The following is a 56,448-nucleotide window of genomic DNA, read 5'->3' on the forward strand; positions in this document are numbered from 1 at the left end:
GACCTCGAGCGAGGTGAGGTAGGTCGGCGGCATCATCGCGAGCTCACCGGCGTCGGCCTGGTCGGCCGCGGCACCGGCCGGCAGCCAGACCACCGACGACGACTCCGACGAGACGTCGCGGGTCAGCTGGCCCTCGGGGAGCGCCGCGACGAAGAACCACGTGCGGTAGCGCTTGGGCTCGAAGACCGGCGTCAGCCAGGCGTCCCACACACCGAGCAGGTCTGTGCGCAGCACCAGCCCGCGGCGCAGCAGGAAGTCGGTCATCGACAGCTCGCGCGTCTCGAGCGCGACCCGGTCGGCCTCCCAGTCGTTGCCGGTGGTGTCGGCGACGACCTCGTCGGGCGACGGGCCGGCCAGCAGCACGCCGGACTCCTCGAACGTCTCGCGCACCGCGGTGCAGACCAGCGCACGCGCCGTCTCGGCGTCGCAGCCGAGCCGGTCGGCCCACTCGTCGGCGGTCGGGCCGGTCCAGGCGACCTCGGTGTCGAAGTCGCGGGGGTCGACGCCACCGCCGGGGAAGACCGCCATGCCGGCGGCGAAGTCCATCGAGACGTGGCGGCGCATGTAGTAGACGTCGGGCCCGGCGGCGTGGCCGTCGGGGTGGTGGCGCATCAGGACGACGGTGGCCGCGTTGCGCGGCTCGACGGGCGTCCTGGTGCCGTCGGCGTACTCGCGGGCGAGCGCGACCAGGTGCTCGGGCAGCGGCACCGGCGGCAGCGGGATCTTCACACCGCGACCATGATCTCGACCTCGACGGGGGCGTCGAGCGGCAGGGCGGACACCCCGACCGCCGAGCGCGCGTGCACGCCGGTGTCGCCGAAGACCTCGCCGAGCAGCTCGGAGGCGCCGTTGGCGACGCCGGGCTGGCCGGTGAAGTCGGGCGTCGAGGCCACGAACACGACCACCTTGACCACGCGCTTGACCAGGGCCAGGTCGCCGACCTCCGCGCGTACGGCGGCAATCGCGTTGAGCGCGCACTGCTGCGCGCAGGCGTAGGCCTCCTCGGCGCTCACCTCGGCACCGACCTTGCCGGTGGCCATCAGCTCGCCCGACCGCATCGGCAGCTGGCCCGAGGTGAACACGTGGTCGCCCGAGCGCACCGCCGGCACGTAGGCCGCCACCGGCTTGGCCACCTCGGGCACCGCGAGGCCCAGCGAGGCCAGCCGCTCCTCAGGGGTGCTGCCCACCGCGGACCCTGCCATCACGAGGCCTGGGGCCGCTTGAGGAACGCCACCAGCCCACCCTGGGCGTTGGTGTGGATCGCCACCAGCTCCCACCCGTCCTGCCCGAAGTTGTTGAGCATCAGGGCCTCGTTGTGGAGCGGGATCGGTGCTACTTGGTACTCCCAGGTCGTCATGACTGCACCCTACCGATGACCCCGCCCCACGTCGGTCGAGCACCATCCCGCCCGCGGCCGTCACCAGACCCACCGACCGCGACGCCGCGCGCTTCAGTCTGGGCCGCCGGGCAGCTTGTCCGGGGCCATCACGATGTCGATGCGCCGGACCAGGGCGTCGTCGACGGTGAAGGAGAGCACGGCCCAGGTCCGTCCGGCCGTCACCGCCGCCAGTCCGAGCCGACCGTTGACCTGCACCGGGACGTACGCCGCCGCGTCGTGCCTGGTCGCGATGCCCGCCATGAAACGGGCGACGTGGTCGGGCCCGAGCACGGGCCGCCGGGCCGCGTTGACGACGCCTCCGCCGTCGCTGGTCAGCACCACCGCGGGGTCGAGCAGCGCCACGAGGCCGGCGAGGTCGCCTCCGGCGGCCGCCGTCACGAACGCCGTGACCACCCGCTCGTGGGTCGTCGCGTCGACGTCGACGCGCGGGACGCCGGCCGCCACGTGGGCCCGGGCCCGACGTGCCAGCTGGCGCACGGCCTCCGGGCTGCGCCCCACCGCCCGGGCCACGTCGTCGAAGGGCATCTCGAACAGGTCGTGCAGCACCCACGCCGTCCGCTCGGCCGGGGTGAGCTGCTCCAGCACGACCAGCAGCGCGTAGCGGACGGTGTCGTCGAGGGTCACCCGGTCGGCGGGGTCGGGCCCCGCGTGTCGTACGACGGGCTCGGGCAGCCACGGGCCGACGTAGGCCTCACGGCGCACCCGGGCCGACCGCAGCACGTCGATCGCGGCCCGCGACACCGCGACCGTCGCCCAGCCGAGCACGTCGCGCACCGGCTCGCGCTCGTGGGCCGCGACCAGGCGCAGCCAGCAGTCGGCCACGACGTCCTCGGCCTCGGCGTGGCTGCCGAGGAGGGCGTAGGCGACGCGGGTGAGACGCGCGCGGTGCTCGTCGTACGCCTGCGCGAGGGCCTCGGCGCTCACGCCCGCAGCCACTCGTCGAAGGTGGTGCGGCCCCGCGACCCCGCGCCGGACGGCGTCAGCGACCCGTCGCGCATGCCTCGCCCCGCGGCTCCCGGCACGGGCACGGCGACGACGAGCCGTCTGAGCCCCCGGGCCCTCGACACCCGACGCGCGAGCCGGTGCATCGCCAGCACCTCCGGCCCCGCGAGGTCGGGCACGCGGCCCGACGGGCCCACCTCGACGAGGTCGACCAGCGCCTCGGCGACCTCCCGCGCGGCGACCGGCTGGCTGGTCATCCGCGGGACGACCGACACCGGTCCGAGCCGCACGAAGTGCAGCACCTGCTCGGCGAACTCGTGGAACTGCGTGGCGCGCAGCACGCTCCAGGGCTGGTCGCCGTCGGCCAGCAGCCGCTCCTGGAGACGCTTGCCGGCGTAGTAGCCGCTGGGCACGTCGTCGATGCCGACGATCGACAGCGCCACGTGGTGGCCGACGCCGGCGGTCTGCTCGGCGGCCACCAGCGAGCGGGTCACGCCACCGAAGAACCGCTCCGCCTCGGCCCGGTCCTGCGTCGGCATGCTGGTCACGTCGACGACCGCGTCGACCCCGGCGAGGCGCCCCTCGAGCCCCTCACCGGTGGTCAGGTCGACCCCGACCGACCGGACCAGCGGCACCACCTCGTGCCCGCGCCCGGTCGCCACGTCGACGACGTGACGCCCGACGACCCCCGTGGCACCGGCCACCGCCACCTTCATGCTGCTCATGCTCGGCTGCTCTCGCTCATGACAGGTGGACGAGACAGGGGCCATCGGACGTGACATCGCCGCGTCCGTGGTCGACCGCAGGTCAGCCGACCAGCACCTCGGGGCCGGTCTTGGCGCGCACCTCGTCGACGGTCACGTCGGGGGCGAGCTCGACCAGCTGCAGCCCGGCGGGCGTGACGTCGAGGACGCACAGGTCGGTGATGATGCGCTGCACGACCCCGCGACCGGTGTAAGGCAGCGTGCACTCCTCGACGATCTTGTGACCGCCGTCGCGGGCGACGTGCTCCATGAGCACGATGACCCGCTTGGCGCCGTGGACCAGGTCCATCGCGCCGCCCATGCCCTTGACCATCTTGCCGGGGATCATCCAGTTGGCGATGTCGCCGGCGGCGCTGACCTGCATGGCGCCCAGGATCGCGGCGTCGATCTTGCCGCCGCGGATCATCCCGAACGACGTCGCGGAGTCGAAGTACGACGCCCCCGGCCGCAGCGTGACGGTCTCCTTGCCGGCGTTGATCACGTCGGCGTCCTCCTCGCCCTCGAACGGGTAGGCGCCCGTGCCGAGCACGCCGTTCTCGGACTGCAGCACCAGCTCGACGCCCTCGGGCACGTAGTTGGGCACCAGCGTCGGCAAGCCGATGCCGAGGTTGACGTAGGAGCCGTCGCTCAGCTCGGACGCTGCCCTGGCGGCCATCTCCTCACGCGTCCAGCTCACTTCGATCCCTCCCGCGTGCGCACGGTGCGCTTCTCGATCCGCTTGTCGGCGGCCTGCTCGGGCGTCAGCGCGACGACCCGCTGCACGAAGACCCCCGGGGTGTGCACCTGCTCGGGGTCGAGCTCGCCGGGCTCGACGAGGTGCTCGACCTCGGCGATCGTCACGCGACCGCACATCGCGGCGAGCGGGTTGAAGTTGCGCGCCGAGGCGCGGTAGACGAGGTTGCCGTGCCGGTCGCCCTTCCAGGCCCGCACCAGGCCGAAGTCGGCCACGATCGCCTCCTCGAGCACGTGCTCGACCCCGTCGAACTCCTGGGTCTGCTTGGGCGGCGACGCCTTCACGACGTTGCCGTCGGCGTCGTAGCGCCACGGCAACCCGCCCTCGGCGACCTGCGTGCCGACGCCGGTGCGGGTGAAGAACGCCGCGATGCCCGACCCACCGGCGCGCATCCGCTCGGCCAACGTGCCCTGCGGGGTCAGCTCGACCTCGAGCTCGCCGGAGAGGTACTGCCGGGCGAACTCCTTGTTCTCCCCGACGTACGACGCCACCATCCGTCGCAGCCGGCCGTCGGCGAGCAGGATGCCGAGGCCCCAGCCGTCGACGCCGGCGTTGTTGGAGACGGCCTCGAGGTCCGTGGCCCCCGCGGCGTGCAACGCCTGGAGGAGCACCGAGGGGATGCCGCACAACCCGAAACCGCCGACCGCGACAGTCGACCCTGACCCGATGTCGGCCACGGCCTGCGCCGCCGACGAGACCACTTTGTCCATGCCGGGCACAGTAGCCCGCCCGCGGCCCCGTCGTGAGGCGAGCGTCACGTCCCCGGCCGACCGGGAGGGCGATGCCAAGCCCGGCGCCGGTCACTAAGGTCCAGTCCTATGACCGACTGGCCCAAGGTGCGCCTGCACGTCGTGACCGGCAAGGGCGGCACCGGCAAGTCGACCGTCGCGGCGGCCCTGGCCCTGGCCCTGGCCACCCGCGGCAAGAACGTCCTGCTCTGCGAGGTCGAGGGCCGTCAGGGGATCGCCCGGATGTTCGACGTCGACCCGCTGCCCTTCGAGGAGCGCCGCCTCACCACGGGTCTGCCCGGCCCCGACGGGCGACCCGGCGTCGTCCACGCGCTGCACATCGACCCCGAGTCGGCGCTGCTCGAGTACCTCGCCCTCTACTACAAGCTCGGGCGCGCGGGCCGCGCCCTCGAGCGCTTCGGCGTCATCGAGTTCGCCACGACCATCGCGCCCGGCGTCCGCGACGTGCTGCTCACGGGCAAGGTCTTCGAGGCCGTCGAGCGCAACAGCCGCAACAAGGGCGCGATCCAGTACGACGCGGTCGTCCTCGACGCGCCGCCCACCGGCCGGATCGTGCAGTTCCTCAACGTCAGCAACGAGCTCGCCGGGCTCGCCAAGGTCGGGCCGGTCAAGTCGCAGGCCGACACGATGATGACGCTGTTCCGCTCGCCGCGCACCGCCGTCCACCTGGTCACCGTGCTCGAGGAGATGCCGGTCCAGGAGACCGTCGACGGCATCGCCGAGCTGCGCAGCGTCGACCTGCCCGTCGGCGGCGTGGTGGTCAACCTGGTCCGACCGCAGGACCTCACCGCCGAGCAGCTGGACGCCACCGATCCCGAGACCGTCTCCGCCGACCTGAAGGCCGCGGGGGTCGAGGCCGACGACGCGCTCGTCGAGAGCCTGATCAGCGAGGGTCACGAGCACGCCGAGCGGCGCGCCCTCGAGACCTCGCAGCGCGCGATCGTCGCCGGGCTCGACGTCCCCACCTACGAGCTGCCGCGGCTGCCCCAGGGCGTCGACCTCGGCGCCCTCTACGAGCTCGCCGCGACGCTGAGAGAGCAGGGCCTGGCATGAACCAACCCCCACGCGTGGGTCCCGCCGGCCCGACCGCACCCACCCTCGACGTCGACGCCCTGCTCGACGACCCCGGCATCGGCATCATCGTGTGCTGCGGCTCGGGCGGCGTCGGCAAGACCACCACGTCGGCCGCCCTGGCCCTGCGCGCCGCCGAGCGCGGCCGCAAGGTCGTGGTGCTGACCATCGACCCGGCCCGCCGGCTCGCGCAGGCGATGGGCATCGACGCGCTCGACAACACCCCCCGACCGGTCGTCGACGTCGACGCGGCCGCAGGCGGCCATCTCGACGCGATGATGCTCGACATGAAGCGCACCTTCGACGAGGTGGTCGAGAGCCAGGCCAGCCCCGAGAAGGCCAAGCAGATCCTCGAGAACCCCTTCTACATCGCCCTGTCGAGCTCGTTCGCCGGCACCCAGGAGTACATGGCGATGGAGAAGCTGGGCCAGATCCACGCCGACTCCGTGGCCGCCGGCGGCGACGGCCGCTACGACCTGATCGTCGTCGACACCCCGCCGTCGCGCTCGGCGCTCGACTTCCTCGACGCCCCCGAGCGGCTGTCCAGCTTTCTCGACGGGCGGTTCATCCGGCTGATGCTGGCCCCGACCCGGGGGCCGGCCCGGCTCATCGGCGCGGGCTTCGGCCTCATCACCAACGCCCTGACCAAGATCCTGGGCGCCCAGGTGCTGCGCGACCTGCAGACGTTCGTGGCCGCGATCGACACCGTGTTCGGCGGGTTCCGGCAGCGGGCCATGAAGACCTACGCGTTGCTCCAGGCCGACGGCACGGCGTTCGTCGTGGTCGCGGCGCCCGAGCCCGACGCGCTGCGCGAGGCGGCCTACTTCGTCGAGCGGCTCAGCGCCGACCAGATGCCGCTGGCCGGTCTCGTGGTCAACCGCGCCGGCGCCGCCCCGGCCGGGTCACTGAGCGCCGACGAGGCGATGACGGCCGCGGCCCGGCTGCGCCGCGACGAGCCGACCTCGACGACCGCCGGGCTGCTGCGGCTGCACGCCGACCAGGTGCGCCTGGTCGAGCGCGAGCAGCGGCTGCGCAGCCGGTTCGCCGCGGCCCACCCGCAGGTCGCCACCGCCGTCGTACCGGCGCTCGCCTCCGACGTCCACGACCTGACCGGTCTGCGGCGCGTGGGCGAGCTGCTCGCGGAGCAGTAGCCCCCGGACAGGCCCCGAGACGTACGACGGCCCGTCGCCAGGGGCGACGGGCCGGTCGTGGGGTGGTGCTCACACGGTGCTCAGACGGTGACGGACTCGCGGGTGGAGGCGTCGCGGCGGGCGGTCTCGAGGAGCTCGCGCCACGAGGCGGTGGGCCGGCGGCGCAGCAGCGCGCGGCGCTCACGCTCGGTCATGCCGCCCCAGACGCCCCACTCGATCTGGTTGTCCAGCGCCTCGGCGAGGCACTCGGTGCGCACGGGGCACCCCTGGCACAGCGTCTTGGCCTTGTTCTGCTCGGCGCCACGGACGAAGAGCTTGTCCGGCTGCTCGGCCTTGCAGGCGGCGCGAGGCGCCCAGTCTTCAACCCACATGATGATGTCCCCACATCTTTGATAGAGAGATCCGCATCCCCATGACGCCGACCCGTCCCCGTAACAGGTTCCAAGGTAAAGAACCAAAGTCCTTGAGGACAGACCTCTTTCGACCCAACTTCCCTAGTCCTAAATGACTAGTCCGCTCTGACCACCCCCCTGCTGGGGTGACGGACGCGCGAATCTGCCCGGCACGGCACCCTCACGTACATTGGGCTCCGTGTCCAGGCCCAGGTCAGAGCGTCCTCGAGCCACGACCGTCCTCTCGCACCTCGCAGTGATGGTCGTCGTCTCGGTCGTCCTCGGTGTCGTCGTGTCCGGTCTCGCCATCCCGTTCGCCGGGGTGCTCGGCTTCGCGACCCGCAGCACCGCCGAGGCCACCGACGACCTGCCCCTCGAGCTCGAGACCAGGCTGCTGCCGCAGAAGACCACGATCTTCGCCAGCGACGGCAGCGTGCTGGCCACCGTCTACGACCAGAACCGCATCGTCGTCTCGCTCGACCAGATCTCGCGCACCATGGTCGAGGCCCTGGTGTCGATCGAGGACTACCGCTTCTACGAGCACGGCGCGATCGACCTCAAGGGCACCGCCCGCGCCCTGGTCACCAACCTCGGCTCGGGCGGCGTCGTCCAGGGCGGGTCGTCGATCACCCAGCAGCTGGTCAAGCAGACCCTGCTCAACGCCGCCAAGACCAAGAAGCAGCGCGCGGCGGTCACCGACGACACCTACGCCCGCAAGATCAAGGAGCTGCGCTACGCGATCGCCCTGGAGAAGAAGCACTCCAAGGACTGGATCCTCGAGCGCTACCTCAACACCGTCTACTTCGGTGACGGCGCCTACGGCATCCAGGCGGCGGCCAAGCACTACTTCGACGTCAACGCCCGCAACCTCAACCTCAACCAGTCCGCCATCCTCGCGGGCCTGGTGCAGAACCCCACGGGCTTCGACCCCACCAACCACCCCGACCGGGCCCTCGACCGCCGCGACGTCGTGCTCGACCGGATGGCCCAGCTCAACGTCATCACCCAGGACAAGGCCGACGCCGTCAAGGCGCGGGGCCTCAAGCTCGACCCGCAACCCAGCGACAACGGGTGCATCAACAGCCGGGCACCGTTCTTCTGCAACTACGCCATCGAGTACCTGCTCAAGGACAAGGCCCTGGGTCGCAACGAGGAGGAGCGCGAGCGCCTCATCAAGTCCGGCGGGCTGAAGATCTACACGACCATCGACCTGGCCGACCAGAAGGCCGCCGACGACGCCGTGAAGGCCAACGTCCGCGCCACCGACCAGGCGATCGGCGCGCTCGCGATGGTCGAGCCCGGCACCGGCGAGGTCAAGGCGATCGCGCAGTCGCGGCCGATGGGCGAGAAGAAGAACCTCGGGCAGACCTACCTCAACTACGTCGTGCCCTCGCAGTACGGCGACTCCAACGGCTTCCAGGCCGGCTCGACGTTCAAGGCGTTCGTGTTGGCCGACGCGATCGAGAAGGGCACCCCGCTCAACGAGGTGCTGCCGTCCCCCAACGGCCCGATCACGCTGCAGGAGGAGGACTACCAGACCTGCGGCGACAAGCCCTACGGCTACGGCGAGTTCCCCATGGCCAACTCCGTGCAGTCCAGAGGCGTCGAGAACCTCTACACCGGCACCCGCAACTCGATCAACACGTTCTTCTTCAACCTCGAGAAGCAGACCGGCATCTGTGACCCCTACGAGCTGGCGCGGTCGATGGGCGTACGGCTGACCTGCCCTACGGCCGACTCCTGCCCCGGGGTCTCACCGGAGCGGGTCCCCACCTTCACCCTCGGCGTGGCCGACGTGAGCCCGCTCGAGATGGCCGAGGCCTACGCTACCTTCGCCGCCCGCGGCAACCACTGCGTCGCGCGGCCGGTCACCTCGATCGAGGACGCCAACGGCACCCTCCTCAAGGAGTACCCCGCCCGCTGCTCGCAGGTGATGTCGACCTCGACCGCCGACGCGGTCAACGACATCCTGACCGGCGTCATCGAGGGCGGCTTCGCCTCCGCGCAGTACCTCGGGATCCCGGCCGCCGGCAAGACCGGCACGACCGGCACCACCGAGTCCTCCCCCGCCGTGTGGTTCATGGGCTACACCCCGCAGCTCGCCACCGCCGCGATGATCGCCGGCGCCAACGACTTCGGCACCCCGATCGGCCTCGACGGCCAGGTCATCAACGGCGTGACCGTCAGCGCGTCCGGGTCCGGCCTGGCCGCGCCCATGTGGGGCGACGCGATGAAGGCGATCGTCGCTGCCGGCGGGATCGACTACGAGGACTTCGTGGCCCCCGTCGACGTGCCGGGCTACGGCGCGACCAGCGTCTACGTCGCCCCGCCGCCCAGCAGCGGCGGCGACGGTGGCGGTGGCAACGATGGCGGCAACGGCAACGGCAACGGCGGCGGGAACGGCAACGGCGGCCGCGGTCGCCGCTAAGGCCTGAGGCTCAGCCGAGCTGGCGGCGTACCTCGGCGGCGACGGCACCGCCGTCGGCGCGTCCCTTGACCTGGGGCTGGACGACGCCCATGACCTTGCCCATGGCGCGCATGCCCTCACCGGCCGCGCCAGTCTGCTCGACCGCGGCGGTGACGATCCGGGCGATCTCGTCGGCGGTGAGCTGCTCGGGCAGGTAGCGGGCGATCACCTCGGCCTCGGCGCGCTCCTTGTCTGCGCTCTCGGCCCGGCCGCCCTCCTCGAAGGCGGTGGCGGCCTCGCGGCGGCGCTTTGCCTCGCTGGTGAGCACGGTGAGGACCTCCTCGTCGCTGAGCTCGCGCGCCTGCGTGCCCGAGACCTCGGCGTTGGTGACCGACGTCAGCACCATCCGCAGGGTCGAGGAGGTCAGCGTGTCGCGAGCCTTCATCGCAGTCGTGAGGTCGGCGCGCAGCTGCTCCTTGAGGGTGGTCATGCCGGTCATTGTGGCAGCCTGGGGCCGTGTCTCCGACCGGGTTGCTCGTCCGCTCCGCCGCTGCGGCCACCCTGGCCGGGGCCGCCGTCACGGCGTACGCCGCCCGGGAGGCCCGCCAGTACACGTTGCGCCGCGTCGAGGTGCCCCTGCTGCCGCCGGGTGCCCGCTCTATGCGGGTGCTGCACGTCAGCGACCTGCACATGACGCCCGGCCAGCGCCGCAAGCAGGAGTGGGTGCGCGGCCTGGCCGCCCTCGAGCCCGACCTGGTCATCGACACCGGCGACAACCTCTCGCACCGCGACGCCGTGCCGGTCGTCTGCGACGCCCTCGGAGCGCTGCTCGATGTGCCGGGCGTGTTCGTGCACGGCTCCAACGACTACTTCGAGCCGACGCTGCGCAACCCGCTGCGCTACCTGCTGCCCGACGACGGCCGGCGCCACACCGAGTCGCCGCAGCTGCCGTGGCCCGAGCTGACCCGACGCTTCACCGACGCGGGATGGCGCGACCTGACCAACCGCCGCGCCACCGTCACCGTCGGCGACCTCACGATCGCCTTCGCCGGCGTCGACGACCCGCACCTGTCCTACGACCGGCTCGACGAGGTCGCAGGACCTGCCGACCCGGCGGCCGACGTGCGGCTGGGGGTCGCCCACGCGCCGTACCTGCGGGTCCTCGACCAGTACGCCGCCGACGGCTACGACGCGATCGTGGCCGGCCACACCCACGGCGGCCAGGTGTGCCTGCCGGGCGGTCGCGCGCTCACGACCAACTGCGACCTCGAGCCCGCCCGGGCCCGCGGCCTGCACCGCCACCCCGCCGACTCCCACGACGGCGACCCGGGCTCGGCGTGGCTGCACGTGTCGGCGGGCCTGGGCACCAACCCCTACGTCCGCCTGCGACTGGCGTGCCGTCCCGAGGCGACCCTGCTGACGCTCGTCGCGCGGGCACCGCAGGGGTGATACCGATTGCCGGCGCGGCGCCGCGCTCGGGTATGCTCCAGTGCTTGTGAGCCGACTCCGGTCGGTGCACGTTCGGGCTGTGGCGCAGCTTGGTAGCGCGCTTCGTTCGGGACGAAGAGGCCGCAGGTTCAAATCCTGTCAGCCCGACTCTTCACCACATGTCGACCCCGACCGGTTCACCGGTCGGGGTCGCTGGTTTCCGTGCCAGACTGGACGCCATGGCCGACGATGACGACGACCGCCCGAGCCTGCAGGCACCCCAGTTGTTCGGCCGCCGCCGCGCGGCCCGCACACCGGCCCCAGCGGCTTCGTCGGCCCCCGCGGACGCGGTGACCGAGCCGCAGCCGCAGTTCGAGGACGTCGGCGACCCGACGGCGGTCCTGCCCGCGGCGCCCGAGCCCGCCCGACGACCCCGCAAGGCCCGGCGTACCGGGGGCGTCGACGTCGCCGACGCCCCCCTCGACACCCCGACCGCCGCTCCCCGGACGCCCCGCGCTCCCCGCACTCCCCGCACCGAGCCGCTGCTCCCGGGCCGTCAGGCCGCGGCCGTGGTCGGCGTGCTGGCCGGCCTGTCCCTGGTCGGATTCACCTGGGTGGGCTTCCGGGGCTGCGAGGCACTGCGCGGCACCACCTCGTGCGGACCCGGCCCCGGCATGGCCGCCCTGGCGGTCGTCTTCGTCGCCGCCGTCGTCGTCGGCGGCCTCCTGCTGTCCTTCTTCCGCGTCCCCGACCCGGGCGCGACGAGCTTCCTCGCGATGGGCCTGACCGCGGTGTTCTGCCTGGTCTTCCTGGTCGACCACCTCGACCACTGGTCGATGGTGATCGTGATCCCTGCCCTCAGCGCCGCGACCTACCTGCTGTCGTGGTGGGTCACCACCACCTACGTCGACACCGACTGAGGGCCGGCGCCGTCCGGGCCGGGGCCGTTCAGAGCCCCGGTCGGCGGCGCCAGGGTGCCGGTCAGGCCCGCCGACGCAGGCCGGCGGCAGCGATCCCAGGTGGCGCGGGACGCGGCACGGGCGCCGTCCGGGCCGGGGCCCGTCAGAGCCCCGGTCGGCGGCGCCAGGGTGCCGGTCAGGCCCGCCGACGCAGGCCGGCGGCAGCGATCCCAGGTGGCGCGGGACGCGGCACGGGCGCCGTCCGGGCCGGGCCCGTCAGAGCCCCGGTCGGCGGCGCCAGGGTGCCGGTCAGGCCCGCCGACGCAGGCCGGCGGCAGCGATCCCAGGTGGCGCGGGACGCGGCACGGGCGCCGTCCGGGCCGGGGCCGTTCAGAGCCCCGGTCGGCGGCGCCAGGGTGCCGGTCAGGCCCGCCGACGCAGGCCGGCGGCAGCGATCCCAGGTGGTGCGGGACGCGGCACGGGCGCCGTCCGGGCCGGGGCCGTTCAGAGCCCCGGTCGGAGGCGCCAGGGTGCCGGTCAGGCCCGCCGACGCAGGCCGGCGGCAGCGATCCCAGGTGGCGCGGGACGCGGCACGGGCGCCGTCCGGGCCGGGGCCGTTCAAGACAGCAGCAGCTCAGCGATCTGGACGGTGTTGAGCGCGGCGCCCTTGCGCAGGTTGTCGCCGGAGACGAAGAGCGCGAGGCCGCGCTGGCCGTCGACGCCCTCGTCCTGGCGGATCCGGCCGACGTACGACGGGTCCTGCCCGGCGGCCTGCAGCGGGGTGGGGACGTCGCTGAGCTCGACGCCCGGGGCCGTCGCGAGGATCTCGCGGGCGCGGGCGGGGGTCAGCGGCCGGGAGAACTCGGCGTTGATGGCCAGGGAGTGGCCGGTGAAGACCGGTACGCGGACGCACAGCCCGGAGACGCGCAGGTCGGGCAGGCCGAGGATCTTGCGCGACTCGTGGCGCAGCTTCTGCTCCTCGTCGGTCTCCTCGAGGCCGTCGTCGACGAGGGTGCCGGCCATCGGCAGCACGTTGAAGGCGATGGGGCGCACGTACTTGACGGGGTCGGGGAAGGTGACGGCCGTGCCGTCGTAGGCCAGCTCACGGGCCTTGTGGCCGGCCGCCTCGACCTGGGTGGCGAGCTCCTCGACGCCGGCCACGCCGGAGCCGGAGACCGCCTGGTAGGTGGAGGCGATCAGGCGCACGAGGCCGGCCTCGTCGTGCAGCGGCTTGAGGACCGGCATCGCGGCCATCGTGGTGCAGTTGGGGTTGGCGATGATGCGGCGCCCGCCCTCGCGCACGGCGAGCCCGATGTCGCCGGGGTTGACCTCGGAGACGACCAGCGGGATCTCGGGGTCGCGACGGAACGCCGAGGAGTTGTCGACCACGACCACGCCGGCGGCGGCGAAGACCGGGGCCAGGGCGCGCGAGGTGGTCGCCCCGGCGGAGAAGAGCGCGATGTCGAGCCCGGAGGGGTCGGCGGTGGCGGCGTCCTCGACGACGACCTCGCGGCCGGCGAAGGGCAGCACGGTACCGGCCGAGCGGGCCGAGGCGAAGAACCGGACCTCGTCGGCGGGGAAGTCGCGCTGCTCGAGGATCTGGCGCATGGCGACCCCGACCTGCCCGGTGGCACCGACGATGCCGATGCTTGTCATGACTCCTCCAGTCGGGCACGGGGTCCCCGCGGCGTTGTTCCTGGAGGAGCGAAGCGGGGGAGGGAAGAACGTCGTGGGGTGTGCTGTCCGGTGGCACCGACGATGCCGATACGGGCGCCCACGTCAGCGACCGGTCCCGCCGTAGACGACGGCCTCGACCTCGGTGGCGTCGAGGTCGAACGCCGTGTGGGTGGCCTGCACGGCGGCAGCCACGTCAGCCTCGTCGACGATCACGGAGATGCGGATCTCGGAGGTGGAGATCATGCCGAGGTTGACGCCGGCCTCGGCGATGGAGGAGAAGAACTTCGCGGTGACGCCCGGGTGGGAGCGCATCCCGGCACCGATCAGCGAGACCTTGCCGATCTTGTCGTCGTAGAGCAGCGACTCGAAGCCGATGGTGGCCTGCAGCGCGGCGAGCGCGGTCATCGCGGTCTGGCCGTCGGTGCGGGGCAGGGTGAAGGAGATGTCGGTGAGGTTGGTCGCCGCCGCCGAGACGTTCTGGACAATCATGTCGAGGTTGATCTGGGCCTCGGCCAGCGCGGTGAAGATGCGTGCGGCCTCGCCGACCTTGTCGGGCACGCCGACGACGGTGATCTTGGCCTCGCTCACGTCGTGGGCGACGCCGGCGATGATCGCTTGTTCCATGCTGCTGCCCTCCTGGGCGGGGATGTCTTCGATGGAGCCGCGGACGATGGTGCCCTCGAGCTGGCTGAACGACGACCGCACGTGGATCGGGATGTCGTATCGGCGGGCGTACTCGACGCACCGCAGGTGCAGGATCTTGGACCCGCACGCGGCCAGCTCGAGCATCTCCTCGTAGGTGACGGTGTCGAGCTTGCGGGCGGCCGGGACGATGCGCGGGTCGGCGGTGAACACGCCGTCGACGTCGGTGTAGATCTCGCACACGTCGGCGTCGAGCGCCGCCGCGAGCGCGACGGCGGTGGTGTCGGTGCCGCCGCGGCCCAGCGTGGTGATCTCCTTGGTGTCCTGGGAGACGCCCTGGAAGCCGGCGACGATGACGATGTGGCCGTCGGCGATGGCCTCCTGGATGCGGCCGGGTGTGACGTCGATGATCTTGGCCTTGCCGTGCACCGAGTCGGTGATGACACCGGCCTGCGACCCGGTGAACGACCGTGCGCTGAACCCGAGGTCGGAGATCGCCATCGCGACCAGCGCCATCGAGATCCTCTCCCCGGCGGTCAGCAGCATGTCGAGCTCGCGCGCGGGGGGCAGCGGGCTCACGGCGCGCGCCTTGTCGAGCAGCTCGTCGGTCGTGTCCCCCATGGCCGAGACGGCGACCACGACGTCGTGGCCGTCCTTCTTGGCCTCCACGATCCGTCGGGCGACCCGCTTGATCGCGTCGGGATCGGCGACGGACGAACCGCCGTACTTCTGCACGACAATGCCCACCGGGCTCACTCCTGGATCGGGGAAGGGTTCCGGTGCTTGATCCTACGGGGGGTCGGGGCTCAGCCCCGGCCGCTGTCCAAGACGGCCTCGGCGGCCTCGATCTGGGCCAGCTCGTCGTCGTTGTCGACGTCGAGGCGGTCGTGGGCGACCACCGACAGCAGCGCGTTGAGGGTGGCGCCGGCCAGGTTGCCCCAGTTGTTGACGTAGGAGTACTGCCACCACCACAGCGCCTCGTCGACGTTGCCCGAGCGGTAGTGGCGCAGGCCGTTCTCGAGGTCGGTCGCGATCGCGGTGAGGTCGTCGGAGAGCTGGCTGGCGACGACCTCGGGCACGTAGGGGTCGAAGACGAAGCCGTAGGTGTCGACGTTGCCGAGCATGTCGGCCAGGCGCATCCGCAGGTCGTCGACGTCGGCCTCGGGGCCGACGTCGGGCTGGTACTCGGCGCGCGGGGTGAAGTCCTGCTGGACGCCGAGGCGCGCACCGGCCAGGAGCACCTGGCTGATCTCGAGCAGCAGCAGCGAGATCGCGCGACTGCCGTCGGCCTCGCGGGCGATCTCGCGCAGCGCCAGCAGGAACGACGACACGGAGTCGGCGATCTGCTGGGCGAAGTCCTCGGTCTCGCCGTCGAGGGACGGCGCGACCCCCGCGTGCGGATGGGTCCCGTCGGGGGTCAGGGGCGTGGTCACGGAGCTGCCTGCCTTCCTACGAATGCTCGTCCGAGGGTCACCTCGTCGGCGTACTCGAGGTCTCCACCTACGGGCAGTCCACTCGCCAGCCGGGTGACGCGCAACCCCAGGGGTCGCAGCTGGCGGGTGAGGTAGGTCGCGGTGGCCTCGCCCTCGAGGTTGGGGTCGGTGGCGAGGATGATCTCGCCGATCTGGTCGTCGGCGAGGCGCTGGAGCAGCTCGCGGATGCGCAGCTGGTCGGGGCCGATGCCGTCGATCGGCGAGATCGCGCCGCCCAGCACGTGGTAACGGCCCTTGAACTCGCGGGTGCGCTCGATCGCCACGACGTCCTTGTACTCCTCGACCACGCACAGCGTCGTCGGGTCACGGCGGGGGTCGGCGCAGATGCGGCACTGCTCGGCCTCGGAGACGTTGAAGCAGGTCGCGCAGAACCGCACCCGAGCCTTGACCTCGATCAGCACGTCGGCCAGGCGGCGTACGTCGGTGGGGTCGGCCTGGAGCAGGTGGAACGCGATGCGTTGGGCGCTCTTGGGACCCACGCCCGGCAACCGGCCGAGCTCGTCGATGAGGTCCTGCACCACGCCTTCGTACACGCCCTCACCCTAGGGCGTCTCGGTCGCGCCCGGTCACCCCGTCGGGGCGCGGCGGCTCAGAAGCCGAGCGGACCGGGCGCGCCCGGTGCACCGCCACCCAGACCCGGGAGCCCGCCGCCGGCCAGCGGGCCGAGCGCCTGGGCGGCCGCCTCGTCGGCGCGGCCCTTGGCGTCGCGGTAGGCCGCGACGATGACGTCGCCGAGGTCGGCCAGCGACTCGGCGTCGTTGCCATCGACCGAGCCGGGCGTGATGTCGATGCCGAGCAGGTCGCCGGTGCCGGACACCTTGACCGTCACCCCGGCCACGCTGCCCTCGACCACGGTCTCGGCGAGCTGCTCCTGGGCCGCCATGAGCTGGGCCTGCATGGCCTCGGCCTGCTGCAACAGGGCGTTCATGTCGAAGCCGCCGTCGGCGCCGAACGGGTTGGTGGTCATGGGGTGGGCCTTCCGGTCGGGGTCTGGGTGTGCGGGGCGTGCTGGTCGTGCTGGACGTGCAGGGGGTCGGCGGTCACTGGTGAGGGATCTCCTCGATCATCTGCGCACCGAGCTCGCGGGCGAGCAGGTCGTCGGTGCCGAGCTCGTCGGAGTCGGCGTCGAGGTCGTCGGGGTGCGCGTCGGCGTCGGCCTCGGCCATCGAGGGTCCGGCGGCACCGGGGGCCTCACCGGCCGGCCTGGTCTGACGGATGGCGCCGCGCGCCGCGGCCTGCGACGGCCCGAGGTCGGGCGGGGCGGCCCGGTCGGGCTCGGGCTCGGGCTCGGGCTCGTCGGTCGCCCACGGCGGGGGCTCGTCGGCGGGCGGCGGGCCGGTGGGCGCGGCGGACGAACCGGGCGGACCGGGCGCGACCACCGGGTCGGGCTCGCGCTGGGGCGGCGCGGGGGCCGGCGCGGGTGGGGTGACCGCCCCGGCGTCGGCACCGGGGTCGATGATCGTCTCGATCCGCCAGTCGGAACCGATGACGTCGATGACGGCCTGGCGCACGATCTCGGAGGACCCGCCGGAGTCGAAGGAGTCGCGGGCGCCGGCGTTGGCGAAGCCGAGGGTGAGCGTCTTGTCGTCGACGGCGACGACCTGCGCGTTCTGCGAGAGGTGGATCCAGGTGATCCGGCGGCGCTGCTTGGTCGCCTCGATGATGTCGGGCCACAGCCGGCGTACGTCGACCAGCGTGAGCCCTGCCCGCGCTGCGGGCGCTGCGGGCGCCGCCGGGGCGGGCACCGGCTCGGGCACCGGCTCGGGCACCGGCTCAGGCACCGGCTCAGGGGTCGGCTGGGGAGTGGGCTCGGGGGTCACCTCGGGGACGGGCTCGGGCGGAAGCGGCGACAGGCCCGGAGGGGTCGAGGAGATCCGCGGCTGCGGCGCGGCGACCGGTGCAGGCGCGGCCACGGGTGCGGGCGGTGCGGCTGGCGCGGCTGGTGCGGGAGGCGTCGCGGCGGCGGCCCTGTCGGAGGGCACCGTGATCGACGCGCGGCGCTCGAGCCGGTCGAGCCGGGCCTGGACGCCGTGGGTGGTGTGGTCGGCCCCGGGCAGCAGCACGCGGGCGCAGATGAGCTCGAGCAGCAGGCGCGGGGCGGTGGCGCCGCGCATCTCGGTGAGCCCGACGGCGACCAGGTCGGCGGCGCGGCTGAGGTCGGCGCGACCGAAGCGTGAGGCCTGGGCCACCAGTCGCTCGCCCTGGTCGACGGCGACGTCGATCAGGCCCGTCGCGGGCGCGTCGGGCACCGCGGCGATGATCACCAGGTCGCGCAGGCGGCGCAGGAGGTCCTCGGTGAAGCGCCGGGGGTCCTGGCCGGTCTCGATCACCTTGTCGACGACCCCAAAGACCGACGCACCGTCGCCCGCGGCGAACGCGTCGACCACCTCGTCGAGCAGGGTGTCGGGGGTGTAGCCGAGCAGGCCGCTGGCCAGCTCGTAGGTGACCCCGGCCGGGCCGGCCCCGCCGAGCAGCTGGTCGAGCACCGACAGGGTGTCGCGGGCCGAGCCGGCCCCGGCCCGGACCACCAGGGGCAGGGCGGCCGGCTCGATGGCCACGCCCTCGCGCTCGCAGAGCTCGGTGAGGTAGCTCGACAGCGAGCGCGGCGGGATCAGCCGGAACGGGTAGTGGTGGGTGCGCGAGCGGATCGTCGGGATGACCTTGTCGGGCTCGGTGGTGGCGAAGATGAAGCGCAGGTGGGGCGGCGGCTCCTCGACGAGCTTGAGCAGGGCGTTGAAGCCCTGCGTCGTCACCATGTGCGCCTCGTCGATTATGTAGACCTTGTAGCGGTCGCGCACGGGTGCGAAGAACGCCTTCTCGCGCAGGTCGCGGGCGTCGTCGACACCGCCGTGCGACGCCGCGTCGATCTCGATGACGTCGATCGAGCCCGACCCGCCGCGGGCCAGCTCACGACAGCTGTCGCACTCGCCGCAGGGGTCGGCCACCGGTGCGAGCGCGCAGTTGAGGGCGCGGGCCAGGATGCGCGCCGACGTGGTCTTGCCGCAGCCGCGGGGCCCGGAGAAGAGGTAGGCGTGGTTGACCCGGTTGTTGCTCAGCGCCGCGCGCAGGGGCTCGGTGACGTGCTCCTGACCGATGACCTCGGCGAAGGTCTCCGGCCGGTAGCGGCGGTAGAGCGCGAGCGGTGAGTCCACGGCCCCGACCCTAGCCACCGGCACCGACAGCCGCCTACGCCGGACGCCGTCGGACCCCGGGAAGCAAGAGGCCCCCCGCGCACCCGACAGAGCTCACTTACCCTTGCTGCCTTCCGGCCCTGGGGGAGTTGGGCGAGATGCCGCCACGCGGGGGGTTGGCATGGAGCATAGGCGATTGGTCGCCGCCGATCCTCGTTGGGTAAGGTCCGGCACGGAGGATTCGCCTAGTGGCCTATGGCGCTCGCTTGGAAAGCGAGTTGGGTTAACGCCCTCAGGGGTTCGAATCCCCTATCCTCCGCCACCAGGACAGCGCCGGCGCCCGCCGGCGCTGTTCTCATGTGGCGCCTCTCGCGTGGCGCCTCAGGGTCGTGGGCCGAGCCGGAAGCCGTGCCGGTTGCGCCGAGGACGGTAGGGCCTGCGCCGGTACGGTGCAGGTGCGTGGCTGGCGCGCATCAGTCGCTGCAGCCGCGAGGTGACGTCAGGGTGGAGCGCGGAGACGTCTCGAGTCTCCGCAGGGTCCGCCTCCAGGTCGTAGAGCTCGAAGCGGGCTCGGCGGTCGGCGATCGCGGGGTCGGCGCCGGGTGCGTGTCGCACCGCCTTCCAGCGCCCCTTACGCAGGGCCGTGGTGTAGACGAGCTGAGCCGGCGGACCACCGTCGAGGTTCTGGTCGCGGTTGGGAGGGCGTTCGAAGTACAGCGGCGGGTGCACGACCCGCCCACGCCTCTCGCCGGTGATCCAGTCGCGGACCGAGACACCGTCGACGTCGGACGGTGCATTGATTCCGGCGAAGTCCGCGAGGGTCGGCAGCAGGTCCACCGAGCCCCATGGCCGATCGGCGACCGACGCCTTCCCGGTGCGGCGCACCACCCCGGGGCCCCACACGACGAGAGGCACGCGGACACCGCCCTCGTAGAGGCTGTGCTTGCCGGCGCGCAGCCCGCCGTTGGTGTTCCAGAGGTAGTCGGCCAGCGCCGAGTCGGGCGACGGTGTCAGCACGTCGGCGCACGTGCTCGAACCACCCAGCAGGTGCTCGTTGGGAGTCGGACCGTTGTCACTGGTGAAGATGACCAGGGTGTTGTCGGCGATGCCGTGCTCCTCCAGCCGGGCGACGATCTCGCCCACGTAGGAGTCGAGCAGAGTGTGCTGCGCGGCGTAGGCCTTCATGTCGGGGGTCCAACCCTCCCGGTCGTCGTACGACGCCGTGTCGGGCACCTGGCTAGGCCCGTGCACGAGCTGTGGTGCGAAGTACATCGCGAACTCCTGATGCCGGTGGTCGTCGATGAACTGCAGTGCCGCGTCGCGGTAGACCTCGGGGGCGTAGGTGCCCTTGACCTCGCCCTCGTTGGCGCGCAGCCGCACACGTCGATTGCCGCGCCACAGGTAGTCGGGCCAGTAGTCCAGGGCGTGCGCCGTGGTCACCAGGCCGAGGAAGGCGTCGAACCCCTTCTGCAACGGGTGGCTGCTGTCGCCCCGATTGGCGACGCCGAAGGACCCGCTGCCCTGGGTGGGGGCTCCCAGTCCACCGGCAGGTGTCACCGGCAGCGGGGCCTCACAGGCGACGCCGAGCGGGTCGGGCGTGAAGTAGTCGTCACGACCGAAGCCCCACTTGCCGAAGATCCCGGTGCGGTAGCCCGCGGCGGCGAGCACCTCGGCCCACGTGGTGTCGTTGCGCTCCAGGGTCGGCTCCTCACCGGTGGCTCGGAAGTCGTTGGCCCGCACCCGGGCATGACCTCCGTGCATGCCGGTCAGCAGCGTGGTGCGCGACGGCGCGCAGACGCTCGCGCCGGAGTAGCCCTGGGTGAAACGGATCCCTTCGGCGGCGAGCCGGTCCAGGTGCGGGGTGCTCAGCACGTGTTGCCCGTAGGCGCCGAGCCCGCCGTACCCGAGGTCGTCGGCCAGGATCACGATCAGGTTGGGACGGCGTCCCCTACGGCGCGTGCGGTGCCCTGAGGCGGCCGCGGCCCGGGGTCGGGCCGCCTGGGCGGCCACCGCGGCTGCGGTCGCAAGGACGGCACGGCGGCCCGCACGCATGGACGACGAAGTGCTCATGACCAGGCAAACGAAGTTATTTGAATAAGGTTACTGGACTATTGGTCCGCAAGGGCGAGCCTCTTCGCAGGGGCCCGTGGCCACCGGCTTGTCCAGGTTGCTCCACTGCGACCACGACCCGACGTAGAGCGATGCGTCGGCGAACCCGGCGAGCGCGAGAGCGACGACCTCGTGCGCGGCGGTGACGCCGGAGCCGCAGTAGGCCGCCACCGCGACGCCGTCGCCCGCGCCGACCTGCTCGAAGCGGGCGCGCAGCCGCTCGGCGGGCAGGAAGGTGCCGTCGGCGGCGAGGTTGTCGGTGGTGGGGGCGCTGACGGCGCCGGGCACGTGTCCCGCCCTCGGGTCGATCGGCTCGACCTCGCCGCGGTAGCGCTCGCCGGCCCGCGCGTCGAGCAGCAGGCCGGTCGCGGCGAAGCGCTCGACGTCGTCGACCTCCAGCGTCGGCATCGCCCCGCCGGTCAGCTCGACGTCGCCCGGCGCGGGCACCACGTCGTCGGTCGCGAGCGGGAGACCGGCCGCCTGCCAGGCCGGCAGGGCACCGTCGAGCAGGCGTACGTCGGTCAGCCCGCCCCAGCGCAGCAGCCACCAGGCCCGGGCTGCGGCCAGGTTGCCGTCACCGTCGTGGACGACGACGGTGCTGGTGGTGCGCACGCCCCACCTGCGCGCCGCGGCCTGCAGGTCGGCGACGGCGGGCAACGGGTGACGGCCGTCGGTCGGCTCACCGTGGGAGGCCAGCTCGGTGGCGAGGTCGACGAAGACGGCGCCGGGCACGTGGCCGGTCAGGTAGGTCTCGTGACCCGGTGGGCCGCCGAGCTTCCACCGGACGTCGAGCACGACCACGTCACGCCCGGGGTCGGCGAGGAGCGCGGCGAGCTCCTCGGCGGTGACGAGCAGGGACGGGTCAGGCACGGGGTGCCCCTTCCTGCGACCGACGTCGCGACAGCACGGGCCGTAGCAGCATCGCCACGACGAGCACGCCGCCGCCGAAGAGCCCCCACCAGACCGCGTCGTGGCGGGTGCCGCGCAGCAGGTCGGGCTCGTCCTGCGGCAGCGGGGCGGGCTCGGCGCGCGGCGCCGGCGGTCGGCCGGGCCGGATGGTCCCGTCGCGGTCGGGCTGCACCGGCCTGGTGAGGGCCTCGACGGGCTGGACGACGCCGCGACCGCGGAACTTGTCGACCGCCCCGCTCGACGACGGGCCCGCGCCGGTGGCGGTGACCTCGAGGCGAGCGACGAGCTGCTGGGGGGTGTCGCCTGGGTAGGCGGCCGCCAGCAGGGCCATCACGCCCGAGACCTCGGCGGCGGCGACCGCGGTCGAGGACGTGTAGAACGAGCAGGTCGACGCGTTGATCGCGTAGGACACGGCGCCGTAGGTCGGCACGACGACGTCGACGGCCGAGGTCAGCAGGCCCGCGGGCAGCTCGGGCTTCTCCGCCACCGGGTCGGTGGTGGTGCCGACGGCGACCACCAGGGGGTTGGTGGTGGCGTAGCCGGCGGGGTAGCGGGTGACGTCCTCGCCGTAGTCGTACGTGACGTCGCCCCGGTCGCCGGTCGCGGCGACCACGATCGCGCCGGCGTCGGTGACCCGCCGGACGGCGGCCTCGAGGGCCTGGGAGTCGCGGTCGAGCGCGAGCGGGACGGTGACGATCCTGAGGTCGTCGCGCCCGCTGCCCACCAGCGGGAGGATCGAGTCGAGGCCCGCGGCGAGGCCGGCGGCCGTCGGCGTCGCACCGTCCTGCTCGTCGTCGGAGTCGTAGACGCGCACGTCGTAGATCTCGGCGCCGGGGGCGACGCCGACGGGGCCCACGCCGCCGTCCTGGGCCGGCCCGGCGATGACGCCGGCCACGGCGGTGCCCTGGTGGAACACCGGCGGGCCGGGCCGGGACCCGCCGACCACGGGGAGCAGCGGGTTGAGGACGCCGGAGTCGAGGACCGCGACCCGCACCCCGGCGCCCGGCGCGCGTCCCGTACGCCGCTGCACGACCTGCTGGGCCCGCTCGACCAGCAGCGCCTCGAGCGGGGCGCTGCTCGCGGTCGCGGGGACCCGCTCGATGTCGGTGTCGTCGATGCTCGTGCAGTCGGCGCCGGTGGGCGCGGCGTCGGCCGCGGCGGTAGGACCCGGCGCAGCGGCGACCGCCAGGCCCACCACCGAGAGCGCGACCGGCAGGGCCAGCCGCCGAGGTGCCGACCGGGTCACGAGCAGGGACCGCCGGGCTCGGACGTCGGGGGGCAGCGGGCCGCGTCGATGCTCAGGGTGACCCCGACCCGGAAGAGCCCGATCCAGTCCTGGGGCACGACGACCCGGGCGACGCCGCCGTAGCCGAGCCGGGTGGTCTCGTCGCCGGGGCCGACGGGGTAGGCGTAGCCGCGGGCGTCGACGAGCACGGGGGTCGCGTCGCCCTCGCCGGACCACCCGCCGGACTGCACGAAGGCACCGGCGCCGGAGTCGACCGACACCGAGACGTCGTCGACGCCGACCTTGTCGGGTGACGACTCGGCCCCGGTGCGGGTCGTCGCCAGGACCACGCCCGGCTGCCCGCCCGGCACGTCGAGCCGGGCGCAGACCTGGTCGGCGGCCTGCTGGCGGGGCCGCACCTGGATCGGCCAGCTGGCGTCGGGCAGGCTGCTGGCGTCGCGGATGGTGGTGCCGCCCGGCACCTGGGCGGCCTGGTAGGTGGTGGCGGTGACCTGGCCCGGCAGGTCGAGGGCCTGGTAGACGCCGGCCGAGAAGTCGTCGAGCTTGAGGCTGCCGTCGCCGGTCATGAGGTAGAGCGTGCCGCCGACCTCGAGCAGGTCGCCGATCCGGGCCTCCTGGGCGCCGTCGACGCCGGCGCGGTAGGGCCATGGCTCACCGAGGTCGGCGCCGAGCCCGAAGGTCTCGAACGCCAGCGCCCCGCCGTCGGGGAAGAGCGTCACCCACTGGTCGGGCACCGTGACCGCGTCGGCCGCGGACGCCGCGGCGACGGCCTGGAGGGTGCGGTCGGTGGCCTCGCCGTCGGGGACGGGGTAGGCGTAGGCGCGCTCGACGCCCCGGTCGGCGCCGACCAGCGACTGCGCCACCAGGAACAGCCGGCCCGAGGCGGTGCGGACCACGAAGGACTGCTCGGGGGCCGGTGTCGTGTCGGAGTCGGCCGACAGGTCGACCCGGATGCCGACGGGGTCGCCGTCGACGACGCCGGTGCAGGCGGTCCACCCGTCCTGCACCAGGTCGGCCTGCTGCGGCGGGGTGGCGGGTGCGTCGAGGATGCCGATCGGGGCGCCGATCGTCTTGTCGTCGAGCTCGTCGCGCGAGACCTTCTGGGACTCCGCGTCGGCACCGAAGAGGAGCATCGCGGAGGTGATGTTGGCCAACGGGCGCAGCTCGGTGCGGTCGCTGCCGGGGACCTTGAGCACGGCGTAGTCGGCCCCCGACTCCTTCTCGCTGACCAGGCCCTCCTGGTCGAGGTCGGCGAAGCCCGGCGACTTCAGGACGCCGAGCACCGCGCCGCCGGTGACCAGCAGCACCGCGAGGGCCAGGCCGCCGATCACGGCGCGCCCGGGCCGGGTGGGCTCGACCTCGCGGCCGCCCGGGGCGCCCGAGACGAACGCCGTCACCAGACGGCGGCGACTGAACGAGTAGGCCTCGACGAGGTCCTTCTTGGTGGCCATCGCGGGTCAGCCCGGCAGCACGTCGCTGACGCTGATCGCCAGCACCAGCAAGGGGACCAGGGCGACCAGCGACACGGTCTCGAGGACGTCGCCGAACCGGCCCCGACGCACCGAGGGACCCGAGGGCAGCAGGGTCAGCGCGAGCAGCGCGGCCCCGGCACCGGCCAGGACGACGGCCGCGGTCGGGCGCCAGTCGGGGTGGTAGTAGAGCATCGAGACCGCGACGGCGACCAGGCCCAGGATGCCGGAGCCGAGTCCGACCAGCACCTCGGAGCCCGTGCGGTACTGGCGGGTGCGCAGCATCACCACGGCGCAGGCCACCACGACCATCAGGGTGCCGTAGAGGCCGAGCCGGACCGCCAGCGGAGCGGTGGCGACCAGCAGGATGCCGACCGTGGCCGAGATCGCGATGAGGATCTCGTGGGCCACGCGCGCGTCGGCCGCGACCCGCGCCGGGTCGACGTCGTCGGGGTCGGCGGTGATGTCGGCGGTGGAGTAGAGCTGGTCGACGGTGGTGCTGGTGACCCCGAGCGCGAGCCAGGGGAAGACGCTGCCGACGAGCACCACGAAGGCCAGCACACAGCTGAGCAGCACCTCGGGGGTCGCCCCGGTCTGCTCCACGAGCACCCCGCACACGCTGAGCACGGCGCCCACGACCACGGCGGGGATGAGCAGCGTGCGGCCGGCTCCCAGACCGATCAGGCACACGACGCCCACCACGGCCAGGGCGGCGCCGGCGGCCGCGAGCCGATAGCCGTAGTCGCGCTCGTCCTCGGCGAGCATCACGGCCGCAGCGACGGCGTAGCCGGCGGCGATCCAGGCCACGGTGACGGCGGCCTCGGGCTCCTGCTGGGCACGCGACAGCACGATCGCGCCGGCGACCAGGGCGAACGACACGACCGCGGCGGCGTACGACGCCAGCGCAGAGCCCTGGGCGAGCAGCGCCGCGGCGCCGAGCGCCATCAGCAACGTCGCCGCCGTGAGGGCGGTACGGCGCCCGGACTCGGGGGCCCACGGCTTGAGCTCGTGCTCGACGACGTCGGTCATCGCCTCGACGACGTCGTCGTAGACGGGGGGCACCGGGGCGTCGACGCCGGCGCTCACGGTGATCAGCGACCCGTCCTCGACGCCCTGCAGGGTCAGGCCGGTGTCGCTGGCCAGCCGGCGCCCCTCGGAGGTCACCAGCGTGTAGCCGCCGTAGACCGTCGCGGAGTCGAGCAGGCCGACGCTGCGGGCCAGCTCGGGCACCAGCTCGGCGACCGGCACGGCTCCAGGCAGCACCAGGTCGACACGGCGGGTCCCGGAGGCGACGGTGACCCGCACCAGACCGGAGATGCCGACCGGCGCTTGGCTCATCGATGCTCCTTCGTCGTGCTCGTCGTGGTCGTCGTGCTCGTGGCCCGGGGGTCATCCTGACATCGGCGAAGGGGCCGACACCGGGTGGTGTCGACCCCTTCGGCCCCGGCCGCGTCGGCCGGGGGTGGAACCGTCAGCCGCCGAACTGCGCGGCGCCGCGCGCGTCGGCGTTGGAGTAGTCGATCTGCGACTGGCGCACCGAGTCGGAGGTCTCCTTGAGCAGCTGCTGCATCTCGGCGATGGCGGCGTCCCACTTGCCCTTGGCGACGACGTAGGTCTCCTGGGCCCGACCGCTCCAGTCGTTGCGCAGGGGGGCGAGCTCGTTCTCGAGGACGTCGAGGCGGTTGTTGATGCGCTCCATCGTGGACTTCATGTTGTCGGCCCCGGTGATGAGCGCCTCGTGGTTGACGCGGATTCCGTCGGTCATGTGCTTGCTCCTGGTCTCGTCGGTGCCGGTCAGCCGAGGCGGCCGTTGAGGCGGGCGAAGACGGCGTTCTGCTCGTCGTCGTTGGTCATGTTGACCTGCTCGGTCTTCTGCAGGGACTGGGCGAACTCGTCGAGCGCGTTGAGGATGGTGCGCTGCTTCTCGGTCCAGGTCTGGTGCAGGACGAAGAAGGCCGAGGCACCCTGGCCCACCCACTTGCCCTGCATGTCGGCGATCTGACCGCTGAGGGTGTCGCTCTCCTTGATGAAGTCAGCCTTGGCGTCGGTGACCAGACCGGCCGCCTTGCTGAGTGTCGCCTGACCTTGTCCGTAGTCCGGGGCGTTCGACATGTGCCTTCTCCTTCGATACGGCGGCATGTCGCCGCCCGAGTGACTGGGGTTGCCTGAGTGGGGTTGCCTGAGTGGGGTTGCCTGAGTGGGTTGCCTGACGGGTGTCATGGCCGGGTTGTTGCTGACGGGGAGTTACCCGACGCGAAAACCGGTAAACCTCACCCTGTCAATTCCCACAGGAGCCGGAAGAAGCCGGCGGCCACGACCACGATGCCCACCGCCAGGGCGCCGCACAGGCTCTCGGCGACCTCCGCCCGGCGCGACCACCAGGCCGAGCGCCACCCGCGCCCCAGGGCGACCGCGACCGGCACGAGGAGCACCCCGAGCCCGATAGCGGACCACGCGACCAGCGACACCCAGGCCGACCCGCTCGCGGCGAGGAGGACCACCGTGAGGACCAGCCAGCACCCCAGGCCCGCCACGCGCAGCAGCGCCCGGGCCGCGGCGTGCCGATAGCTGCGGGCGGCCAGCAGCAGGGCGGCTCCGGCGAGCCCGACCTCAAGGCGCGCACCGAGGACGTCGATCCACACCGAGGCCTCGCGCAGCAGCAGCGCCGCGGAGGTCACCGAGACCACCAGCACCGCCACGCAGGCTGCGGTGACGACGCGGCTGCCGCGCTCGGCGACCTCGGCGACGGCACCGCGGGGCACCAGGATCCGGCCCCGACGGCCGGTCGGGCGGTCGCGGGCCGACCAGGCCGTCACGGCGAGCCGCTCGAGGTCGAGGAGGTACTGGTCGGGCACGTCGACGGCCATGATCGGCACGAAGCGCGCGGCGAGCATGGCGACGACCAGCGCGACCGCGTAGACGACCTGCGCGCTGACGCCGGTGAGCGCGGCGGTGGTGGTGAGCACGAACACCGAGACCCCGCTGACCATCCAGACCCGCAGGCCCTCCTCGCCAGCCTGGCCGAGCGCCCGTGCGACGGCCGCGGTGACGGCCGCGGCGAGGCCGGCGACGCCGAGGATCGTGGGCAGCCGCTCGGGGGCGGGGTCCCAGGTGACGACGTACGCCGCCGCGGCGGCGTACGCAGGGACGGCCATGACCCGGTGCCGGGCCAGGGGGCCGAGCGGCAGGACCCCGACGGCGGCCACCGCCACGAGCACGGCGATGGTCGCCTCGCGCGGCCCGGACGACTCCGGGAGCGGGGCCGCGAGGAGCCCCGCGAGGACCGCGACGGCCACGGCACCCACGCACCACGACGCCGACAGCGCACCGGGGACCAGGCCGGGGCGGCGGCGCGCGGAGCCGCGACGCGCCTGTCGCGGGTCGGCGGCAGCCCCCGCGACGGAGGCCACCAGCACGGCGCCGGTGACGATGCCGGCGTCGGCCAGGGACAGACCGGCCGGCAGGGGGCGGCCCAGTCGCGTGTAGAGCACCGGGACGGTGGGGAGGTTGGCCTGTCGTGAGTACTCCGTGGCGACGTCGACGCTCGAGGCAGCGGCCGGGACCTGCAGGTCGAGGACGCCCAACGGCCCGTGGAGGCTCACGGACAGGACGTCGTCCGCACGCGTCGTACCGCTCACGGTGTCTCCCAGGCGCCTCGGGCTGCGGGGTCGGGTGCCCCTTGGTCGGGCACAGTAGTACCCGCCCGCGGCCGTCCCTATCATCGGTGAGCCGCGGCGATCGGGACCGCGTCACCCAGACAGCGACGGCAGGTCAGTCCTTGTGAGCAGCATGTCGAGCAGCAGGTCGAGCACCAGGTCGAGCAGCACGTCCGGTGCCGTGCAGTCCAGCCTGCGGGGCGGACGCGTGGAGCAGCCCGAGATGCCGAGCGGCCAGCTCGTGCTGCAGCCACCGCCGCAGATCCAGCCCAGCGAGGGTGCCGCCGGGATCGCGATGAACGCGATCCCGATGCTGGGCAGCCTCGGCTCGATCGTGCTCGTCGCGACCATCAGCCGGGGTGCGGGCAGCGGCGGCGGCGGGCGGAGCTTCCTTGCGGCCGGCATGTTCCTGTTCGCCACGGTCGGCTTCATCGTGGTGCAGATCGACCGGCAGCGTAAGCAGCGCAACCAGCAGGTGACCGGTTCGCGCACCGAGTACCTCCGCTACCTCGCCGGCGTCCGCACGGTCGCCCGGGAGGCCGCCGCCCAGCAGCGTCGGGCCCTGACCTGGCACCACCCCGCCCCGGCGGCGCTGCCGGCCCTCGCCGAGGAGCGCACCCGGGTGTGGGAGCACCACGCGGCCGACAGCCGCTTCCTGCAGGTGCGCTACGGGCTGTGCGCGCAGCCCCTCGCCCTCGAGCTCGTGCCCCCCGAGAGCGCCCCGATCGACGACGTCGACCCGGCCGCCGCCTCGGCGCTGCACCGCCTGCTGGTCGTGCACCGCACCCAGCCCGACCTGCCGGCGTCCCTGGACCTGCGGGCCTTCGACCGCATCGAGGTGTGCGGCGAGGAGGAGCAGGCCCGGGCCCTGGCGCGCGCCCTGATCTGCTCGGCGACGGCCTTCCAGTCCCCCGACCACCTCGTGGTCGCCGTGCTGTCCTCCGACGAGCACCTGGCCCACTGGGACTGGGTCAAGTGGCTCCCCCACGCCCTCAGCCAGGAGCAGACCGACGCGGTCGGTCCGATGCGGATGGTCAGCACCTCGCTCAGCGACCTGGCCGCGCTGCTGCCCCCCGACCTCGGCGACCGGCCGCGCTTCGGCGCCGACGAGCGTCCGGCGACGCCGCACATCCTGCTCGTGACCGACGGCGTCGAGCTGCCGCCGGGCAACCACGTCGTACCGCCCGACGGGCTGCACGGCGTCACGCTGCTCGACCTGCCCACGCGCTGGCTCGAGCTCGAGGACGCCTCGCGGCTGCGCCTGCAGCTGCACGGCGCCCCCGACGCCGCCGGGCTCGTGCCGGTCGAGGCGGTCCGGGTGCGCGAGGCGCCGATCCGGGCCAAGGCCGACCAGTGCGACGCCGCCACCGCCGAGGCGTTCGCCCGGCGGCTGACCCCCCTCTACAACGTGACGGTCGCCGGCCCCGCCGAGACCGGCACGGGCGAGATCAGCGGGCCGACCGACTTCATGGACCTGCTGGGCCTCGGCGACGTCCGCACCTTCGACCCGTCCGCCGCGTGGCGCACCCGCCCGGCCCGCGACCGGCTGCGGGTGCCGATCGGCCTGGGCGAGAACGGCAGCCTGGTCCACCTCGACATCAAGGAGTCGGCCCAGCAGGGCATGGGCCCGCACGGGCTGGTGATCGGCGCGACCGGCTCGGGCAAGTCGGAGTTCCTGCGCACCCTCGTGCTCGGACTGGCGATGACCCACTCCCCCGAGCAGCTCAACATGGTGCTGGTCGACTTCAAGGGCGGCGCGACCTTCGCCGGGATGTCGCAGATGCCGCACGTCTCGGCCGTCATCACCAACCTCGCCAACGAGCTGACGCTCGTCGACCGCATGCAGGACGCCCTGTCGGGCGAGATGGTGCGCCGCCAGGAGCTGCTGCGCGAGGCGGGCAACTTCGCCTCGGTGCGTGACTACGAGAAGGCACGGGCCGCGGGCGAGGACCTCGCGCCCCTGCCGTCGCTCTTCATCGTCGTCGACGAGTTCTCCGAGATGCTGTCGGCCAAGCCCGAGTTCATCGACCTGTTCGTCGCGATCGGCCGGCTGGGACGATCGCTGGGCCTGCACCTGCTGCTCGCCTCGCAGCGCCTTGAGGAGGGCCGGCTGCGCGGGCTCGAGTCCCACCTGTCCTACCGGGTCGGCCTGCGCACCTTCAGCGCCCAGGAGTCGCGCGCGGTGCTCGGCGTCCCCGACGCCTACGAGCTGCCTGCGGTGCCCGGCCTGGGCTACCTCAAGCCCGACCCGACCACGATGACGCGGTTCAAGGCGGCCTACGTGTCCGGGCCTCCCACGACCGGTCGGCGGGCGGTCCCGCGCGACGAGGGCGGCCACGTACGCGGCATCCTGCCCTTCACCATCTCCGAGGTCCTCTCGCTCGAGGCCGAGCCGGAGCCGGTGGTGGAGACGCCCGCCGCGGCGCCGACCGACACCCAGGAGTCGCTGCTCGACGTGGCGGTCGACCACATGGAGGGCCAGGGCATGCCCGCCCACGCGGTGTGGCTGCCGCCCCTCGACGAGCCCGACACGCTCGACCAGCTCATGGGCGACCTCACCGAGGACCCCGCGCTCGGCCTGGTCTCCCCTCGCTGGCGCGCCCTCGGCGGACTGGTGGTGCCCCTCGGCACCGTCGACCGCCCCCGCGAGCAGCGCCGCGACACCCTCACCCTCAACCTCAGCGGCGCCGCCGGGCACGCCGCGATCGTCGGCGGGCCCCGCAGCGGCAAGAGCACGCTGCTGCGCTCGCTGGTGACAAGCATGTCGCTGACCACCACCCCGCTGGAGTCACAGTTCTTCGTGCTCGACTTCGGCGGCGGCACGTTCGCGCCCCTGGCGTCGCTGCCGCACGTGGCCGGCGTCGGCACGCGCAGCGAGCCCGACGTCGTACGCCGGATCGCGGCCGAGGTGCAGGGCGTCGTCGACCGTCGCGAGGCCTACTTCCGGGCCAACGGGATCGACTCGATCGAGACCTACCGCCGGCGCCGCGCCGAGGGCCGCGCCGACGACGGCTACGGCGACGTCTTCCTGGTCGTCGACGGCTGGAGCACGCTGCGCTCGGACTTCGACGACCTCGAGATGTCGCTGCAGGTGCTGGCCTCGCGCGGCCTGACCTTCGGCCTGCACGTCCTGGCCGCGGCCGCCCGGTGGAACGATTTCCGAGCCGCGATGCGCGACCAGCTCGGCACCCGCCTGGAGCTCAAGCTCGGCGACGCCATGGACTCCGAGATCGACCGCAAGGTCGCCCAGCTCGTGCCCGCGGGCCGGCCCGGTCGCGGCCTGGTGCCCGGCAAGCTCCACTTCCTCGGCGCGCTGCCACGCATCGACGGCCGGGCCACGGCCGAGACCCTCGGCGACGGCGTCGACGACCTCATCGCCCGGGTCGCCGCCGCGTGGAAGGGACCGGCCGGGCCGAAGCTCCGGCTGCTGCCCGAGCGGATCGGGATCGACCGGATCCTGGAGATGGCCCGGGTCACCGACGACCTCACCGAGCCGGCCGCACGCCGCCTCTACCTCGGCGTCAACGAGAAGGAGCTCGCCCCCGTGTCCCTCGACCCCGAGACCCAGCCGCACCTGCTGCTGCTGGGCGACGGGGGGTCGGGCAAGAGCGCGTTCCTGCGCACCCACGTCCACGAGGTGATGCGCACCCGCACCCCCAAGCAGGCGCAGATCGTCATCGTCGACTACCGGCGCTCGCTGCTCGGGGAGGTGCCCGAGGAGTACCTCCTCAACTACCTCACCTCCGCGACCCAGGCGCAGCCCGCGCTCAAGGAGCTCGCCGCCTACCTGGAGAGTCGGATCCCCGGGCCCGACGTCACCCCCGACCAGCTGCGCAACCGGTCCTGGTGGACCGGCGCCGAGGTCTACGTCGTCGTCGACGACTACGACCTGGTCGCCACCCAGCAGACCTCGCCGGTCGCGCTGCTGCAGCCCCTGCTCGCCCAGGCCCGCGACGTCGGCCTGCACGTGATGGTCGCCCGCCGTTCCGGAGGCGCCTCGCGGGCGCTGTACGAGCCGGTCATCCAGTCGCTGCGCGACCTGGCGATGCCGCAGCTGATGCTGTCGGGCTCGCCCGACGAGGGCCCCCTGCTCGGCAACCTGCGACCGTCGCCGATGCCGCCGGGCCGCGGCCGGCTGATCACCCGCGAGCGCGGAATCGAGGTCGTGCAGGCCGCGTGGCGGGAGCCGTCGCTGTAGACCGGCGGCCCACCGGGTCCGTGGCCCGGTCGGTCTCCTGCTTGCGGTTGGCGTGCGCGCCTTCGGCGCGTTTGTCGCCTGCGGCGGGCTCGGGGTCCTGCAGGCCGGGGCCCCGTGGTGGGGTGGGGCGTCGGTCCCCGACCGGCGGTCCCCCTGGGGCAGGGATCGAGATGGGCAACCGCCTCGACCACCGTGGGGAGGGGTCGAGAGGAAGCCGACCAGCAAAGAGGCGCCCGGGCCACAGGGCCAGGCCCACCACAGGGCGCACGGAGCCGGAGGGTGGGGCCAGCGTCGGGTGCGGCCGCCACCCAGATCGCGGCAGCCCTCAAGGAAGACGGGCGGCCAGCCCGACGCGCCCCACCCGGAGGCGACCAGACGATCAGTGCAGGTGCTGGCCGGGGCCGGTGACCTTGAGGTGCGGGAGGTCGTCGAGGTTGTAGTGGATCTCGTGGGTGCGGACGTAGCCGGTGTGGGTGACCTTCCAGCCGTCCGGCGTACGGAGGTAGTGGTCGGTGTAGAAGGAGGCGCCCTCGAGCATGAACGTGAAGGCCTCGACGACGACGCGGTCCTGGAGGTACCAGCGGCCCACGGCGGTGTCGCCGTCGACGGTGATCTCGGGATGGTGGACCTGGTGGAGGGTGAGCATGCCCTCGGGGAGGTTCTGCCGCATGTAGTCGACCAGGGCGGCGCGGTCGGCGAAGACCAGGCCGTTGTAGTCACCGGTCGCCTCGGGCACGAAGCAGTCGGAGAAGGAGTCCCAGTCCTTGGTGTCGAGCGAGCGCAGGTAGCGGTACTTGAGCTGGCTGATGTCGTGGGCGTCGATGAGGTCGTCGAGGGTGGTCACCGGAGCAACGTAAGGCAGATCACCCCCAGATGAGACGTGGTTGTAACCCGTGGTCAACCTGGCGGAGAAGTGCAGACCCCACTCTCGAGTCATGACCGAGAACGAGAAGATGGAGGCAGAGACGCTCGATCAGCGTCGCGCCGCCCGCGCAGCCCTCAAGACCCGCCACTCGCAGAGCGTGGTCCGACTCATGGACGAGCGGACCGACCTCCGCGGTGTCCATGCCCTTGCCGACTTCGTCGACGAGTCCGTCCGCTGGACCGCCTAGGCCGGGTCCACCCACCGCTTCCCCCTCTGATCCGCCACGGAGCCACGTCGTCACGCACGGCGTGGCTCCTGGGTTTTTCGTGGCGGTGCTCAGCGGCGTCCGGTCTTGAACATCCCGCGGACGACCTCACGGGTCGCGGTGCGCATGAAGTCCTTGAACGCGCTGGAGCTCACGACCTCCTCGACGATCCCGGGCTCCTTCTTCGCGGGCTTCGGCTGGGGGGCCGGCTTCGGCTTCGGGATGGGGGTCGACCCGGGCGTCGGGGCGGCGTCCTCGGCCTCGGCCTTGGCGGCGCCCTGCTCCAGGCGCGCGGCGAGCTTCTCGCGCGCGCTCTCGCGGTCGACGACCACGGCGTACTTGGCGTGGCGCGGGCTCGCCTCGACGGTCGCGGCCATCGCCGCCGGGTCGCTGGGCCCCATCAACGACTCGGGGGCGCGCAGCCGGGTCCAGGCGACCGGGGTGGGCGCGCCGCGCTCGTTCATGACGGTGACGACGGCCTCGCCGATGCCGAGGCTCGTCAGCACGGAACCGAGGTCGTCGTAGTCGCTCGCGGGGTAGGTGTTGACGGTGGCCTTCAGCGCCTTGGCGTCGTTCGGGGTGTGGGCCCGCAGCTGGTGCTGGATGCGGGAGCCGAGCTGGGCCAGGACGGCGTCGGGCACGTCGGTCGGGCTCTGGGTCACGAAGAAGACCCCGACGCCCTTGGAGCGGATCAGCCGCACGGTCTGGGCGATCTGGTCGAGGAACGCCTTCGACGCGTCGTTGAACAGCAGGTGGGCCTCGTCGAAGAAGAACACGAGCTTGGGCCGGTCGACGTCGCCCACCTCGGGCAGGTCGTGGAAGAGGTCGGCCAGCAGCCACATCAGGAACGTGGAGAAGATCGCGGGCCGGTCCTGGAGGTTGGGCAGCTCGACGAGCGAGATCAGGCCCTTGCCGTCGGGGGTGGTCTGCAGCAGGTCGGCCGACTCGAACTCGGGCTCGCCGAAGAACGCGTCGGCCCCCTGGTCCTGGAACGCAATCAGCTCGCGCAGGATCACCCCGGCCGTCGCCGAGGACAGCCCGCCGAGCGCCTTGAGCTCGGGCTTGCCCTCGTCACTGGTGAGGTGGCCGACGACCGCGCGCAGGTCGGCGAGGTCGAGCAGCGGCAGCCCGGCCTGGTCGGCGTAGTGGAAGACGAGCCCCAGGCTCGACTCCTGGGTGTCGTTGAGGCCCAGGACCTTGCTGAGCAGGACCGGCCCGAACGCCGACATCGTGACGCGCAGCGGGATGCCGGTGCCCTCGCCGCCCAGGGCGTAGTAGTCGACCGGGAAGCCGGTGGCGGTCCACGTCTGGCCCACCGAGGCGGCACGGGCCGCGACCTTGTCGCCGCCGGGCCCCGGCGTCGCCAGGCCGGAGAGGTCGCCCTTGATGTCGGCGGCGAACACCGGGACACCGGCCGCGCTCAGCTGCTCGGCGAGCAGCTGGAGGGTCTTGGTCTTGCCGGTGCCGGTGGCCCCGGCCACGAGGCCGTGCCGGTTGAGCATCGCCAGCGGGATGCGCACGTGCACCGGCGTGAGCGTCGTGGCGTCGGTCATCAGCCCGCCCAGCTCGAGCGCCGGGCCCTCGAAGGCGTAGCCCGCGGCGACGGCCGCCTCCAGCGGCGACGGCGCGGACGGGGCGGGATCGACCGGACCGGCCGGAGTCGTCGTCATGCCAGGAGGATAGGCGGTGCCCGGCGGACGCTTAGACTCCCGAGGTGATCTTCAAGCGCGTCGGCGAGGGGCGGCCCTACCCCGCCCACGGACTGACGTCGGCGGCATGGGCGGCCGTGCCACCACGACAGGTCCGGCTCGACCAGCTGGTGACCACCAAGGACACCCTGCAGCTGGCGGCCCTGCTCGACGAGGACTCCACCTTCTACGGCGACCTGTTCGCCCACGTCGTGGCCTGGCGGGGCGAGCTCTACCTCGAGGACGGCCTGCACCGGGCCCTGCGCGCCGCGCTGCAGCAACGCAACGTGCTGCACGCTCGCGTCCACCAGCTGGAGGACGGGTCGTGACCGAGCGCCTCGCAGGCCAGCTGCGCACCTTGGCGACGCTGGTCGTCCTGCTCCTGCTCCTGCTGTACGCCGTCACCCACGGCCTCAACGCGGTCTCCGCACCGTTCCCCGAGAGCGCCGACCCGCCGGTCTGCGTCGACAGCGCCGTGACGGCGGGCGACATCCTGCGCCCGGGCGGTGTCACCGTCAGCGTGATCAACGCCGGCACCAAGAACGGCCTGGCCCGCACGACCCTCGACGACCTCAAGGCGCAGGGCTTCGACGGCGGCGAGCTCGACAACCTGCCCGATCCCGACGTGCGCTCGGCGCAGGTCTGGGTGTCGGGGGGCCGCTCCGCCGCCGTACGCCTCGTGGTCAGCTACCTCGGCGGCAAGGTCAAGGTCGTCGACCGCCAGAGCAGCGCCGCCGGCATCACCGTGGTCGTCGGCGACGACTTCCCCGGCGTCCGCAAGGGGCGCCAGCAGGTCAAGGTGACCGACGACGGCACCGTCTGCGGCCCGGCGGCGCTCAGCTGACCGATCTCGGAGCTCAGCCCCGCAGGTCTGACCACGCGCCCTCGCCTGCCACGTCGCGAGCGCGGCTGAGAGGGGCTGAGGAGGGCTCGCCCAGGTCGGCCCTATCCCAGGGTGATGACCGGCCCGGGTGCGGCGCTGTCCTTGCCCGTGTAGGCGAACAGGCCGGTGCCGCTCAGAGCAGAAGCGTTGACCGCGGTGACCTGGACCGTCGTCCCGGGGGCCAGGGGGTCGATGTTGCCCTGGAACTCGGCGCGGTCGACGGTGAAGGTGATCTCGTTGGCGGACTGGTCCACCACCGGTGACCCCTGGATGAGCTGGGAATCATCACTGCCCGGGTTGGCCACGATCTCGCTCCGACCACCCGCTGACACGATCGTGACGACCTGCGGGTGTCCGTTGAAGCTGATGGTCTCGTCGTAGCGGAAGTGGCTTGACGTCAGGTCGGCCTGGGTCGGGGCCGTGGCGAGGTCGACGAAGAACGTCACCTGCGTGGCGCTGAACCGTACTCCGGCGCGCAGGAGGTCGGCGGTCGGCACGTTTCGTTGCAGGGCGCCGTGCGCGTCGCCACCCGGGTCGGAGGTCTGAGCGGCCACGATGGTGTCGGCCCAGGCGCTGGAGGCACCGACGACGCCGAGCACGCCGAGCACGCCGCCGGCCAGGAGGGTCGTCGCCCGTCGGGTTCGGCGCGGGGTGGATGTAGGTCGGAGAGTCATGGAACTACCTTTCGCAGGGTGACCGGGAACGAGATCGATCCTGCGCCACACTGGCGCCCGGAAGAACAGTTCGAACCTTGATGTCACCGGCCTGAAAGGCTTATTACGATGCAGGGATAGGCGCTCGCACGGCACTGCCAACCCCGGTCAGTCGTCCTGCGCGACACCCCGACCGTCGGACGTCACGGCGTCCTCGTTGATCGCGGCCACGGCCGGGCTGGGCCCGGGCTCGGCGGCCGGGCGAGGGTCGAGGTGGATGCCGGCGATCATGCAGCGCACCGACCCGCCCGCCAGCTCGATGGTGGGGATGTCGATGGCCAGGATGGTGCAGGACTCCTCGATGGCCGCGACCTGGTCGGGGCGCAGGCTCCGCAGCGCGCGGGCCGACATCACCATCACGTAGCGGCGCCTGCCGTCCGGCGTGCGCCCGCAGAGCTCGACGGCGTTGCCGGCGAACTCGCGGACCTGCTCCTCGGTGATCTGCACCACGCGACGCCCGTTGACCGACAGCCGCTCGCGGACCTGCTCGCGACGCCGCTCGTCGGGGATCATCTCCAGGGCGAAGAGGGCGACCTCGGTGCCGACGCAGCCGATCACGTTGGTGTGGTAGACCGGCACCCCGTCGGAGTCGACCGCGTCGAAGGCCATCGGCTCGTAGCCGAAGTCGGTGCAGAACCGCTCCAGGACGTGGGTGTCGGCGCGGTGGCTGCGGGCGGTGTAGGCCACGCGCGAGATGTGGTCGAGGACCATCGCGCCGGTGCCCTCCAGGAAGATGCCGTCGGGCTCGAGGCCGGAGTAGTCGACGATGGTCTGCACCCGGTAGTCGGACTTGAGCATCTCGAGCACGTCGGCGCGCCGCTCGTGGCGCCGGTTGGAGGCGTACATCGGGTAGACCGCGACGTTGCCGCCGGCGTGGGTCGACAGCCAGTTGTTGGGGAAGACGCTGTCGGGGCGGGTGTGGTCCTCGTCGGTGAAGACGTGCACGCGCACGCCCGCGCCGCGCAGCGCGTCGGCCACGGCGTCCATCTCGGCCTGCGCCCTGGACGCCGTCTCCTCCTCGGACTGCCCGGCAGGAGCGTCGGCCTGGAAGGCGTTGTCGGCTGCGGTCGCCGGGTTGGGACGGAAACGGTCGGCACGGATCAGGATGACCGCGGAGGGGGCTTGGGCACTCACGTTGCGCGAACGTAGACCATGACGGCGCCGGCCCACGACCCGGATCGACGAGGACGACGCGCCAGGAGACTGCGTCGCAGGCGGAGCCGGCCGTCGGGTCAGTCGTGCAGCCACTGGGCCAGGCGGCCCTTGGCGCTGACCTGACGCAGTCGCTCCTCGGTCTTCTCGCGGGCCTTGCGGGGGGTGACGACGAGGAAGTCGTCGCCGTGGCGCAGGACCGTACGACGCTCGGGGACCAGGGTCTCGCCGTCGCGGATGACCAGCGAGACCGAGGCGCCCTTGGGCAGGCGCAGCTCGCCGACCTCGACGCCGTGCAGCCGCGAGACCGGGCTGATGGTGATCTGGAGCAGGTCGGCCTGGACCCGGTCGAGGGGTGCGGCCTCGAGGTCGAGGTCGCGGGGCTCCGAGCGCCGGGTCACGCGCAGCACCCGGGCGACCAGCGGCAGGGACGGCGCGGTGATCACGGTGTAGACGACGACCACCACGAAGACGATGTCGAACAGGCGCTCGGCGTCGCCGACGCCCTCGCTGAGCGGGATGGTCGTGAGCACGATCGGCACGGCCCCGCGCAGCCCGGCCCACGACAGGAACGACAGCTCGCGCCAGGGCATGGGGCGTACGACGCTGCTGACCAGCACCGACACGGGCCGGGCCACGAAGGTGAGCAGGAGCCCGGCGAGGATCGCGGTCCCGACGATGTCGAGGGTGATCCGGCCCGGCGAGAGCAGCAGGCCCAGCATCACGAACAGCCCGATCTGGGCGAGCCAGGCGATGCCCTCGGCGAACGACCTGGTGGTCTGGCGGTGCGGCAGGTCGGAGTTGCCGAGCACCAGCGCGGCGACGTAGATCGCGGCGAACCCGCTGCCGTGCAGCGCGGTGGTGGTGCCGTAGGCGAGGAAGGCCAGGCTGATCACGGCCAGCGGATAGAGGCCCGACGACGGCAGCGCGACCCGACGCATCACCCAGGCGCCGCCGAAGCCGACCAGCAGGCCCAGAGCGACGCCGAGCACCAGCTCGAAGACGATGATGCCGAGCATGCCGAGGACGCCGTTGTCGGCGACCGCGCCGGTCGAGATGAGCGTGACGAGCACGACGGTCGGGGCGTCGTTGAGGCCCGACTCGGCCTCCAGGGAGCCGACGAGGCGCTGCGGCAGGGGGACGACGCGCAGCACCGAGAACACCGCGGCCGCGTCGGTCGGCGAGCACACCGCGCCGAGGAGCACCGCGAGCTCCCAGGGCAGGCCCAGCAGGTAGTGCGACCCCACCGCCACGACCGCCACGGAGACCGCGACCCCGACGGTCGCCAGGGACAGCCCGAGCCTCATCGAGGACCTGGCCTCGCGCCAGCTGGTCGTCAGACCGCCCTCGGTCAGGATCACCGCCAGGGCGGCGAAGCCGAGCGCGTGGGCGACCTCGGCGTCCTCGAACTCGATGCCGACGCCGGACTCACCGAGCGCGACCCCCATGAGCAGGTAGATCAGCAGGCTCGGCAGGCCGGCGCGGCTGGAGAGCCGCACCGCCAGGATCGCCGCCAGGGTGACCGCAGAGCCCACCAGCACGAACAGGTCGAGCTCGTGGACGTCGAAGGACACGGTCGCCTCTCATGGGGTGACGGTGTCGCAGTCTATCGGTCCTGCGCGGTCCGACCCGACCGCTCACGGTGGGCCGAGACCGCGATGTGCACGATCTCGGTGGTCGTGCCGGGCTGGTCGTCGAGGGCGTCGATCGGGACCCACTCGGCCCGGTCGGTGGAACCGCCGACCTCGAGGGTGCCGAGCTCGCCGCCGACGATCGTGGCGTCGTACAGCACGCGGACGGCCTTGAAGGGCAGCGGCCGGTCGGGGCGGCCGTGCGGGTTGCTCCAGGTGTGCACGAGGAGCGGGGCGCCGACCTCGACGTCGTAGCCCGTCTCCTCCTTGACCTCGCGGACCAGGCCCGCGTCGGGCTGCTCGTCGAAGTCCACGCCGCCGCCGGGAAGGCTCCAGCCGGGGGTGCCGACGCCCTCGCCGTTCCACCAGGCGAGCAGGATCCGTTCGCCGTCGGGGTGCGTGGAGTCGACGAGGAGGGCGTAGGACGCCAGTCGCATCTGGTACTCGGAGAAGTGCACCCACCGAACGTTAGGTCACCATGAACTAGAACCTGTTCTACTATGGCCGGGTGAGCGCCGACAGCCCCGTGAGCACCGAGCCCGCCAAGGGCACCGTGGTCCCCGCGACCATCCCCGCCTCGGCCGTGCCGGCCGACGCCCCGTCGTACGACGTGGTCGTGGTCGGCTTCGGCATCGCCGGCGGGTGCGCGGCGCTCGAGGCGGCGCGGGCGGGGGCCCGGGTGCTCCTGCTGGAGCGGGCGGCCGTGCACGGCGGCACCTCGTCGCTGTCGGGCGGCCACTTCTACCTCGGTGGCGGCACCGCGGTGCAGCAGGCCACCGGCCACGACGACTCCGTCGAGGCGATGTACGACTACCTCGTGGCCGCCGCCAAGGAGCCCGAGCACGACAAGATCCGCGCCTACTGCGAGGGCTCGGTCGAGCACTTCGACTGGCTGGAGTCGCTCGGCTTCGAGTTCGAGCGGTCCTACTACGCCGAGAAGGCCGTGATCCAGCCCGGCACCCAGGGCCTGATGTACACCGGCAACGAGAAGATGTGGCCCTACCAGCAGCTCGCGAAGCCCGCGCCGCGCGGCCACAAGGTGCCGGTGCCCGGCGACACCGAGGGCACCAGGCTCGTGATGGACCTGCTGCGCGACCGGGTCCAGGAGGCCGGCGTCGAGGTGCGTTACGAGACCGGCGCCACCAACCTCGTCGTGGGCGAGGCGGGTGAGGTCGTCGGCCTCGCGTGGCGCTCGTTCGACGACACCGGGTTCGTCCTCGCGCCCGCCGTCGTCATCGCCGCCGGCGGCTTCGTGATGAACCCGGACATGGTCGCCGAGCACACCCCCGCCCTGGCCGAGAAGCCCTTCACCCTCGGCTCGACGTACGACGACGGGCTCGGCATCCGTCTCGGCGCCTCGGTCGGCGCCGAGCTCAAGCACATGGACGAGCCCTTCATCACCGCGCCGTTCTACCCGCCCTCGAAGCTGATGTTCGGCTTCATCGTCAACAAGCAGGGCGAGCGTTTCTGCAGCGAGGACGGCTACCACTCACGCACCTCGCAGTTCGTGATGGAGCAGGAGGACCACGCGGCCTACCTGATCGTCGACAGCGAGCACGTCGAGTACCCGAAGTTCCCGCTCGTGCCGCTGATCGACGGCTTCGAGACCATCGAGGAGCTCGAGACCGCCCTCGCCCTGCCCGCCGGGTCGGTGCAGAAGTCGCTCGAGCGCTACAACGAGCTCGCCCGCGCCGGCGACGACGTCGACTTCCACAAGTCCGCCGACTGGCTCGCCCCCCAGGACACCGGCCCGTGGGCGGTCTTCGACCTCACCCTCGGCAAGGCGATCTACGCCGGCTTCACCCTCGGCGGCCTGCGCGTCAGCGTCGACGGCGAGGTCCAGCGCCCCGACGGCTCCGTCGTGCCCGGCCTGTACGCCGCCGGCGCCTGCGCCTCCAACCTCGCCCAGGACGGCAAGGGCTACTGCTCCGGCACCCAGCTCGGCGAGGGCTCGTTCTTCGGCCGCCGGGCGGGGCGCGCGGCGGCCGCTCAGCACTGACCTTGCCCTCTGGGTCGCTGGCCCGGTCGGGCCTGTGTTGCGGAAGACCGACCGGGCCACGGACCCGGACCCGTAGAGGCGCCGTAGGGTCGCCACGTGAACCGACTCCAGGTCGCGCAACGCGCCAACGTGCCGCCGTTCCACGTGATGGACCTGCTGGCGGCGGCGTCCGAGCGGCGGCGTACGCACGGCGACCTGCTCGACCTGCTGGCCGGGCAACCGAGCACGGGGGCGCCGCGGGCGGTCAACGACGAGGCGGTCCGGCTGCTGCAGTCGGGGGACCCGTTGGGCTACACGCCGGCGACCGGCATCCGTGAGCTGCGCGAGGCGATCGCCGGGCACCACCGGCGCACGCACGGCATCGAGGTCGACGCCGACGAGGTCGTCGTCACGACCGGGAGCAGCGGGGGGTTCCTGCTGGCGTTCCTGGCGGCGTTCGAGGTGGGCGACCGGGTGGCGATCGCGCGGCCGGGCTATCCCTGCTACCGCAACGTGCTGGCCGCGCTGGGGTGCGAGGTCGTCGAGATCGCGACCGGTCCATCGACGCGGTTCCAGCCGACCGTCGAGCAGGTCGCGGCGATCCCTGACCTGAAAGGGCTGGTGATCGCCTCCCCCGCCAACCCGACGGGCACGATGCTGCTGCCGTCGGAGCTGGCCGCACTGGCGACCCACTGCGAGGAGGCCGGGGTCCAGCTGATCAGCGACGAGATCTACCACGGCATCGAGTACGCCGAGGCCGGCGACCGGCTGGCCCGCAGTGCGTGGGAGACCAGCCGAGAGGCGGTCGTGTTCAACTCGTTCTCCAAGTACTTCTCGATGACCGGGTGGCGCATCGGGTGGACGCTCGTGCCCGACCGGCTGCGCCGCGCGGTCGACGTGCTCACCGGCAACTTCACGATCTGCCCGCCCGTGCTGAGCCAGCGGGCGTGCCTGGCCGCGTTCAGCGTGCCGGCGTACGCCGAGCTCGACGGGCACGTGGCGCGCTACGCCGACAACCGGCGGCTGCTGCTCGACGGACTCGCACGCCTGGGCGTGACCGGGCTGGCGCCGGCCGACGGGGCGTTCTACGCCTACGCCGACGTCGGGCACCTGACGACCGACTCGATGGCCTTCGCCCACGACGTGCTGGCCCGCACGGGCGTCGCGATCGCCACCGGCGTCGACTTCGACACCGCCGACGGCGGTCGGTTCGTGCGGTTCTCGTTCGCCGGCCCGGGCGCCGACATCGAGGCGGCGCTGGAGCGGCTGGCGCCGGTCTTCGCCGGCTAGCTGGCGAGGGGCCTAGGGCGCCGACGAGGCGTGGAAGCCCAGGCCCGCCAGGTAGTCGCGTCGGACGAACCCGTTGCGCACCCGCTGCGGGTGGTCGCCCACACGGGTCGTGGTGACGATGCGGGCGGTCTTGTAGGAGATCCGGGAGACCGTGTCGGAGCCGGCCCACGAGATGTAGCAGTAGCGGCCGTCGGCCGACGGGGTGACCCAGTAGGGCTTCAGGCCGCCGTGGAGGAGCCGGGTGTGGCCCCAGCGACGCGCCGGCACGACGATCGTCGCGTAGTCGCTCATCGTGCCCGCGACGCAGATCCGGCGACCCGACCGGTTCATGGCGATGCCGTGGTGGGCCGAGTCGAGGACGTAGGCCGCGCGGGGGGTCTCGGGCACCAGGTTGGGCAGCCGCACGACCCGGGTGATCCTGCCCGAGGCGCGGTCGAGCTCGACGAACCCGTGCAGGAACGACAGCTGGAAGTAGAACTTCTGCTCGTCCGGCGAGATCGTGATCGGCCGCACCGAGGTGCTGACCTGGTCGAGACCGCGGGCGTCGAGGGCCTTGCGCAGGTCGTAGCGCCGCTCCACCTCCAGCGTCCGCGCGTTGACGATCTGCAGGACCCGCTCGCCCTCGAGCGGGTCGGGGATGCCGGGCTCGTCCAGGGGGCTGTAGACCGTGCCGATGCTCGCGTGCAGGATGCGGCGGCCGCCGTCGATGAAGGTGCTCTCGTGCGGCGACCCGCCGGAGGTGAACCGGCCCAGCTCCTTGCCGTCGCGGATGCGCAGGACGTGCACGACGTTGCCGGTCGAGGCGCTCACCACCACCCGCCGTCCGTCGGGCGAGACCGCCATGTGGTCCGAGCGCACGCCGGCGACCTTGAAGCGCCACACGATCCTGCGCGTGCGCAGGCTGATCGCCACGACGTCGGCGAACGACGGCCGCGAGATGACGACGAGCCGGCCGTCGAGCGAGGAGTACATGTCGTCGACGAACTGGTCGTTGCCCTCGCCGATGGCCGCGCGGATCGCCAGGAAGTAGGTGAGCCGGTAGGGGTCGGCGGCGATCTCGCGCAGGCGCTCGACGTAGTCGGGCACGACGTCGATCGTCGCGACCGGACGGAACGTGCGGGGGTCGAGCAGGGTCGCGGTGCCCTCCCAGTTGTTGCCGACGAAGACGACGCTGCGCACCCCGGCGCCGGTGTCGGCCTCCTCGGCCTGTGCTGCCGGTAGCGTCAGGGCTCCGGCACCCACGGACACCACGCCTGACAGGACCCACGCGACCAGACGGCGCACACCACCCATGACGACCACCCCTTCGTGACCCGCCCATCCTGCCGTGCCGAGCGTTTCGCGTCAGGCGATGCAGGGAACGGGGACCGGACCGGACGCGGAAGGACAGACATGTACGGCGACACCGAGGTCCTGCGGCGCCGCGTCGACCAGCTCCGCGAGCAGGCCGTCGACCTCCGCGGGCTCGCCGACCAGCTGGTCGCCCGCACCGAGTCGACCGGCTGGACCGGACGGGCCGCCGACTCGATGCGGGTGCGGGTCACTGAGCGCGCGACCCGCCTGCGCGGGGCCGCGGCCCAGCACGAGACGGCCGCCGACTCCCTCGAGCGGCACCTGCACGAGGTCGAGTCGCAGCAGGAGGCCATCGCCGCGATCGAGCGACGGGTCGGCGAGCTGGTCGCCGAGGCCCGCACCCGGACGGCCCGGACGGCCCGGGCGGCCCGCGCGTCCGCCGGCCCCGACCCCGACGACGTCACGCTCTGCGCCTTCGAGGCGCCGCCGAGCGGGCACCGCGACTGGCTCGCCGTCGAGCTGCCCGGCCTGTGAGAGGACCCCTGTGACCACGATCGACCTCAGCACCCCGACCCCGACCCCGGGCTCGCTGCTCGCCGCCCTGCCGCGTCGCGTCGCGCTCACCCTGCCCGAGCTCCAGCTCGTCGCCGCCCGTGCCGGTGGCGCCCCGCTGCCGTTCGACGTCACCGAGCCCGGCGACGTACCCGCGCTCGAGAACCGGCTGGGGGTCAGCCGCGGCACCACCGAGGACCGGGCCTACCTCACCGCGGTCGCGTCGCTGCACGACCCGGCCGCGACCCTGGCCCGGCGCGGGCTGCTCGTGGACGACGTCCTCGACGAGGGGGTGGCCGGCGCGGTGGGCCTGCTGGCCACCCCGACGTACGCCGTCGAGATCGACGTCGCGGTCGGCGACGTCCAGGTCAAGGCGTGGCACCGGGCCGCCGCGGGCGCGGTCGCGACCCTGGCGACCAGCGACGGCATCGTGTTCGAGCTCGCGTGGTTCCCGGCCTCGGCGTGGCCGGCCGAGCTGGACCGGGTCGGCGTGCTCCCCGAGGACCTGTCCCTGCGCGAGTCGCGCGTCCCGGCCTACGTCGACCTGCCCTACGAGCTCGCCGACGCCGCGGTCGAGGCCGCCGCGGGCGGCCGCACCGACCTGCTCCCGGTGCTCACCTCCCAGCACGAGGGAGCCGTGCGCGACGCCGCCGGCCGCACGGTGCCGGCCGCCGAGGTGACCGGGCTGCTGCAGGCGCTCGGCGCCGAGACGCAAGGGCGGCTGCGGGTGCTGGTCGCCGACGTCTCGCGCGAGCAGACCACCGTCGTCGGGGTGCGCTCCTGGGTGCTGCTGGCCGACGGCTGGCGGACCCTGCACCCCCACCACGACGGCAGCACGACACGCGTGAGGCTGGCGACCGTCGACCCCGCCGACCTCGCCGCCGACCTCGCGCCCGTGCTCTCCGACATCGTGCTCCCGGGGATCGTGTCGTGAGCGAGCCCGACCCGGCGCGCGCCGCCGACCTGGCCGACAAGTACGACCGGATGATGCGCCTCGCGGCGCTCTTCGACGACGCCGGCGAGGAGGTGCGACAGCGGGCCGCGCTCGGGGCCGACGTCGTCGCCGAACCCGCCTTCACCGAGTCCGAGCCGCTGTCGCCGACGACGTGGGCCCAGGCCGAGGACGACGTCCGGGGCGCGACCACGGGCCGCCACGGCCTGCTCACCCGCTCGATCGAGCTCGACGCCGACGCACTGGTGCTGCGCGCCACCGTCGTGACCTACCGCTGGATCGACGAGCTGCAGTCGGCGGCGTACAAGACGCTGGGCTCGATCGCGGGCCGGGCCATCGGCTACCTCGCGCCCGAGGTGGCGCTCGGGGGCGCGATCGTGGCGGCCGGGCTGATCGAGACCGACGCGCTCGACCGCGACGGCGTCGCGGCCTACCTCGACGAGCTCGCCGGCTCCAACCCCGAGCTGATGGAGCACGTCACCAGCGGGGGCGGTGGCCTGCTCGACGGGCTGCGGATGCGCTCGCTGCTCACCGCCGGGGTGCTGGCCGGCGACCAGGGCCGCCTCGCCGGGCAGGGTGGCCTGCGCGCGATCGGCGTCGCACCCTTCGACACCCGCTACGACGCGGCGCTGCGCGACGTCGCCGGTGGCGTCGTCGAGGCCGCCGCGACCCATGCCGCGTCCGGCGGGGCCACCGGCACCTCCGCCCCCCGCACCCTCACCGACCTGCTGACCGCCCTGGCGACCGCCACGTCGAGCGTCACCTGCCACCGGGTGGCCGAGAGCCGCTACGTCGTCTACCTGCCCGGCCCCGACGTCGGCACCGACGTCGGCACCGGCCGACGGCTGCGGCTGGTCGGTGGTGACCAGACGTCGTACGCCGCCCACGTCGTGCGCTCGATCGAGTCGGCCGTCGAGGGCGACGACGACGCCCGCGTGCTGCTGGTCGGGGCGGCCCAGGGGGGTGCCGTGGCCGCGGAGGTCGCGGCCGCCGCGGCCTCGGCGGAGTTCGTGGTCGACCAGGTCGTCACCGCCGGCGCCCCCTCGGCCCACGTGCCGCGCATCCCCGGGCCCACCCGGGTGCTCTCGCTCGAGGACCGCTCCGACCCCGTCGCCCTGCTCGGCTCGCTGATCGGCTCGGGCGCCGACAACCGCGTCACCGTCGTCCACGACGGCGGCCGCGACGGCCACGTCGCGGGGGCCCGCGCGGCCGACGCCTCCACCCACCCCGCCCTGGTGCGCGAGATCGCCCGGCTGGTCGAGCTGGGCTACCTGGCGGGCTGAGGCGTCACAGCGCCAGGTCGTGCACGAACTCCGCGAGCTGGGTCAGGTTGCGGCACTCGACCATCGGCACGATCTCGCCGTACGTCGTGGCGGCGGAGTCGCCGGTGCCCCAGTGGCGGCGGTGCTCGGGGTTGAGCCACCAGGCGTGGCGGGCGGTGCCCGCCAGCTCGCGCAGCACGCCCTCGTGCAGGTCGCTGTAGTTGGAGCGCGCGTCGCCGAGGACCAGCAGCGAGGTCTTGGGGCCGACGGCGTCGGGGTGCTCCTCGACGAACTTGGTGAGCGCGCGGCCGTAGTTGGTGCGGCCCCAGAGCGCGGCGTGAGCGGTGCTCGCGGCCAGGTCGGCCATCACGTCGGCGACGTCGGCGCCGGGCGTGAAGTGGTGGGTGACCTCGTGGACGTGGTCGATGAAGGTGAAGGCCCGCACCTTCTGGAACTGGTCGCGCAGGGCGAAGACCAGCAGCAGGGTGAACTGGGCGAAGCTGGCCACCGACCCGCTGACGTCGCAAAGCACGACCAGCTCGGTGCGGTGCGGCCGCTTGGGGCGGTGGTGGGTGGTGATCGGCACCCCACCGGTCGACATCGAGGCCCGGACCGTACGCCGGAAGTCGAGCGGCCCGCGGCGGCGGGCGTGGTGCTCCTTGGTCAGCCGGGTCGCCAGGCGCCGGGCGAGGGGGTAGATCTCGCGGCGCATCTCCTCGAGGTCGCTGCGCCGGGCGGCGGAGAAGTCGAGCCGGTCGATGCTGGGGCGCAGGGCGACGTTGGCGACGTGGTCAGCGCCCTTCTCCTCCGCGATCCGGCGCCGGGCGTCGGCCTCGACCCGCTGGGTGAACGCCCCCACCCGCCGGCCGGCGCCACGCTCGGCCTCCTCCTGCGTGAGTCCCTCGCCGAGCAGCGCCGCGACGATGCGGTCGACGAGCTCGGAGGGCGCCACCCGCTGCATCGCGGTGTACGCCGACCACGACGACAGGCCGGGCCCGCGGCCGGGCATGGCGCCGAAACGGCCGACCATCTCGGCGGCCAGCTCCTGCAGGCGCTGCTCGTCACCGGCCTCGAGGGCCAGCGCCAGCTGCTCGCGGAACTCCGCGAGCGCGGCGCCGTTGTCGCGCACCGGTGACGCGTCGGCCCCGGCCTGCCCCTCGGCGTCCGCCCGGTCGAGCCCGGCCACGCCGCTGCCGACGAGCCGCGGGAAGTAGAGGTCGAAGAGGGCCTCGAAGATCGGTCGCTGGACCTGGCGCTTGACCAGCGTCGCGGCGTACCCCTCCTTGACCTGGGTGCGGTCGGTCCAGTCGAGCGCCGTCAGCGCGGCGACGGCGTCGAGGTCCTCGGCCAGCGAGACCGGCAGCCCGGCTGCGCGCAGCGCCTCGAGGAACGCGATGTGCCGGTCCACCAACCCCGACCGCGAGCCTCCCGTCACCGCAGCTTCAGCTCCTTGACCGCCCGGTCGTGGTCGGAGCGGTGCTTGAGGATCACCCCGAGGGTGTCGGCGATCGCCTTGTCGTCGAGGTCGCCGATCTCGAGGGCGACCAGGGTGCGCGCCCAGTCGACGGACTCGGCGATCGACGGCGCCTTCTTGAGCTCGAGCTCGCGCAGCCGGGAGATGGTGGCGACGAGCTGGCGGGTCACCCGGTCGTCGAGGTCGGGCACCTGGGAGGCGACGATCTCGCGCTCACGCTCGGCGTCGGGGTAGTCGAGGTGGAGGTAGAGGCAGCGACGCTTGACCGCCTCGGACAGCTCGCGGCTGGCGTTGCTGGTGAGCACGACGAACGGCCGACGCGTCGAGCTGATCGTGCCGAGCTCGGGGATCGTGACCTGGAAGTCCGACAGCACCTCGAGCAGCAGGCCCTCGACCTCGATGTCGGTCTTGTCGACCTCGTCGATGAGCAGCACGGTCGGCTCCTCGCGCCGGATCGCGCTCAGCAACGGGCGGGTGAGCAGGAAATCCTCGGTGAAGATGTCGTCGTGGGTCGCGTCCCACGTCTCGTCGCCGTCCGATGACCGGGCTTGGGAGGCCTGGATGCGCAGCAGCTGCTTCTTGTAGTTCCACTCGTAGAGCGCGCGCGCCTCGTCGAGGCCCTCGTAGCACTGCAACCGCACCAGCTCGGCCCCGGTCGCCCGCGCGACCGCCTTGGCGAGCTCGGTCTTGCCGACCCCGGCCGGACCCTCGACGAGCAGCGGCTTCTCCAGCGCCCCGGCGAGGTAGGACGTCGTGCTGGTCGCCGGGTCGGCCAGGTAGCCCACCTCGTGCAACCGCTCGGAGGCGTCAGCGGGAGAGGCGAACCACGTCACGGTCGTCATGGCGCCATCCTCGCATCGGCACTGGTCCGGACCAGTCGGTGTCCTGCATCACGGCCCCGTGACCTCGAGAACACGTTCTCGTTGACACCGTGTCCGGCCCGCACGACCCGCACCGCCTCCCCCGTGCTCTCCTCCCGACCCACGGAGCCCCCCATGCTGCGTACGCCGAGCCCTGTGCTCCGCCGTTCCGTCGGCGCCCTCAAGCTGGGCGTCGCCGCGACGGTGGCGCTGCTGGCCGTGGGCCCCGTCGTGGCGGCGGCGCAGGGCGCGACCGGCCCGGTCCCGGGACCGGGCACGTCCGTCGACGCGGCCCAGGCCGAGCTCGACGCGCTGATGGTCGCGCACGACTGCTCCCGCACGGGCTTCGGCGCCGACGTCATCCCCGGCTCCGCCCTGGTCGAGCGCGACGGCCGGGTCGAGCAGGTGAGCTTCGACGACGGCTGGGCCATCTACACCGGCGACGCCGACGGATCACTCCTCGCGGTGTGCAGGAGCACCCTCTAGCCACCCGCGGGGCGGCCGACACATGGGGGGTCGGTCGCCCCGGCAGCGGGTACGACGAGGACCGGCCGATCTATGGGGGACCGGCCGGTCCTCGGACCCGTCCCGCGATCACTCAGCCCAGGCGCAGCAGGGTGACCACGCGCCGGGCGGCCTCGCCGCCCTCGTCCTCGGCCACGTCGAGGGCCCCGCGCACGTCGAGGCCGTCGCGCAGCCGCGCCACCACGGCGCCCACGGCCGCGGCCGAGGCACCGCTCCTGCCGGCGGCGGCGTAGAGACGCTCGAGGCGCCCCTCGGCCAGGGTGATGTCGGCGGGGTCGTAGCTCCACGGCTCGTCGTGGGGGCGGTCGACCAGGAGCGTGCGCAGCGCGGCGGGCTGGCAGGAGGTCAGCACGTCGTCGACGAGCACGAGGTTGCCGGTCGACTTGGCCATCTTGTCGCCGTCGAGCCGGACCTCGCCCACGTGGAGCGTGGCGCGGCTGAACGGCGAGACGCCGGTCACGGCCCCGACCATCGCGCCCTGGTAGGCGTGGTGGGGGAACACCAGGTCGTCGCCGCCGACAAGCACGTCGACCGACGCGCCGTGCACGGCGATCGCCATCGCGGCGCACTCGGCGTGCCACCCCGGGCGGCCCCAGCCCCACGGGCTCGGCCACGCCGGGTGCTCGGCCGACGAGGGGCGCCAGACCGCGACGTCGAACGGGTCGTCCTTGGCCGGGTCGTCGGGCTCGTCGCCGTACGCCGCCGCGAGGGCGAGCGCCCGCTCGCGCGGCACGCCCGCCATCTCGGGCACGTCGGCGCCGCGGAACCACACGGTGCCGTCGCGCTCGTAGGCCGCCCCGAGGTCGAGCAGCCCCTGGGCCAGCTGCTGCACCGCCTCGACGTGGTGGCGGGCCCGTGGTTGTGCGGCCGGCGTCGCCACGCGCAGTGCGCGCATGCTGCTCTCGAACGTCGCCTCCTGGGTCAGCGCGAACTCGTCGTAGTAGCGACCGCGCTCGCGGGCGGCGGTGGTCAGCACGTCGTCGACGTCGGTGATGTTGCGACATACCAGGGCGTCGACGCCGGTCGACTCGAGCACCGAGGCCAGCACGTCGGCCCACACGAAGGTGGCCGCGTGGCCGAGGTGGGTGACGTCGTAGGGCGTGATGCCGCAGACGTAGACGCGGGCGGTGCCGACCGCGGGCAGCGGACGCCCGCCCAGGCGGAGCGACACGGGGTGCGGCACGGCCTGCCCGGTGCGCTGGGCGGGGTCGGAGGTGCCGGAGCTCATCGACGTCGCGTGCATGCGGCCATCCTCGCACCCGGCCCGGTCGGCGCTCAGAGCTCGACGCGGATGCCGGCGATGCGGTTGAGGAGCTCCTCGAGGGCCTCCTCGAACTCGGCGGCGGCGTGGTCCTCGGTCAGCCCGGGGCGCAGCCGCGCGACGGTCGGGAAGTCGTGCAGCCGCTGGTCGTCCTGCTCCCCGTCGTCGAGGACGTCGAGGGAACCGATGTCGGCGCCCATCGTGGTGACCTCGAGCAGGAGGTGCCCGAGCCGCACCCGGCGCGCCTGAGACGCGAGAACCCCCGACCGGAGACGGTCGGGGGTTCTCGTGCGTGGAACGCAATGGCTGGCGGTGGCGGTGGGATTTGAACCCACGGTGGGTTTGACCCCACACAACATTTCGAGTGTTGCACCTTCGGCCGCTCGGACACGCCACCGCGGGAGAGGTTACCGGTAGCCTCCGGCGCCCGCCGAATCGGGTTGTCTCACCGGTGGCCGCGGAAGAACTCCTCGAGCAGCACGCGTGACTCCTGGGCCAGGACGCCGCTCACGACCTCGGGTCGGTGGTTGAGCCGGCGGTCGCGCACGACGTCCCACAACGACCCGACGGCGCCGGCCTTGTCGTCGTGGGCGCCGAAGACGACCCGGTCGACGCGCGACAGCACCGACGCCCCGGCGCACATGGTGCACGGCTCCAGCGTGACGACGAGGGTGCAGCCGTCCAGACGCCACGCGCCACGGGCCCGGGCGGCCTCGCGCAGGGCGACGACCTCGGCGTGGCCGGTGGGGTCGTGCTGGGCCTCGCGGACGTTGCGACCCCGACCGAGCACGGCGCCGGACCCGTCGACGACGACCGCGCCGATCGGCACGTCGCCGGTGTCGAGGGCAGCGTGGGCCTCGGCCAGGGCAGCGCGCATCGGCTCGTGCCACCGCCGGTCGGGGACCTCCCGGACGTCACGCAGTGGTCAGACCCACCGCGTCGTCGAACAGCTCGCCGAAGCCGATGCGGCGGGCGACGTCGGAGAGGACCTCCTCGGGGTAGAGGTCGGGGTCGTCGAGCATCAGCTCGAGCTCGAGGGCCGGCAGTCCGAGGTCACCGAGCAGGTCGAGGTCGCCGGCGGGCACCTGGTCGTCGTCGTCCTCGGGGAACGGCAGCCCGAGGAAGTCGATCGTCGACGCCGCCAGCTCCCACTCGTCGGCCGCACTGATGTCGGACAGCAGCACGCGGGTGCGACCGGCCGAGACCCGCAGGATCACGAAGAAGTCGTCGTCGAGCCCGACGAACGCCAGCGCGCCGGCGTCCTCGGAGAAGCGACCCAGGGCGTGGGACAGCACGGCGACGTCGGCCTCGAGGTCGTGGGCGAGCTCCTGGACCACCCAGTCACCGTCGTGACGGAAGGCGGCCACAGCGAAGTCGACGGACTCGAGCAGCTCGGCCATGCGTCCAGAGTGGCACGTTCCCCCCGCGCGCGGTCAATACCTTCCCCCCGGCACTTCCCCCCGGCACTACTAGGGTTCACGCATGCGCACCCACGTCGTCGACCACCCGCTCGTGGCCCACAAGCTCACCGTGCTGCGCGACCAGCAGACCGACTCGCCGACGTTCCGGCGGCTCGCCGACGAGCTGGTGACCCTGCTGGCCTACGAGGCGACGCGCGAGGTGCGCGTCGAGCCCGACGAGATCGTCACCCCGGTCGCCCCCATGACCGGCACCAAGCTCGCCAGCCCCAAGCCCCTGGTCGTGCCGATCCTGCGCGCCGGGCTCGGCATGCTCGACGGCATGATGCGGCTGCTCCCCACCGCCGAGGTGGGCTTCCTCGGCATGGTCCGCAACGAGGAGACGCTCGAGGCGGCGACGTACGCCGAGCGGCTGCCCGACGACCTGTCCGGCCGCCAGTGCTACGTGCTCGACCCGATGCTAGCGACCGGCGGCACCCTCGCCGCGGCGATCCGCTTCCTCACCGACCGCGGCGCCGACCACATCACCTGCGTGTGCCTGCTCGCCGCCCCCGAGGGTTGCGCCAACCTCGAGCGCGAGCTCGAGGGGCTCGCCGTGCCGGTCACCGTCGTGACCGCGGCGATGGACGAGCGGCTCAACGAGAAGGGCTACATCGTGCCCGGCCTCGGCGACGCCGGCGACCGCCTGTACGGCGTCGCCGGCTGACCCTCACTCACGGCCACGGCCCGACCCCGATAGTCGTGGACGTTCCGCACCGCGTGCGGAAGGTCCACGACTATCCGGTCAGAGCGCCTTGACGGCCGCCAGCAGCCTGCTGAGCGAGTCCTTGGCGTCGCCGAAGAGCAGCGTGGTCTGCGGCTCGAAGAGCAGCTCGTTCTCGATGCCGGCGAAACCGGGACGCATGGAGCGCTTGAGGAAGACGACCTGACGGGCCTCGTCGACGTCGAGGATCGGCATGCCGTAGATCGGGGCGCTCGGGGTGGTCCGGGCGGCGGGGTTGACGACGTCGTTGGCGCCGACGACCAGGACGACGTCGGTCTGGCGGAACTCGCCGTTGATGTCGTCCATCTCCTTGAGCTGCTCGTAGGGCACCTGAGCCTCGGCGAGCAGCACGTTCATGTGGCCGGGCATCCGGCCGGCGACGGGGTGGATCGCGTAGTCGACCTCGGTGCCGCGGGCCATCAGCACCTCGACGAGCTCGCGCAGGGTGTGCTGCGACTGGGCGACCGCCAGGCCGTAGCCGGGGACGACGATGACCTTCTCGGCGTAGCCGAGCAGGATCGCGACGTCCTCGGGCGAGGCGCTGCGCACCGGGCGGTCGGAGGCCTCCCCCGACCCGAGCGTGGAACCGCCCTTGAGGGCGCCGAAGAGGATGTTGCTCACCGAGCGGCCCATCGCCCCGGCCATCAGCAGGGTGAGGAACGTGCCCGAGGCTCCCACGAGGGTGCCGGCGACCAGGAGCACGGTGTTCTGCAGGACATAGCCGCCGGCCGCGACGGTGAGGCCGGTGAAGGCGTTGAGCAGCGAGATGACGATCGGAACGTCGGCGCCGCCGACCGGCAGCACGAGCAGCACGCCGAGCGCGAGACCGACCAGGGCCAGCACGATGCCGGCCCACGTGGCCGGCTCGTCCACGATCATCCCGGCCAGCACCAGCGCGGCCAGGAACCCGCCGCCGAAGAGGACCGGCAGGCCCGGGAAGACGACGGGCCGCGAGGTCATCAGCTCCTGCAGCTTGGCGAAGGTGACCACCGAGCCGGAGAAGGAGACCGCGCCGACGAGGATCGTGAACGCGGTCGCGACGAGGTAGGCCACCTGGACGTCGAGACCCAGGTCGGCGGCCTCGGCGAAGTGCTGCAGCTCGAGCAGCGCGACCAGCGCGGCGGCACCGCCGCCGACGCCGTTGAACAGCGCGACCATCTGCGGCATCTGGGTCATCTGCACGCGCTGCGCGCCGACCGCGCCGACCGCGGTGCCGAGGGCGATCGCGACGAGGATGAGCGCGACGTGGTCGAGGTCGGCGTAGAAGAACGGGACGACGCAGGCCACGACGGCCGAGGCGGCGCCGACGAGGTTGCCGGTACGGGCGGTCCTGGGCCCCGACAGGCCCTTGAGGGCCAGGATGAACCCGACCGCGCAGAGGAGGAAGACGACCTCGGCCCAGGTCGGCATCAGACCTCCTTACCCGGTCGTCGAGCCTGTCGAGACGCGGGCCTGCGGATGAACATCTGCAGCATCCGGTCGGTCACCACGAAGCCGCCGACCATGTTGACTGCGGCGAGCACGACCGCGACCAGCGCGACGACCAGGGCGAACCCGTCGGCCTCGCCGGCGACGAGGATCGCGCCGAGCAGGATGACGCCGTGGATGGCGTTGGCCCCCGACATCAGCGGCGTGTGCAGCGTCGAGGACACCTTGGAGATGACCTCGATGCCGACGAAGACGCTGAGGACGAAGTAGGTCAGCCAGGTGACGTCGTTGTTCACGACTGCGCTCCTTCGAGGGCCAGGCGGGTGGGTTCGTGGCGGATCTCGCCGTCGTGGGTGACGCAGGCCCCGGCGACGATCTCGTCGGCGAGGTCGGGGTCGAGCGCGCCGTCGCGGGTCAGCAGCGTGACGAGGTTGAGCACGTTCTGGGCGTAGAGGCGCGAGGCCGGGCCGGGCATCTGGGCCGGCACGTTGCGCCCGCCCCAGACCTGGGCGTTGCCGATGCGGACCACCTCGCCGGCCACGACGCCCTCGACGTTGCCGCCGCTGTCGGCGGCCAGGTCGACGACGACCGAGCCAGGCTGCATCTGCTCGACCATCGCCGCGGTGACCAGCACCGGCGCCCGGCGCCCGGGCACCGCGGCGGTCGTGATGAGCGCGTCTGCGCGGGCGACGTACGGCGTGAGCAGCTCGCGCTGCAGGGCGGCGCGCTCGTCGGTCATCTCGCGGGCGTAGCCCCCGGCGCCCTCGAGCGTCGGCAGGTCGAGCTCGATGGCCTTGGCCCCCATCGAGCGGATCTCCTCGGCGGCGGCCGCGCGCACGTCGTAGGCGCGGACGACGGCCCCGAGCCGCTTGGACGTCGCGATGGCCTGCAGCCCCGCCACCCCGGCCCCGAGCACGACGACCTCGGCGGGCTGGACGGTGCCGGCGGCGGTCATGTTGAGCGGGAAGAACCGACGCAGCAGCCCAGCGGCGACGATCGCGCAGCGGTAGCCGCTGACCAGGCTCTGCGAGCTGAGCGCGTCCATCGACTGCGCCCGCGAGATGCGGGGCACCAGCTCCATCGCCAGGGCGGTCACCCCGCAGTCGCGCAGGTCGGCGACCAGGCCGAGCTCCTGGCCCGCGGGCAGGAACGACACGACGACCGCGCCCCGGCGCAACCGGTGTACGGCGCCGGTCTCGAGGGGCTGGACCGCCACGACCAGGTCGGCCGAGTCGAGCGCATGCTCGTCGACGAGCGCACCGGCGTCAACGTAGTCGTCGTCGGTCGCCAGCGCGCCGCGCCCGGCGCCCGGCTCGACGACCACCTCGTAGCCCAGCGCCGTCAGCTTGGCGACGAGCTCGGGGACCATGGCCACCCGCGTCTCGCCCTCGCGGGTCTCCCGTGCCACGGCCAGTCTCACGACGACGAACCTAGCCGAGCGTGACCCCGATCACGTGGCACGACCCAGGGGCAGGACCGCGACCACCTCGTGGCGCGGACGCCGGCGCGGCCCCTCCCCGAGGTGGGACTCCACCAGGACCAGCTGCTCCACGGCCCAGGCCGGGCCCTCGTAGGCGTCGAGGAGACGGACCCACCGGGTCACCTCCTGCGGCCGCCCGGTGCGCGCCACGGTGACGTGTGGCCGGAAGCGCTGGCCGTCGACCGCGAGACCGGCGCGACCGGCGGCCGCGCGGGCCCCGGTGGCGAGACGGTCGAGCTCGCTGCGGGCG

Annotated in this window: 55 protein-coding genes, 3 tRNA genes, 1 other RNA gene and 1 pseudogene (2 of these 60 running past the window's edge); 18 read left to right on the top strand and 42 right to left on the bottom strand. The window is 73.0% G+C overall.

From position 1 onward, the window contains the following. The 7 genes from FZC61_RS02985 to FZC61_RS03015 all read right to left on the bottom strand — a co-directional run. A protein-coding gene (locus FZC61_RS02985) for an NUDIX hydrolase (RefSeq protein WP_148612282.1) crosses the window boundary here: on the bottom strand, positions 1-729 show its 5' portion. The gene continues 150 nt to the left of window position 1, outside the view; the window shows 729 of its 879 coding nt (coding positions 1-729); the start codon lies at positions 727-729; its stop codon lies off the left edge, out of view. Further along, positions 726-1,202, bottom strand: a complete 477-nt coding sequence (locus tag FZC61_RS02990; RefSeq protein WP_148612284.1) for a RidA family protein — start codon at positions 1,200-1,202, stop codon at positions 726-728. The genes FZC61_RS02985 and FZC61_RS02990 overlap by 4 nt, the downstream gene beginning before the upstream one ends. Continuing rightward, positions 1,202-1,357: a Sp36 family protein gene (gene sp36 / locus FZC61_RS02995; protein ID WP_148612286.1), complete on the bottom strand. Its 156-nt coding sequence runs from the start codon at positions 1,355-1,357 to the stop codon at positions 1,202-1,204. Before sp36 ends, FZC61_RS02990 begins: the two co-directional genes overlap by 1 nt. Positions 1,358-1,450: 93 nt before the next feature. Further along, positions 1,451-2,323, bottom strand: coding sequence for an RNA polymerase sigma factor SigJ (sigJ, locus tag FZC61_RS03000; protein WP_211357054.1), 873 nt, complete (start codon positions 2,321-2,323; stop codon positions 1,451-1,453). Further along, entirely contained in the window at positions 2,320-3,066 is a 747-nt protein-coding gene (locus tag FZC61_RS03005) for an SDR family oxidoreductase (RefSeq protein WP_148612290.1), read from the bottom strand. Before FZC61_RS03005 ends, sigJ begins: the two co-directional genes overlap by 4 nt. 82 nt (positions 3,067-3,148) lie before the next feature. Next, positions 3,149-3,781 (bottom strand): CoA transferase subunit B, encoded by a 633-nt coding sequence (locus tag FZC61_RS03010; RefSeq protein WP_148612292.1) that lies wholly within the window; start codon positions 3,779-3,781, stop codon positions 3,149-3,151. After that, positions 3,778-4,548 (bottom strand): CoA transferase subunit A, encoded by a 771-nt coding sequence (locus FZC61_RS03015; protein WP_148612294.1) that lies wholly within the window; start codon positions 4,546-4,548, stop codon positions 3,778-3,780. The genes FZC61_RS03010 and FZC61_RS03015 overlap by 4 nt, the downstream gene beginning before the upstream one ends. 96 nt (positions 4,549-4,644) lie before the next feature. Between FZC61_RS03015 and bagA the strand changes: the two are divergent. Both bagA and bagB read left to right on the top strand, forming a co-directional pair. Beyond that, positions 4,645-5,640, top strand: a pseudogene (bagA, locus tag FZC61_RS03020) (ATPase BagA); the annotation flags it as partial. Then, the gene (bagB, locus tag FZC61_RS03025; RefSeq protein ID WP_148612298.1) at positions 5,637-6,809 is read left to right on the top strand and encodes an ArsA family ATPase; all 1,173 of its coding nucleotides are present in this window, start codon (positions 5,637-5,639) and stop codon (positions 6,807-6,809) included. The pseudogene bagA and the gene bagB, both read left to right, overlap by 4 nt. An 80-nt stretch (positions 6,810-6,889) precedes the next feature. Here bagB and FZC61_RS03030 read toward each other — a convergent pair whose 3' ends face one another. Continuing rightward, positions 6,890-7,180 carry a WhiB family transcriptional regulator gene (locus FZC61_RS03030; protein WP_148612300.1) on the bottom strand — a complete coding sequence of 97 codons (291 nt, stop codon included), beginning with the start codon at positions 7,178-7,180 and terminating at the stop codon, positions 6,890-6,892. Positions 7,181-7,400: 220 nt separating this feature from the next. Between FZC61_RS03030 and FZC61_RS03035 the strand changes: the two genes are divergently transcribed. Beyond that, positions 7,401-9,629 (top strand): transglycosylase domain-containing protein, encoded by a 2,229-nt coding sequence (locus FZC61_RS03035; protein ID WP_148612302.1) that lies wholly within the window; start codon positions 7,401-7,403, stop codon positions 9,627-9,629. 10 nt (positions 9,630-9,639) lie between these two features. Here the strand turns inward: FZC61_RS03035 and FZC61_RS03040 are convergent, their stop codons facing one another. Then, a complete protein-coding gene (locus FZC61_RS03040) occupies positions 9,640-10,098 on the bottom strand; it encodes a GatB/YqeY domain-containing protein (protein ID WP_148612304.1) in 459 nt (152 codons plus the stop codon). A gap of 26 nt (positions 10,099-10,124) precedes the next feature. Between FZC61_RS03040 and FZC61_RS03045 the strand changes: the two genes are divergently transcribed. The 3 genes from FZC61_RS03045 (at position 10,125) to FZC61_RS03055 (ending at position 11,956) form a co-directional block, all read left to right on the top strand. After that, positions 10,125-11,057: a metallophosphoesterase gene (locus FZC61_RS03045; RefSeq protein ID WP_148612306.1), complete on the top strand. Its 933-nt coding sequence runs from the start codon at positions 10,125-10,127 to the stop codon at positions 11,055-11,057. A gap of 73 nt (positions 11,058-11,130) precedes the next feature. Further along, a tRNA-Pro gene (locus FZC61_RS03050) sits at positions 11,131-11,204 on the top strand. Positions 11,205-11,275: 71 nt separating this feature from the next. Next, a complete protein-coding gene (locus tag FZC61_RS03055) occupies positions 11,276-11,956 on the top strand; it encodes a hypothetical protein (RefSeq protein ID WP_148612308.1) in 681 nt (226 codons plus the stop codon). A gap of 597 nt (positions 11,957-12,553) precedes the next feature. On the opposite strand, the gene FZC61_RS03060 is transcribed toward FZC61_RS03055, so the two are convergent. The 7 genes from FZC61_RS03060 to ffs form a co-directional block, all read right to left on the bottom strand. Further along, positions 12,554-13,591 carry an aspartate-semialdehyde dehydrogenase gene (locus tag FZC61_RS03060; RefSeq protein ID WP_148612310.1) on the bottom strand — a complete coding sequence of 346 codons (1,038 nt, stop codon included), beginning with the start codon at positions 13,589-13,591 and terminating at the stop codon, positions 12,554-12,556. Between the two features lie 123 nt (positions 13,592-13,714). Beyond that, positions 13,715-15,001, bottom strand: coding sequence for an aspartate kinase (locus FZC61_RS03065; protein ID WP_148612312.1), 1,287 nt, complete (start codon positions 14,999-15,001; stop codon positions 13,715-13,717). 59 nt (positions 15,002-15,060) lie between these two features. Then, positions 15,061-15,687 carry a DUF5063 domain-containing protein gene (locus FZC61_RS03070; protein ID WP_246142482.1) on the bottom strand — a complete coding sequence of 209 codons (627 nt, stop codon included), beginning with the start codon at positions 15,685-15,687 and terminating at the stop codon, positions 15,061-15,063. After that, positions 15,684-16,280 carry a recombination mediator RecR gene (recR, locus tag FZC61_RS03075; protein ID WP_148612314.1) on the bottom strand — a complete coding sequence of 199 codons (597 nt, stop codon included), beginning with the start codon at positions 16,278-16,280 and terminating at the stop codon, positions 15,684-15,686. Before recR ends, FZC61_RS03070 begins: the two co-directional genes overlap by 4 nt. A 56-nt stretch (positions 16,281-16,336) precedes the next feature. Continuing rightward, complete coding sequence (locus tag FZC61_RS03080; RefSeq protein WP_148612317.1) at positions 16,337-16,714, bottom strand: YbaB/EbfC family nucleoid-associated protein; 378 nt, start codon at positions 16,712-16,714, stop codon at positions 16,337-16,339. 73 nt (positions 16,715-16,787) lie between these two features. Further along, on the bottom strand, positions 16,788-18,899 hold the full coding sequence (locus FZC61_RS03085) for a DNA polymerase III subunit gamma and tau (protein ID WP_148612319.1): 2,112 nt from the start codon (positions 18,897-18,899) through the stop codon (positions 16,788-16,790). 66 nt (positions 18,900-18,965) lie between these two features. Next, an RNA gene (gene ffs / locus FZC61_RS03090) (signal recognition particle sRNA small type) lies at positions 18,966-19,056 on the bottom strand. 56 nt (positions 19,057-19,112) lie between these two features. On the opposite strand from ffs, the gene FZC61_RS03095 reads away from it, so the two are divergent. Further along, a tRNA-Ser gene (locus FZC61_RS03095) sits at positions 19,113-19,200 on the top strand. Between the two features lie 59 nt (positions 19,201-19,259). Here FZC61_RS03095 and FZC61_RS03100 read toward each other — a convergent pair. The 8 genes from FZC61_RS03100 to FZC61_RS03135 all read right to left on the bottom strand — a co-directional run bounded on the left by FZC61_RS03100 (position 19,260) and on the right by FZC61_RS03135 (position 28,213). Then, a complete protein-coding gene (locus tag FZC61_RS03100; protein ID WP_148612321.1) occupies positions 19,260-20,948 on the bottom strand; it encodes a sulfatase-like hydrolase/transferase in 1,689 nt (562 codons plus the stop codon). A 30-nt stretch (positions 20,949-20,978) separates the two neighbouring features. Beyond that, positions 20,979-21,857, bottom strand: a complete 879-nt coding sequence (locus FZC61_RS03105; protein WP_211357055.1) for a sulfurtransferase — start codon at positions 21,855-21,857, stop codon at positions 20,979-20,981. Further along, positions 21,850-23,142, bottom strand: a complete 1,293-nt coding sequence (locus tag FZC61_RS03110; protein ID WP_148612323.1) for a S8 family serine peptidase — start codon at positions 23,140-23,142, stop codon at positions 21,850-21,852. The genes FZC61_RS03105 and FZC61_RS03110 overlap by 8 nt, the downstream gene beginning before the upstream one ends. Then, positions 23,139-24,593 carry a type VII secretion protein EccB gene (locus FZC61_RS03115; protein WP_148612326.1) on the bottom strand — a complete coding sequence of 485 codons (1,455 nt, stop codon included), beginning with the start codon at positions 24,591-24,593 and terminating at the stop codon, positions 23,139-23,141. The genes FZC61_RS03110 and FZC61_RS03115 overlap by 4 nt, the downstream gene beginning before the upstream one ends. A 6-nt stretch (positions 24,594-24,599) precedes the next feature. Then, positions 24,600-25,949 carry a type VII secretion integral membrane protein EccD gene (gene eccD, locus FZC61_RS03120; RefSeq protein WP_148612328.1) on the bottom strand — a complete coding sequence of 450 codons (1,350 nt, stop codon included), beginning with the start codon at positions 25,947-25,949 and terminating at the stop codon, positions 24,600-24,602. A gap of 133 nt (positions 25,950-26,082) precedes the next feature. After that, positions 26,083-26,376, bottom strand: coding sequence for a WXG100 family type VII secretion target (locus FZC61_RS03125; protein WP_148612330.1), 294 nt, complete (start codon positions 26,374-26,376; stop codon positions 26,083-26,085). Positions 26,377-26,405: 29 nt separating this feature from the next. Further along, entirely contained in the window at positions 26,406-26,723 is a 318-nt protein-coding gene (locus FZC61_RS03130; protein WP_170285949.1) for a WXG100 family type VII secretion target, read from the bottom strand. 158 nt (positions 26,724-26,881) lie between these two features. Further along, positions 26,882-28,213 (bottom strand): hypothetical protein, encoded by a 1,332-nt coding sequence (locus tag FZC61_RS03135; RefSeq protein ID WP_148612336.1) that lies wholly within the window; start codon positions 28,211-28,213, stop codon positions 26,882-26,884. Positions 28,214-28,400: 187 nt separating this feature from the next. On the opposite strand from FZC61_RS03135, the gene eccCa reads away from it, so the two are divergent. Beyond that, positions 28,401-32,465, top strand: coding sequence for a type VII secretion protein EccCa (eccCa, locus tag FZC61_RS03140; protein ID WP_148612339.1), 4,065 nt, complete (start codon positions 28,401-28,403; stop codon positions 32,463-32,465). A 379-nt stretch (positions 32,466-32,844) separates the two neighbouring features. Here eccCa and FZC61_RS03145 read toward each other — a convergent pair whose 3' ends face one another. Beyond that, complete coding sequence (locus FZC61_RS03145; RefSeq protein WP_246142484.1) at positions 32,845-33,309, bottom strand: nuclear transport factor 2 family protein; 465 nt, start codon at positions 33,307-33,309, stop codon at positions 32,845-32,847. Positions 33,310-33,400: 91 nt separating this feature from the next. Between FZC61_RS03145 and FZC61_RS22915 the strand changes: the two genes are divergently transcribed. Further along, positions 33,401-33,577: a hypothetical protein gene (locus tag FZC61_RS22915; RefSeq protein WP_170285908.1), complete on the top strand. Its 177-nt coding sequence runs from the start codon at positions 33,401-33,403 to the stop codon at positions 33,575-33,577. 89 nt (positions 33,578-33,666) lie between these two features. Here the strand turns inward: FZC61_RS22915 and FZC61_RS03150 are convergent, their stop codons facing one another. After that, the gene (locus FZC61_RS03150) at positions 33,667-35,265 is read right to left on the bottom strand and encodes a helicase HerA-like domain-containing protein (RefSeq protein ID WP_148612344.1); all 1,599 of its coding nucleotides are present in this window, start codon (positions 35,263-35,265) and stop codon (positions 33,667-33,669) included. A 44-nt stretch (positions 35,266-35,309) separates the two neighbouring features. Here FZC61_RS03150 and FZC61_RS03155 point away from each other — a divergent pair, with 44 nt between their 5' ends. Then, entirely contained in the window at positions 35,310-35,612 is a 303-nt protein-coding gene (locus FZC61_RS03155; RefSeq protein ID WP_148612347.1) for a type II toxin-antitoxin system VapB family antitoxin, read from the top strand. After that, the gene (locus tag FZC61_RS03160) at positions 35,609-36,127 is read left to right on the top strand and encodes a LytR C-terminal domain-containing protein (RefSeq protein WP_148612349.1); all 519 of its coding nucleotides are present in this window, start codon (positions 35,609-35,611) and stop codon (positions 36,125-36,127) included. Before FZC61_RS03155 ends, FZC61_RS03160 begins: the two co-directional genes overlap by 4 nt. Positions 36,128-36,228: 101 nt before the next feature. On the opposite strand, the gene FZC61_RS22920 is transcribed toward FZC61_RS03160, so the two are convergent. From FZC61_RS22920 to FZC61_RS03180, 4 genes are all read right to left on the bottom strand, one after another. After that, positions 36,229-36,840, bottom strand: coding sequence for a hypothetical protein (locus FZC61_RS22920; RefSeq protein WP_170285950.1), 612 nt, complete (start codon positions 36,838-36,840; stop codon positions 36,229-36,231). Positions 36,841-36,987: 147 nt separating this feature from the next. Continuing rightward, positions 36,988-38,013, bottom strand: coding sequence for a citrulline utilization hydrolase CtlX (gene ctlX, locus FZC61_RS03170; protein ID WP_148612351.1), 1,026 nt, complete (start codon positions 38,011-38,013; stop codon positions 36,988-36,990). Positions 38,014-38,111: 98 nt separating this feature from the next. Continuing rightward, a complete protein-coding gene (locus tag FZC61_RS03175; protein ID WP_148612353.1) occupies positions 38,112-39,605 on the bottom strand; it encodes a potassium/proton antiporter in 1,494 nt (497 codons plus the stop codon). Between the two features lie 32 nt (positions 39,606-39,637). Beyond that, a complete protein-coding gene (locus tag FZC61_RS03180) occupies positions 39,638-40,120 on the bottom strand; it encodes an NUDIX hydrolase (protein ID WP_148612355.1) in 483 nt (160 codons plus the stop codon). 50 nt (positions 40,121-40,170) lie between these two features. Here FZC61_RS03180 and FZC61_RS03185 point away from each other — a divergent pair, with 50 nt between their 5' ends. Beyond that, positions 40,171-41,661 (top strand): FAD-binding protein, encoded by a 1,491-nt coding sequence (locus FZC61_RS03185; RefSeq protein WP_246142485.1) that lies wholly within the window; start codon positions 40,171-40,173, stop codon positions 41,659-41,661. Positions 41,662-41,757: 96 nt separating this feature from the next. Beyond that, positions 41,758-42,930, top strand: a complete 1,173-nt coding sequence (locus FZC61_RS03190; protein ID WP_246142486.1) for a pyridoxal phosphate-dependent aminotransferase — start codon at positions 41,758-41,760, stop codon at positions 42,928-42,930. Between the two features lie 12 nt (positions 42,931-42,942). Here the strand turns inward: FZC61_RS03190 and FZC61_RS03195 are convergent, their stop codons facing one another. After that, positions 42,943-44,172 carry a YncE family protein gene (locus FZC61_RS03195; protein ID WP_246142487.1) on the bottom strand — a complete coding sequence of 410 codons (1,230 nt, stop codon included), beginning with the start codon at positions 44,170-44,172 and terminating at the stop codon, positions 42,943-42,945. 150 nt (positions 44,173-44,322) lie between these two features. Between FZC61_RS03195 and FZC61_RS03200 the strand changes: the two genes are divergently transcribed. From FZC61_RS03200 to FZC61_RS03210, 3 genes are read left to right on the top strand one after another with little or no spacing between them, the layout of a single operon-like run. Beyond that, complete coding sequence (locus FZC61_RS03200; protein WP_148612360.1) at positions 44,323-44,757, top strand: hypothetical protein; 435 nt, start codon at positions 44,323-44,325, stop codon at positions 44,755-44,757. Between the two features lie 10 nt (positions 44,758-44,767). Continuing rightward, entirely contained in the window at positions 44,768-45,709 is a 942-nt protein-coding gene (locus FZC61_RS03205; RefSeq protein ID WP_148612362.1) for a hypothetical protein, read from the top strand. Continuing rightward, on the top strand, positions 45,706-47,010 hold the full coding sequence (locus tag FZC61_RS03210) for a hypothetical protein (RefSeq protein ID WP_148612364.1): 1,305 nt from the start codon (positions 45,706-45,708) through the stop codon (positions 47,008-47,010). Before FZC61_RS03205 ends, FZC61_RS03210 begins: the two co-directional genes overlap by 4 nt. Positions 47,011-47,014: 4 nt before the next feature. Here FZC61_RS03210 and FZC61_RS03215 read toward each other — a convergent pair whose 3' ends face one another. Then, entirely contained in the window at positions 47,015-48,397 is a 1,383-nt protein-coding gene (locus tag FZC61_RS03215) for a vWA domain-containing protein (RefSeq protein WP_246142488.1), read from the bottom strand. Positions 48,398-48,420: 23 nt separating this feature from the next. Next, a complete protein-coding gene (locus FZC61_RS03220) occupies positions 48,421-49,305 on the bottom strand; it encodes an AAA family ATPase (protein ID WP_148612368.1) in 885 nt (294 codons plus the stop codon). 174 nt (positions 49,306-49,479) lie between these two features. Between FZC61_RS03220 and FZC61_RS03225 the strand changes: the two genes are divergently transcribed. Continuing rightward, on the top strand, positions 49,480-49,809 hold the full coding sequence (locus FZC61_RS03225; RefSeq protein WP_148612370.1) for a hypothetical protein: 330 nt from the start codon (positions 49,480-49,482) through the stop codon (positions 49,807-49,809). A 112-nt stretch (positions 49,810-49,921) separates the two neighbouring features. On the opposite strand, the gene FZC61_RS03230 is transcribed toward FZC61_RS03225, so the two are convergent. The 5 genes from FZC61_RS03230 to FZC61_RS03250 all read right to left on the bottom strand — a co-directional run bounded on the left by FZC61_RS03230 (position 49,922) and on the right by FZC61_RS03250 (position 52,509). Further along, positions 49,922-51,091, bottom strand: coding sequence for a cysteine--tRNA ligase (locus FZC61_RS03230; protein WP_211357056.1), 1,170 nt, complete (start codon positions 51,089-51,091; stop codon positions 49,922-49,924). Between the two features lie 32 nt (positions 51,092-51,123). Continuing rightward, on the bottom strand, positions 51,124-51,345 hold the full coding sequence (locus FZC61_RS03235) for a hypothetical protein (RefSeq protein ID WP_148612372.1): 222 nt from the start codon (positions 51,343-51,345) through the stop codon (positions 51,124-51,126). Between the two features lie 71 nt (positions 51,346-51,416). Further along, positions 51,417-51,506: transfer RNA gene (locus tag FZC61_RS03240), tRNA-Ser, on the bottom strand. Positions 51,507-51,554: 48 nt separating this feature from the next. Further along, positions 51,555-51,986 carry a tRNA adenosine(34) deaminase TadA gene (tadA, locus tag FZC61_RS03245; RefSeq protein WP_148612374.1) on the bottom strand — a complete coding sequence of 144 codons (432 nt, stop codon included), beginning with the start codon at positions 51,984-51,986 and terminating at the stop codon, positions 51,555-51,557. A 37-nt stretch (positions 51,987-52,023) separates the two neighbouring features. Further along, positions 52,024-52,509, bottom strand: coding sequence for a tRNA adenosine deaminase-associated protein (locus FZC61_RS03250; protein ID WP_148612376.1), 486 nt, complete (start codon positions 52,507-52,509; stop codon positions 52,024-52,026). An 82-nt stretch (positions 52,510-52,591) separates the two neighbouring features. Here FZC61_RS03250 and upp point away from each other — a divergent pair, with 82 nt between their 5' ends. After that, the gene (gene upp, locus FZC61_RS03255; RefSeq protein WP_148612378.1) at positions 52,592-53,233 is read left to right on the top strand and encodes a uracil phosphoribosyltransferase; all 642 of its coding nucleotides are present in this window, start codon (positions 52,592-52,594) and stop codon (positions 53,231-53,233) included. Positions 53,234-53,311: 78 nt separating this feature from the next. Here the strand turns inward: upp and FZC61_RS03260 are convergent, their stop codons facing one another. The 4 genes in view from FZC61_RS03260 to thpR are tightly spaced (at most 30 nt apart) and all read right to left on the bottom strand, a layout consistent with a single transcriptional unit that may run on beyond the window. Next, entirely contained in the window at positions 53,312-54,700 is a 1,389-nt protein-coding gene (locus tag FZC61_RS03260; protein WP_148612380.1) for an NAD(P)(+) transhydrogenase (Re/Si-specific) subunit beta, read from the bottom strand. Further along, a complete protein-coding gene (locus FZC61_RS03265; protein ID WP_148612382.1) occupies positions 54,700-55,014 on the bottom strand; it encodes an NAD(P) transhydrogenase subunit alpha part 2 in 315 nt (104 codons plus the stop codon). The genes FZC61_RS03260 and FZC61_RS03265 overlap by 1 nt, the downstream gene beginning before the upstream one ends. Further along, positions 55,011-56,138 (bottom strand): NAD(P) transhydrogenase subunit alpha, encoded by a 1,128-nt coding sequence (locus FZC61_RS03270; protein ID WP_148612384.1) that lies wholly within the window; start codon positions 56,136-56,138, stop codon positions 55,011-55,013. The genes FZC61_RS03265 and FZC61_RS03270 overlap by 4 nt, the downstream gene beginning before the upstream one ends. A gap of 30 nt (positions 56,139-56,168) precedes the next feature. Continuing rightward, positions 56,169-56,448, bottom strand: the final stretch of a protein-coding gene (gene thpR / locus FZC61_RS03275; protein ID WP_246142500.1) for an RNA 2',3'-cyclic phosphodiesterase. 287 nt of this gene lie beyond the right edge of the window; the window shows 280 of its 567 coding nt (coding positions 288-567); its start codon lies beyond the right edge, outside the window — the gene reads right to left on this strand; it ends in the stop codon at positions 56,169-56,171.

It is taken from the genome of Nocardioides rubriscoriae (genome assembly GCF_008087085.1).
GTDB classification, from domain to species: domain Bacteria; phylum Actinomycetota; class Actinomycetes; order Propionibacteriales; family Nocardioidaceae; genus Nocardioides; species Nocardioides rubriscoriae.

Coding starts and splice junctions, on each gene's coding strand:
- FZC61_RS03115 (WP_148612326.1), bottom strand. CDS start 24,593: ATGGCCACCAAGAAGGACCTCGTCGAGGCCTACTCGTTCAGTCGCCGC.
- FZC61_RS22915 (WP_170285908.1), top strand. CDS start 33,401: ATGACCGAGAACGAGAAGATGGAGGCAGAGACGCTCGATCAGCGTCGC.
- FZC61_RS03100 (WP_148612321.1), bottom strand. CDS start 20,948: ATGAGCACTTCGTCGTCCATGCGTGCGGGCCGCCGTGCCGTCCTTGCG.
- bagB (WP_148612298.1), top strand. CDS start 5,637: ATGAACCAACCCCCACGCGTGGGTCCCGCCGGCCCGACCGCACCCACC.
- FZC61_RS22920 (WP_170285950.1), bottom strand. CDS start 36,840: ATGACTCTCCGACCTACATCCACCCCGCGCCGAACCCGACGGGCGACG.
- FZC61_RS03005 (WP_148612290.1), bottom strand. CDS start 3,066: ATGAGCAGCATGAAGGTGGCGGTGGCCGGTGCCACGGGGGTCGTCGGG.
- upp (WP_148612378.1), top strand. CDS start 52,592: ATGCGCACCCACGTCGTCGACCACCCGCTCGTGGCCCACAAGCTCACC.
- FZC61_RS03130 (WP_170285949.1), bottom strand. CDS start 26,723: ATGTCGAACGCCCCGGACTACGGACAAGGTCAGGCGACACTCAGCAAG.
- FZC61_RS03040 (WP_148612304.1), bottom strand. CDS start 10,098: ATGACCACCCTCAAGGAGCAGCTGCGCGCCGACCTCACGACTGCGATG.
- FZC61_RS03030 (WP_148612300.1), bottom strand. CDS start 7,180: ATGTGGGTTGAAGACTGGGCGCCTCGCGCCGCCTGCAAGGCCGAGCAG.
- FZC61_RS03060 (WP_148612310.1), bottom strand. CDS start 13,591: ATGACAAGCATCGGCATCGTCGGTGCCACCGGGCAGGTCGGGGTCGCC.
- tadA (WP_148612374.1), bottom strand. CDS start 51,986: ATGCGCGCTGCCCTGGCCGAGGCCCACGCTGCCCTCGACACCGGCGAC.
- FZC61_RS03250 (WP_148612376.1), bottom strand. CDS start 52,509: ATGGCCGAGCTGCTCGAGTCCGTCGACTTCGCTGTGGCCGCCTTCCGT.
- FZC61_RS03220 (WP_148612368.1), bottom strand. CDS start 49,305: ATGACGACCGTGACGTGGTTCGCCTCTCCCGCTGACGCCTCCGAGCGG.
- FZC61_RS03230 (WP_211357056.1), bottom strand. CDS start 51,091: ATGCACGCGACGTCGATGAGCTCCGGCACCTCCGACCCCGCCCAGCGC.
- FZC61_RS03080 (WP_148612317.1), bottom strand. CDS start 16,714: ATGACCACCAACCCGTTCGGCGCCGACGGCGGCTTCGACATGAACGCC.
- eccD (WP_148612328.1), bottom strand. CDS start 25,949: ATGAGCCAAGCGCCGGTCGGCATCTCCGGTCTGGTGCGGGTCACCGTC.
- FZC61_RS03015 (WP_148612294.1), bottom strand. CDS start 4,548: ATGGACAAAGTGGTCTCGTCGGCGGCGCAGGCCGTGGCCGACATCGGG.
- eccCa (WP_148612339.1), top strand. CDS start 28,401: ATGTCGAGCAGCAGGTCGAGCACCAGGTCGAGCAGCACGTCCGGTGCC.
- FZC61_RS03200 (WP_148612360.1), top strand. CDS start 44,323: ATGTACGGCGACACCGAGGTCCTGCGGCGCCGCGTCGACCAGCTCCGC.
- FZC61_RS03150 (WP_148612344.1), bottom strand. CDS start 35,265: ATGACGACGACTCCGGCCGGTCCGGTCGATCCCGCCCCGTCCGCGCCG.
- FZC61_RS03260 (WP_148612380.1), bottom strand. CDS start 54,700: ATGCCGACCTGGGCCGAGGTCGTCTTCCTCCTCTGCGCGGTCGGGTTC.
- sp36 (WP_148612286.1), bottom strand. CDS start 1,357: ATGACGACCTGGGAGTACCAAGTAGCACCGATCCCGCTCCACAACGAG.
- FZC61_RS03125 (WP_148612330.1), bottom strand. CDS start 26,376: ATGACCGACGGAATCCGCGTCAACCACGAGGCGCTCATCACCGGGGCC.
- FZC61_RS02990 (WP_148612284.1), bottom strand. CDS start 1,202: ATGGCAGGGTCCGCGGTGGGCAGCACCCCTGAGGAGCGGCTGGCCTCG.
- FZC61_RS03055 (WP_148612308.1), top strand. CDS start 11,276: ATGGCCGACGATGACGACGACCGCCCGAGCCTGCAGGCACCCCAGTTG.